Annotated in this window: 57 protein-coding genes and 1 pseudogene (1 of these 58 cut by a window edge); 21 read left to right on the forward strand and 37 right to left on the reverse strand. The window is 72.4% G+C overall.

Annotation, left to right across the window (positions count from 1 at the left end; genetic code table 11):
• Positions 1-491 precede the first annotated feature (491 nt).
• Positions 492-1,133: a DNA-3-methyladenine glycosylase gene (locus ABZY31_RS13785; RefSeq protein ID WP_356408992.1), complete on the reverse strand. Its 642-nt coding sequence runs from the start codon at positions 1,131-1,133 to the stop codon at positions 492-494.
• 105 nt (positions 1,134-1,238) lie between these two features.
• Here ABZY31_RS13785 and ABZY31_RS13790 point away from each other — a divergent pair, with 105 nt between their 5' ends.
• The 3 genes from ABZY31_RS13790 to ABZY31_RS13800 all read left to right on the forward strand — a co-directional run bounded on the left by ABZY31_RS13790 (position 1,239) and on the right by ABZY31_RS13800 (position 3,263).
• Positions 1,239-2,021 carry a sporulation protein gene (locus ABZY31_RS13790; RefSeq protein ID WP_356408995.1) on the forward strand — a complete coding sequence of 261 codons (783 nt, stop codon included), beginning with the start codon at positions 1,239-1,241 and terminating at the stop codon, positions 2,019-2,021.
• Positions 2,022-2,078: 57 nt separating this feature from the next.
• Positions 2,079-2,612, forward strand: coding sequence for a YbhB/YbcL family Raf kinase inhibitor-like protein (locus ABZY31_RS13795; RefSeq protein ID WP_356408998.1), 534 nt, complete (start codon positions 2,079-2,081; stop codon positions 2,610-2,612).
• Positions 2,613-2,759: 147 nt separating this feature from the next.
• Entirely contained in the window at positions 2,760-3,263 is a 504-nt protein-coding gene (locus ABZY31_RS13800) for an HNH endonuclease (protein ID WP_356409001.1), read from the forward strand.
• 68 nt (positions 3,264-3,331) lie between these two features.
• On the opposite strand, the gene ABZY31_RS13805 is transcribed toward ABZY31_RS13800, so the two are convergent.
• The 4 genes from ABZY31_RS13805 to ABZY31_RS13820 all read right to left on the reverse strand — a co-directional run bounded on the left by ABZY31_RS13805 (position 3,332) and on the right by ABZY31_RS13820 (position 6,529).
• Positions 3,332-4,108: a sulfite exporter TauE/SafE family protein gene (locus ABZY31_RS13805; RefSeq protein WP_356409004.1), complete on the reverse strand. Its 777-nt coding sequence runs from the start codon at positions 4,106-4,108 to the stop codon at positions 3,332-3,334.
• 78 nt (positions 4,109-4,186) lie between these two features.
• Positions 4,187-5,143: an SPFH domain-containing protein gene (locus ABZY31_RS13810; RefSeq protein ID WP_351049571.1), complete on the reverse strand. Its 957-nt coding sequence runs from the start codon at positions 5,141-5,143 to the stop codon at positions 4,187-4,189.
• 95 nt (positions 5,144-5,238) lie between these two features.
• Complete coding sequence (locus ABZY31_RS13815; protein ID WP_356409007.1) at positions 5,239-5,667, reverse strand: NfeD family protein; 429 nt, start codon at positions 5,665-5,667, stop codon at positions 5,239-5,241.
• A 67-nt stretch (positions 5,668-5,734) separates the two neighbouring features.
• A complete protein-coding gene (locus tag ABZY31_RS13820; protein ID WP_356409010.1) occupies positions 5,735-6,529 on the reverse strand; it encodes an ABC transporter ATP-binding protein in 795 nt (264 codons plus the stop codon).
• Between the two features lie 164 nt (positions 6,530-6,693).
• On the opposite strand from ABZY31_RS13820, the gene ABZY31_RS13825 reads away from it, so the two are divergent.
• Positions 6,694-7,476 carry a hypothetical protein gene (locus tag ABZY31_RS13825; protein ID WP_356409013.1) on the forward strand — a complete coding sequence of 261 codons (783 nt, stop codon included), beginning with the start codon at positions 6,694-6,696 and terminating at the stop codon, positions 7,474-7,476.
• A gap of 103 nt (positions 7,477-7,579) precedes the next feature.
• Here ABZY31_RS13825 and ABZY31_RS13830 read toward each other — a convergent pair whose 3' ends face one another.
• From ABZY31_RS13830 to ABZY31_RS13840, 3 genes are all read right to left on the reverse strand, one after another.
• Positions 7,580-7,825 (reverse strand): chaplin, encoded by a 246-nt coding sequence (locus ABZY31_RS13830; RefSeq protein WP_356409278.1) that lies wholly within the window; start codon positions 7,823-7,825, stop codon positions 7,580-7,582.
• 150 nt (positions 7,826-7,975) lie between these two features.
• Positions 7,976-8,626: a response regulator transcription factor gene (locus tag ABZY31_RS13835; RefSeq protein WP_356409016.1), complete on the reverse strand. Its 651-nt coding sequence runs from the start codon at positions 8,624-8,626 to the stop codon at positions 7,976-7,978.
• On the reverse strand, positions 8,619-9,809 hold the full coding sequence (locus ABZY31_RS13840; protein WP_356409018.1) for a GAF domain-containing sensor histidine kinase: 1,191 nt from the start codon (positions 9,807-9,809) through the stop codon (positions 8,619-8,621). The genes ABZY31_RS13835 and ABZY31_RS13840 overlap by 8 nt, the downstream gene beginning before the upstream one ends.
• A gap of 483 nt (positions 9,810-10,292) precedes the next feature.
• Between ABZY31_RS13840 and ABZY31_RS13845 the strand changes: the two genes are divergently transcribed.
• On the forward strand, positions 10,293-10,973 hold the full coding sequence (locus ABZY31_RS13845; RefSeq protein WP_356409021.1) for a transglycosylase SLT domain-containing protein: 681 nt from the start codon (positions 10,293-10,295) through the stop codon (positions 10,971-10,973).
• Between the two features lie 123 nt (positions 10,974-11,096).
• Here ABZY31_RS13845 and ABZY31_RS13850 read toward each other — a convergent pair whose 3' ends face one another.
• The gene (locus ABZY31_RS13850) at positions 11,097-13,589 is read right to left on the reverse strand and encodes an FHA domain-containing protein (protein ID WP_356409281.1); all 2,493 of its coding nucleotides are present in this window, start codon (positions 13,587-13,589) and stop codon (positions 11,097-11,099) included.
• Positions 13,590-13,965: 376 nt separating this feature from the next.
• Here ABZY31_RS13850 and serB point away from each other — a divergent pair, with 376 nt between their 5' ends.
• The gene (gene serB, locus ABZY31_RS13855; protein WP_356409024.1) at positions 13,966-15,165 is read left to right on the forward strand and encodes a phosphoserine phosphatase SerB; all 1,200 of its coding nucleotides are present in this window, start codon (positions 13,966-13,968) and stop codon (positions 15,163-15,165) included.
• Between the two features lie 111 nt (positions 15,166-15,276).
• Here serB and ABZY31_RS13860 read toward each other — a convergent pair whose 3' ends face one another.
• From ABZY31_RS13860 to ABZY31_RS13875, 4 genes are all read right to left on the reverse strand, one after another.
• Complete coding sequence (locus tag ABZY31_RS13860; RefSeq protein ID WP_356409027.1) at positions 15,277-15,798, reverse strand: histidine phosphatase family protein; 522 nt, start codon at positions 15,796-15,798, stop codon at positions 15,277-15,279.
• A gap of 122 nt (positions 15,799-15,920) precedes the next feature.
• Positions 15,921-16,148, reverse strand: a complete 228-nt coding sequence (locus tag ABZY31_RS13865) for a hypothetical protein (RefSeq protein WP_356409030.1) — start codon at positions 16,146-16,148, stop codon at positions 15,921-15,923.
• A gap of 175 nt (positions 16,149-16,323) precedes the next feature.
• Positions 16,324-16,440, reverse strand: coding sequence for an SGM_5486 family transporter-associated protein (locus ABZY31_RS13870; protein WP_356409033.1), 117 nt, complete (start codon positions 16,438-16,440; stop codon positions 16,324-16,326).
• A 5-nt stretch (positions 16,441-16,445) separates the two neighbouring features.
• Positions 16,446-17,774 (reverse strand): MFS transporter, encoded by a 1,329-nt coding sequence (locus ABZY31_RS13875; protein WP_356409035.1) that lies wholly within the window; start codon positions 17,772-17,774, stop codon positions 16,446-16,448.
• 101 nt (positions 17,775-17,875) lie between these two features.
• On the opposite strand from ABZY31_RS13875, the gene ABZY31_RS13880 reads away from it, so the two are divergent.
• Positions 17,876-18,547: a FadR/GntR family transcriptional regulator gene (locus ABZY31_RS13880; RefSeq protein WP_356409038.1), complete on the forward strand. Its 672-nt coding sequence runs from the start codon at positions 17,876-17,878 to the stop codon at positions 18,545-18,547.
• A 27-nt stretch (positions 18,548-18,574) separates the two neighbouring features.
• On the opposite strand, the pseudogene ABZY31_RS13885 reads toward ABZY31_RS13880, so the two are convergent.
• From ABZY31_RS13885 to fabG, 3 genes and pseudogenes are all read right to left on the reverse strand, one after another.
• Positions 18,575-18,808: pseudogene (locus ABZY31_RS13885) on the reverse strand (hypothetical protein); the annotation flags it as partial.
• Positions 18,809-19,329: 521 nt separating this feature from the next.
• On the reverse strand, positions 19,330-20,100 hold the full coding sequence (fabI, locus tag ABZY31_RS13890) for an enoyl-ACP reductase FabI (protein WP_356409041.1): 771 nt from the start codon (positions 20,098-20,100) through the stop codon (positions 19,330-19,332).
• 5 nt (positions 20,101-20,105) lie between these two features.
• Complete coding sequence (fabG, locus tag ABZY31_RS13895) at positions 20,106-20,825, reverse strand: 3-oxoacyl-[acyl-carrier-protein] reductase (protein ID WP_356409044.1); 720 nt, start codon at positions 20,823-20,825, stop codon at positions 20,106-20,108.
• Between the two features lie 185 nt (positions 20,826-21,010).
• Here fabG and ABZY31_RS13900 point away from each other — a divergent pair, with 185 nt between their 5' ends.
• The 3 genes from ABZY31_RS13900 to tyrS are packed head-to-tail and all read left to right on the forward strand — an operon-like array spanning position 21,011 to position 25,267.
• Positions 21,011-22,558, forward strand: a complete 1,548-nt coding sequence (locus ABZY31_RS13900) for a TldD/PmbA family protein (protein WP_356409047.1) — start codon at positions 21,011-21,013, stop codon at positions 22,556-22,558.
• A complete protein-coding gene (locus ABZY31_RS13905) occupies positions 22,558-23,949 on the forward strand; it encodes a metallopeptidase TldD-related protein (protein ID WP_356409049.1) in 1,392 nt (463 codons plus the stop codon). The genes ABZY31_RS13900 and ABZY31_RS13905 overlap by 1 nt, the downstream gene beginning before the upstream one ends.
• A gap of 52 nt (positions 23,950-24,001) precedes the next feature.
• Positions 24,002-25,267, forward strand: coding sequence for a tyrosine--tRNA ligase (gene tyrS, locus ABZY31_RS13910; protein ID WP_356409052.1), 1,266 nt, complete (start codon positions 24,002-24,004; stop codon positions 25,265-25,267).
• 128 nt (positions 25,268-25,395) lie between these two features.
• Here the strand turns inward: tyrS and ABZY31_RS13915 are convergent, their stop codons facing one another.
• Positions 25,396-25,674, reverse strand: a complete 279-nt coding sequence (locus ABZY31_RS13915; RefSeq protein ID WP_356409054.1) for a GlsB/YeaQ/YmgE family stress response membrane protein — start codon at positions 25,672-25,674, stop codon at positions 25,396-25,398.
• A gap of 175 nt (positions 25,675-25,849) precedes the next feature.
• Here ABZY31_RS13915 and ABZY31_RS13920 point away from each other — a divergent pair, with 175 nt between their 5' ends.
• Together ABZY31_RS13920 and ABZY31_RS13925 are read left to right on the forward strand one after the other, a co-directional pair.
• Complete coding sequence (locus ABZY31_RS13920) at positions 25,850-26,182, forward strand: DUF3099 domain-containing protein (RefSeq protein ID WP_356409057.1); 333 nt, start codon at positions 25,850-25,852, stop codon at positions 26,180-26,182.
• A 147-nt stretch (positions 26,183-26,329) separates the two neighbouring features.
• Complete coding sequence (locus ABZY31_RS13925; protein ID WP_356409060.1) at positions 26,330-26,572, forward strand: hypothetical protein; 243 nt, start codon at positions 26,330-26,332, stop codon at positions 26,570-26,572.
• Between the two features lie 42 nt (positions 26,573-26,614).
• Here ABZY31_RS13925 and moaA read toward each other — a convergent pair whose 3' ends face one another.
• From moaA to ABZY31_RS13940, 3 genes are all read right to left on the reverse strand, one after another.
• Positions 26,615-27,604: a GTP 3',8-cyclase MoaA gene (gene moaA / locus ABZY31_RS13930; protein WP_356409284.1), complete on the reverse strand. Its 990-nt coding sequence runs from the start codon at positions 27,602-27,604 to the stop codon at positions 26,615-26,617.
• Between the two features lie 193 nt (positions 27,605-27,797).
• Positions 27,798-29,420: a cation acetate symporter gene (locus tag ABZY31_RS13935; RefSeq protein ID WP_356409062.1), complete on the reverse strand. Its 1,623-nt coding sequence runs from the start codon at positions 29,418-29,420 to the stop codon at positions 27,798-27,800.
• Positions 29,417-29,800 (reverse strand): DUF485 domain-containing protein, encoded by a 384-nt coding sequence (locus ABZY31_RS13940; protein WP_356409065.1) that lies wholly within the window; start codon positions 29,798-29,800, stop codon positions 29,417-29,419. Before ABZY31_RS13940 ends, ABZY31_RS13935 begins: the two co-directional genes overlap by 4 nt.
• Positions 29,801-30,114: 314 nt before the next feature.
• Here ABZY31_RS13940 and ABZY31_RS13945 point away from each other — a divergent pair, with 314 nt between their 5' ends.
• Positions 30,115-31,650 (forward strand): S8 family serine peptidase, encoded by a 1,536-nt coding sequence (locus tag ABZY31_RS13945; RefSeq protein WP_356409068.1) that lies wholly within the window; start codon positions 30,115-30,117, stop codon positions 31,648-31,650.
• 82 nt (positions 31,651-31,732) lie between these two features.
• Here the strand turns inward: ABZY31_RS13945 and ABZY31_RS13950 are convergent, their stop codons facing one another.
• The 7 genes from ABZY31_RS13950 to ABZY31_RS13980 form a co-directional block, all read right to left on the reverse strand.
• A complete protein-coding gene (locus tag ABZY31_RS13950; protein ID WP_356409071.1) occupies positions 31,733-32,776 on the reverse strand; it encodes a zinc-dependent alcohol dehydrogenase family protein in 1,044 nt (347 codons plus the stop codon).
• A gap of 43 nt (positions 32,777-32,819) precedes the next feature.
• A complete protein-coding gene (locus tag ABZY31_RS13955) occupies positions 32,820-33,476 on the reverse strand; it encodes a lysoplasmalogenase (RefSeq protein WP_356409074.1) in 657 nt (218 codons plus the stop codon).
• Positions 33,473-34,399: a sterol desaturase family protein gene (locus tag ABZY31_RS13960; protein WP_356409076.1), complete on the reverse strand. Its 927-nt coding sequence runs from the start codon at positions 34,397-34,399 to the stop codon at positions 33,473-33,475. Before ABZY31_RS13960 ends, ABZY31_RS13955 begins: the two co-directional genes overlap by 4 nt.
• A gap of 135 nt (positions 34,400-34,534) precedes the next feature.
• Positions 34,535-35,770, reverse strand: coding sequence for an amidohydrolase family protein (locus ABZY31_RS13965; protein ID WP_356409079.1), 1,236 nt, complete (start codon positions 35,768-35,770; stop codon positions 34,535-34,537).
• Positions 35,767-37,077, reverse strand: coding sequence for an amidohydrolase family protein (locus ABZY31_RS13970; protein WP_356409082.1), 1,311 nt, complete (start codon positions 37,075-37,077; stop codon positions 35,767-35,769). The genes ABZY31_RS13965 and ABZY31_RS13970 overlap by 4 nt, the downstream gene beginning before the upstream one ends.
• 11 nt (positions 37,078-37,088) lie before the next feature.
• The gene (locus ABZY31_RS13975) at positions 37,089-37,973 is read right to left on the reverse strand and encodes an SDR family NAD(P)-dependent oxidoreductase (protein WP_356409084.1); all 885 of its coding nucleotides are present in this window, start codon (positions 37,971-37,973) and stop codon (positions 37,089-37,091) included.
• Between the two features lies 1 nt (position 37,974).
• Positions 37,975-38,784 (reverse strand): acetoacetate decarboxylase family protein, encoded by an 810-nt coding sequence (locus tag ABZY31_RS13980; RefSeq protein WP_356409087.1) that lies wholly within the window; start codon positions 38,782-38,784, stop codon positions 37,975-37,977.
• Positions 38,785-38,942: 158 nt separating this feature from the next.
• Between ABZY31_RS13980 and ABZY31_RS13985 the strand changes: the two genes are divergently transcribed.
• From ABZY31_RS13985 to ABZY31_RS14005, 5 genes are all read left to right on the forward strand, one after another.
• Positions 38,943-39,602, forward strand: a complete 660-nt coding sequence (locus ABZY31_RS13985) for a TetR family transcriptional regulator (RefSeq protein WP_356409089.1) — start codon at positions 38,943-38,945, stop codon at positions 39,600-39,602.
• A gap of 88 nt (positions 39,603-39,690) precedes the next feature.
• On the forward strand, positions 39,691-40,677 hold the full coding sequence (locus ABZY31_RS13990) for a DEDDh family exonuclease (RefSeq protein WP_356409092.1): 987 nt from the start codon (positions 39,691-39,693) through the stop codon (positions 40,675-40,677).
• 64 nt (positions 40,678-40,741) lie between these two features.
• A complete protein-coding gene (locus ABZY31_RS13995; RefSeq protein ID WP_354382262.1) occupies positions 40,742-40,975 on the forward strand; it encodes a hypothetical protein in 234 nt (77 codons plus the stop codon).
• A gap of 102 nt (positions 40,976-41,077) precedes the next feature.
• Positions 41,078-41,911, forward strand: coding sequence for an SURF1 family protein (locus ABZY31_RS14000; protein ID WP_356409095.1), 834 nt, complete (start codon positions 41,078-41,080; stop codon positions 41,909-41,911).
• Positions 41,912-41,920: 9 nt separating this feature from the next.
• Positions 41,921-42,676, forward strand: coding sequence for an SDR family oxidoreductase (locus ABZY31_RS14005; RefSeq protein WP_356409098.1), 756 nt, complete (start codon positions 41,921-41,923; stop codon positions 42,674-42,676).
• 21 nt (positions 42,677-42,697) lie between these two features.
• Here ABZY31_RS14005 and amaP read toward each other — a convergent pair whose 3' ends face one another.
• The 5 genes from amaP to ABZY31_RS14030 form a co-directional block, all read right to left on the reverse strand.
• Complete coding sequence (gene amaP / locus ABZY31_RS14010; protein ID WP_356409101.1) at positions 42,698-43,252, reverse strand: alkaline shock response membrane anchor protein AmaP; 555 nt, start codon at positions 43,250-43,252, stop codon at positions 42,698-42,700.
• A 7-nt stretch (positions 43,253-43,259) separates the two neighbouring features.
• On the reverse strand, positions 43,260-43,874 hold the full coding sequence (locus tag ABZY31_RS14015; RefSeq protein ID WP_356409104.1) for a DUF6286 domain-containing protein: 615 nt from the start codon (positions 43,872-43,874) through the stop codon (positions 43,260-43,262).
• Entirely contained in the window at positions 43,871-44,269 is a 399-nt protein-coding gene (locus tag ABZY31_RS14020; protein ID WP_356409107.1) for a hypothetical protein, read from the reverse strand. The genes ABZY31_RS14015 and ABZY31_RS14020 overlap by 4 nt, the downstream gene beginning before the upstream one ends.
• A 7-nt stretch (positions 44,270-44,276) precedes the next feature.
• Positions 44,277-44,492 (reverse strand): hypothetical protein, encoded by a 216-nt coding sequence (locus tag ABZY31_RS14025; protein WP_356409110.1) that lies wholly within the window; start codon positions 44,490-44,492, stop codon positions 44,277-44,279.
• A gap of 102 nt (positions 44,493-44,594) precedes the next feature.
• Complete coding sequence (locus ABZY31_RS14030; protein WP_356409113.1) at positions 44,595-45,044, reverse strand: Asp23/Gls24 family envelope stress response protein; 450 nt, start codon at positions 45,042-45,044, stop codon at positions 44,595-44,597.
• Positions 45,045-45,220: 176 nt separating this feature from the next.
• On the opposite strand from ABZY31_RS14030, the gene ABZY31_RS14035 reads away from it, so the two are divergent.
• Positions 45,221-46,174, forward strand: a complete 954-nt coding sequence (locus tag ABZY31_RS14035) for a zinc-binding dehydrogenase (RefSeq protein ID WP_356409116.1) — start codon at positions 45,221-45,223, stop codon at positions 46,172-46,174.
• A gap of 453 nt (positions 46,175-46,627) precedes the next feature.
• On the opposite strand, the gene ABZY31_RS14040 is transcribed toward ABZY31_RS14035, so the two are convergent.
• From ABZY31_RS14040 to ABZY31_RS14050, 3 genes are all read right to left on the reverse strand, one after another.
• Positions 46,628-47,407, reverse strand: a complete 780-nt coding sequence (locus ABZY31_RS14040) for an enoyl-CoA hydratase/isomerase family protein (protein WP_356409119.1) — start codon at positions 47,405-47,407, stop codon at positions 46,628-46,630.
• Positions 47,408-47,571: 164 nt separating this feature from the next.
• Positions 47,572-47,793, reverse strand: coding sequence for a helix-turn-helix domain-containing protein (locus tag ABZY31_RS14045; protein WP_329115282.1), 222 nt, complete (start codon positions 47,791-47,793; stop codon positions 47,572-47,574).
• A 393-nt stretch (positions 47,794-48,186) separates the two neighbouring features.
• A complete protein-coding gene (locus ABZY31_RS14050) occupies positions 48,187-49,785 on the reverse strand; it encodes an ABC-F family ATP-binding cassette domain-containing protein (RefSeq protein WP_356409122.1) in 1,599 nt (532 codons plus the stop codon).
• Between the two features lie 274 nt (positions 49,786-50,059).
• Between ABZY31_RS14050 and ABZY31_RS14055 the strand changes: the two genes are divergently transcribed.
• The gene (locus ABZY31_RS14055; protein WP_356409125.1) at positions 50,060-50,950 is read left to right on the forward strand and encodes a neutral zinc metallopeptidase; all 891 of its coding nucleotides are present in this window, start codon (positions 50,060-50,062) and stop codon (positions 50,948-50,950) included.
• A 61-nt stretch (positions 50,951-51,011) separates the two neighbouring features.
• A complete protein-coding gene (locus ABZY31_RS14060) occupies positions 51,012-51,407 on the forward strand; it encodes a VOC family protein (protein WP_356409128.1) in 396 nt (131 codons plus the stop codon).
• Positions 51,408-51,477: 70 nt separating this feature from the next.
• On the opposite strand, the gene ABZY31_RS14065 is transcribed toward ABZY31_RS14060, so the two are convergent.
• Both ABZY31_RS14065 and ABZY31_RS14070 read right to left on the reverse strand, forming a co-directional pair.
• The gene (locus ABZY31_RS14065; RefSeq protein ID WP_356409287.1) at positions 51,478-52,833 is read right to left on the reverse strand and encodes a hypothetical protein; all 1,356 of its coding nucleotides are present in this window, start codon (positions 52,831-52,833) and stop codon (positions 51,478-51,480) included.
• 196 nt (positions 52,834-53,029) lie between these two features.
• Positions 53,030-53,764, reverse strand: the 3' portion of a protein-coding gene (locus ABZY31_RS14070; protein ID WP_356409131.1) for an alpha/beta fold hydrolase. The gene runs 414 nt beyond the window's last position; the window shows 735 of its 1,149 coding nt (coding positions 415-1,149); its start codon lies off the right edge, out of view; its stop codon occupies positions 53,030-53,032.

A 53,764-nucleotide genomic window follows, 5' to 3' on the forward strand; every position in this document is an offset into this window, starting at 1 on the left:
ATATGGCCGACCGTCCACTGCGTCCTCGCTGTTGTGGTTGCCTGCAAGCACCCGAAGGCCTCACAGGTCTTTTTCAAAGGAACCTCATCCACCGAGGTGGACGGGGTATCAACTTCTGGCGTTGATTTTTGGCACGCTGTTGAGTTCTCAAGGAACGGACGCTTCCTTTGTACTCACCCGCAGTATCACTACTGGGGTTTTCCTCCGGGCTTCGTTCTTCGTTTCCAACTCTACCACGCTCATTCCGTTCCGTTTAACCGGAGTGGAATTCGCATTTGGTGGCCGTTGGGGGCCTTGCCTTTCGGCGTGTTCACTACGTTAGCGGTTTTCCCTTGCGGCTCATAATCGGGCCGCCGGCGCTGAATTCGGACATGCCGAATTCATCCCCGTCAGGGTGATCGCAGTAGTGGGTTGGCCGCCTCCGGAGGGTCTGCAGAAGCAGTGCTCCGTTCTAGCGGCTCGGACTACGTTAGGCGTCTGCCAGGGGCGAGTCAAGTTGAGCGCCGGCGCGGCACGTGGGCCCGGTACGGGCTCACCGTGGGGTCCCGGGTGATCCAGAACCGGTACGGGTGGTCCGCGCCCGCGCCGCCGACTCCTGTACGGGGGCCCGTACTGACCAGGGCGGAATCGGCGGGGATGCCCGTAAGGACGGACAAGGGGGCATCCGGGCCCGCGCAGAGGTCTGCGCCGTCGAGGGAGCGGTCGATGGCGAGGGCGGTCGCGAGGCGGGCCGGGCCTTTGGCCAGTTCCTTGTCCGCTTTGGCGGAAAGTCGACGTTTGCGGGCCAGCTCGGCGCCCGCGGTGATCTCGCCCGCCCGGAGCAGCACCCCGCTCGCGTGGTCCGGGGGGCCGCAGACGAGGTTCAGGCTGAACCACATGCCGTAGATGAAGTAGACGTACGCGTGTCCGGGCGGACCGAACATCGACGCGTTGCGCGCCGTGCGGCCGCGGAAGGCGTGGGAGCCCGGGTCGGCCTCCCCCTCGTACGCCTCCACCTCGGTGATGCGCAGTTCCATCGGCCCGTCGGGGCCGCGCCGCACCAGGGTGCGGCCGAGCAGGTCGGGGGCCACGGTCAGGGCCGGGCGGTCGAAGAAGCCCCGGGTCAGGGGCGTACGGTCGGGTCGCGCGCTCATTCGGTCGAGCGTAGTGGAACGCCCGGTTTTGCAACCGGGGGTCAGGGTTCCGCGTTTGTAGTAGAGGTACGTCCGTAGTGCACGTCGTCAAGGGGAGTCTGGAACATGGGGTTCAGGAAGCTGTTCGCGAGCCTGGGTGCCGGTGGTGCTTCAGTGGACACCGTCATCACCGAGCCGAACGTGGTGCCCGGCGGGATCGTCCAGGGCGAGGTCCGGATCCAGGGCGGGTCCGTGGAGCAGCAGATCGAGGGCCTGAACGTCGGGCTCCAGGCGCGGGTCGAGGTGGAGAGCGGCGACCAGGAGCTGAAGCAGGACATCGTCTTCACCAAGCAGCGGCTCGGCGGTGCCTTCCAGGTCCAGGCCGGCGCGCTGCACGTGGTGCCGTTCAGCCTGGAGATCCCGTGGGAAACGCCGGTCACCCACTTCGGGGGTCAGCACCTGCACGGGATGAACATCGGGGTGAGCACCGAGCTGGAGATCGCGCGGGCGGTCGACGCGGGTGACCTGGACCCGATCAACGTGCACCCGCTGCCGGCGCAGCAGGCACTGCTGGACGCCTTCGGGCAGCTGGGGTTCCGGTTCCGCAGCGCGGACATGGAGCGCGGGCACATCCGGGGGACGCGGCAGACGCTGCCCTTCTACCAGGAGATCGAGTTCGTGCCGCCGTCGCAGTACCGGGGGCTGAACCAGGTCGAGCTGACCTTCGTGGCCGACGGGCGCGAGATGGACGTCGTCCTGGAGATGGACAAGAAGCCGGGACTGTTCTCCGAGGGCAGCGACACCTACCGCTGCTTCCAGGTCGGGCTGCAGTCCTACCAGGGGACCGACTGGGCGGCGTACCTGAACCAGTGGATCGCCTCCGTGGGTTCGCAGCGCAACTGGTTCTAGGCTCCTGCCGTACGAGACGTACGAGACGTACGGGTTCCCGTCGACGGAGGTTGAGCAGTGACCGACCAGAGCAGAGCGCCCCTTCCGCACGCCTTCCACCCCGAGGTGCCGTCCTTCACGGTCGAGAGCGCCGATCTCGCGCCGGGTGCGGACCTGGGCGACGCGCAGGTGAAGTCGGGCGGGAACCGTTCGCCGCAGCTGCGGTGGGAGGGGTTCCCGGCGGGGACGAAGAGCTTCGCGGTGACCTGCTTCGACCCCGACGCGCCGACGGGCAGCGGCTTCTGGCACTGGGTGCTCTTCGATCTGCCCACTTCGGTCACGGAGCTGCCGGCCGGGGCGGGCACCGGATCGATGCCGGGCCTCCCGGAGGGTGCGGTGCACGCACGGAACGACTACGGCACCCGTGACTTCGGCGGGGCGGCGCCGCCGGCCGGGGAGCGGCACCGGTACGTGTTCACCGTCTACGCGGTGGACACGGAGAAGCTGGGTCCGGACGCGGACGCTTCCCCCGCGGTGGTCGGGTTCAACCTGCGCTTCCACACGCTGGCGCGGGCGCAGTTGATCGGCGAGTTCGAGGCTCCGGCGGGCTGAGTTCTCCGAGCGTTTGCCCGGTCCTGGTCTAAAGACGGCCAGGACCGGGCATTTTTATTGCGTTGTCCCCGGTGGCGGGCGCGGCCAGAGTGGTTGCGGGCCTCGCCGCCAGGGTGGTCGCGGGCCTGCACACGGGAGGTGGGCGAGATGCGGGACACGCTGGTGCTGAATGCGAGCTTCGAGCCGCTGTCGACGGTGACGTTGAACCGGGCGGTGGTCCTGGTGCTCCAGGACAAGGCCGTGGTCGAGCAGTCGCATCCCGAACTCCGTGTGCGCGGGGCCACCATGGACCTGCCGATGCCGCGGGTGATCCGCCTGTGCAGGTACGTCAGGGTGCCCTTCCGAAGACATGCTCCCTGGTCACGGCGAGGGGTGCTGGCGCGTGACCAGCACCGTTGCGCGTACTGCGGCAAGCGCGCGACCACCGTGGACCACGTCGTGCCGCGGGCCCAGGGCGGCGGGGACACCTGGTTGAACACGGTGGCGTCGTGTGCCGTGGACAACCACCGCAAGGCGGCGCGGACTCCGGAGGAGGCGGGGATGCCGTTGCTCCGGAAGCCCTTCGTGCCGTCTCCGGCGGACGCGATGCTGCTGGCCATGGGGGCGGGGGTGCGGGAGGAGCTGCCCGAGTGGCTGGAGCGGATCGCGTGACCGGCCGGGTTCCGCCGCTCTCCTGACGTTCGGGGGGTACGTCAGGAGACGTAGTTCTGCTACGTCGCTCAGCGGAGCAGGAGCTGGGCGATGGCCACGAGGCCGACCACGACGATGAGCGCGCGCAGGGCGGTCGGCGGGAGCCGTCGGCCGACCTTGGCGCCGATCTGCCCGCCGAGGGTGGAGCCGACGGCGATGAGCAGGACGGCCGTCCAGTCGAAGTCGGCGACGAAGAGGAAGAACACCGCCGCGATGCCGTTGACCAGGGCCGCGACGATGTTCTTGACGGCGTTGACGCGCTGCATGTCCTCGTGGAGCAGCGAGCCCATCAGCCCGAGGTAGAGCACGCCCTGGGCGGCCCCGAAGTAGCCGCCGTAGGCGCTGGAGAGCAGCATGCCGGTCAGCAGGACCGGGCCGCCGTCGGGGTGCGGGCCCTCGCCCCCGGCGGCTTCCTGGCGTCGGCGCACGGCCCGGGCGATGCGCGGCTGGAGGACGACGAGCACGAGGGCGAGGCCGATCAGGACGGGCACGATCGTGTCGAAGGAGTCGGACGGCAGGGTGAGCAGCAGGACGGCGCCCGCGAGGCCGCCGACCAGGGAGACGGCGCCGAGACGCAGGATCCGGCCGCCCTGGCCCTTCAGCTCCTTGCGGTAGCCGATGGCCCCGCTGACCGAACCGGGCACCAGGCCCAGCGTGTTGGAGACGTTGGCCGTGACCGGGGGCAGGCCGGTGGCCAGGAGCACCGGGAAGGTGATCAGGGTGCCGGATCCGACGATGGCGTTGATGGTGCCGGCGCCGACGCCGGCGGCGAAGACCGCGAGTGCTTCCCAGATGGACAAGGCCATCCTCCTTGCATGAGTGGGTCGCCTCCCCGCCGTGAAGGTCGAGGGGCCGCACCGATCATGCACGAAGGCGGCCGGGGACTAGTCGATCGGGGGCTGCTCGCGGCGGTCCGGGGCGGCCGGCTGCTCGTCCTTGCGGTGCAGGCCGTTGGAACCGCCGCCCATGGGGCCGAAGTTGCCGATGGCTCCGCTGAGGCCCTTGAGGGCGTCGCCGATCTCGCTGGGGACGATCCAGAGCTTGTTCGCGTCGCCCTCGGCGATCTTCGGGAGCATCTGGAGGTACTGGTAGGCGAGGAGCTTCTGGTCCGGGTCCCCGGCGTGGATGGACTCGAAGACCGTACGGATCGCCTGGGCCTCGCCCTCGGCGCGCAGCGCGGCGGCCTTGGCGTCACCTTCGGCGCGCAGGATGGAGGACTGCTTCTCGCCCTCGGCGCGCAGGATCTCGGACTGGCGGACACCCTCCGCCTGGAGGATCGCGGCGCGCTTGTCGCGGTCGGCGCGCATCTGCTTCTCCATCGAGTCCTGGATGGAGGTCGGCGGCTCGATCGCCTTCAGCTCGACGCGGTTGACGCGGATGCCCCACTTGCCGGTGGCCTCGTCGAGGACGCCGCGCAGGGCCGCGTTGATCTCCTCGCGGGAGGTGAGGGTCCGTTCCAGGTCCATGCCGCCGATGATGTTGCGCAGGGTGGTGACGGTGAGCTGTTCGATGGCCTGGATGTAGCTGGCCACCTCGTACGTCGCGGCCCGGGCGTCGGTCACCTGGTAGTAGATGACCGTGTCGATGTTGACGACCAGGTTGTCCTGGGTGATCACCGGCTGCGGCGGGAAGGGGACGACCTGCTCGCGGAGGTCGATCCGGTTGCGGATCGAGTCGATGAACGGGACGACGATGTTCAGGCCCGCGTTGAGGGTGCGGGTGTAGCGCCCGAACCTTTCGACGATGGCCGCGCTGGCTTGCGGGATCACCTGGATCGTCTTGACCAGTGCGATGAAGACGAGGATCACCAGAATGATCAGAACGATGATGATCGGTTGCATGCGGTTCCCCGTGCCCTTCCGGCTGTCTGTGCTGCCCCGTTGAGCGGAGTCTCGCAGACCGGGGGCCCGCGAGTCGGGTGCTTGGTCACATGACGTCACATGACGACGGCGGTCGCTCCGTCGATCTCGACGACGTCGACCTGCTGACCCGGTTCGAAACTGCTGTCCGCGTCGAACGCGCGGGCGGACCAGATCTCCCCGGCGAGCTTGATCCGGCCGCCGCTGCCGTCGACCCGCTCGGTGACGACGGCGCTCCTGCCCCGCAACGCGTCGATGCCGCTGCGGTGTTGGGGCCGCTGGTCGCGGTGTCTGTTGGCGATCGGGCGGATCACGGCGATCAGCGCCACGGAGACGACGGCGAAGACCAGGATCTGCGCGGCCACTCCCCCGCCGAGTGCGGCGGTGACGGCGCCGGCGATCGCGCCGACGGCGAACATGCCGAACTCCGGCATGGCGGTGACGACCAGGGGGATCCCCAGTCCGACCGCGCCGATGAGCCACCACACCCATGCGTCGATGTTCATCACATGGTCATGGTAGGTCGGTCGGGCGCGGTCCGGACAGGGTGCGCGGGGCTCCGCGCACGGGGGTTCAGCGGAGCGGCAGGCCCTGGGCGGTCCAGCGCTCGTGGTCGCTGCGCTCGACGACGAGCGGGAGGCCGAAGCAGAGGGAGAGGTTGCGGGAGGTCAGTTCCAGCTCGATGGGACCGGCGGTGACGACCTTGCCCTGGCGGATCATGAGGACGTGGGTGAAGCCGGGGGCGATCTCCTCGACGTGGTGCGTGACCATGATCATCGAGGGCGCCAGCGGGTCGCGTGCGAGGCGGCCGAGGCGGCGGACGAGGTCCTCGCGCCCGCCCAGGTCGAGGCCGGCGGCCGGCTCGTCGAGCAGCAGCAGCTCGGGGTCGGTCATCAGGGCGCGGGCGATCAGGGTGCGCTTGCGCTCGCCCTCGGAGAGGGTGCCGAACTTCCGGTCGAGGTAGTCCGTCATGCCGAGGCGGTCGAGGAAGGCGCGGGCGCGCTGCTCGTCGATCTCCTCGTACTCCTCCTGCCAGGTCGCGGTCATGCCGTAGGCGGCGGTGAGCACGGTCTCCAGGACGGTCTGGCGCTTGGGGAGCTTGTCGGCCATGGCGATGCCGGCGACGCCGATGCGGGGGCGCAGGTCGAAGACGTTGACCCGGCCCAGCGTGCTGCCGAGGATGGTGGCGCTGCCGCTGCTCGGGAAGAGGTAGCTGGAGGCGACATTGAGCAGGGTGGTCTTCCCGGCGCCGTTGGGGCCGAGGATGACCCAGCGCTCCCCCTCCTTGACCGACCAGGAGACCTGGTCCACCAGAGCGCGGCCCTCGCGGACCACGGATACGTCCTCCAGCTCCAGAACGTCGCTCATGAGCGTGTTGTCTCCCCTTGCAGGTGTGTGCGGTGACGGTTCTCTGGGCGCCTGTGGGCGCAGCCCCAGGGGAAAACCTACGCCACTCGGCGGGGGCTGCGGTCGCCAGGCCGTGCGGGGCGGGCCGCGGGGGCGGGTCACCGACCGGTCACTAAGGTGGGGGAATGCTTGTGGAACCACGTTCGGGGCGGCTGGCCGCCTGGGGGAACGCGTTGCTGGCCGGTCTCGTCTCGCCCGACGACGCCGCGCTGTCGATCGTCGGGGCGGACGCCGTGCACCGGGTGGCGGAGCTGCCGGGCGAGAGCGGGCCGGTCGGGCTGACGCTCGGGCTCGGGCGGCTGCGGGCGCTGGGGGTCACCGGTCTGCGGGTGGCGCTGCCCGCGCCGGGGCATCCGCTGGGCCTGAGCGGTCCGCCGGAGTTCAACGCGCGGGCGCTGGACGCCGAGGAGGCCGTGGTCGCCGTCGGTGCGGCGCTGGGGCTCGTACCGCGGGTAACGGAGGCGGGGCCGGCGGGTGACGTGCACGTCGAGGTGGTGTGGCACTGCCTGCCGGTACGGGAGGCCCCGCCCGCCGACGTGCCCTCGCTCGGTGAGGCGGAGCGCGAGCTGGCGGAGGCGCTGCGGGAGGCGACGGCCGTACTGACCCGGCTGGACGTGGCGGCCTCGGGGCCGGTGGCCCAGGCGGCGATGTCCGCGTACCGGGCGCGGGCGGAGGCGGGGCGGGAGGTACTGGCCCCGGGGTATCCGCCGCGGGCGGTGCGGGTGCTGTCACTGGCGCAGCGGGTGGGGCTGCTGGTGTCCCTGGCGTACGAACGGGGCCACGGCGGCGCGGTGGCCGCCTCCGAGATGGCGGCCCGCGCGGAGGCCCTGCGCCCGGTCGAACGGGTGGCCCGGCGGGCCCAGGTGGCGGCGTACAACGCGTACGTGGAGGAACGGGAGCGGGGGTAGGGGCGGGACCGGCGGCGACCCCCGGGCCGGCAGTGCCCGGTGCGCGCGGCGCGGCCCCGCTTCCGGGGAGAGGGGGGAAGCGGGGCCGCGGGGTGGGGTGGCGTCAGTGGTTGATGCCGGTGTTGCCGAAGGCGGGGTTGAGCAGGCCGATCACGTTGACCGAGTTGCCGACCGCGTTCACGGGGACGTGCACGGGGACCTGGAGCAGGTTCCCGGAGGCCACGCCGGGCGAGCCCACGGCTTCGCCGTCCGCGGACGCACCGCCGTGCGCCGAGGAGACACCGGCGCCGGCGGCGACGAGGCCGCCCGCGATCAGGGTGGCGGCAGCGGCCTTCTTGAAGTTCTTCACGTTCTCGTCCTCCAGTACGTCTGCCGCGGCCAGCCGCCGCGGCACGTCCTGAAGAACGGCCGGAGGGGCGCCCGGGATACGCCATGTGGGCTACATACACCCGACCGTATGAATCTCATCCCGGACAGCAGGCGGTCGGATTCGGTCCCGTCAGTCGGCGATTGCGTGCCTGACCGCCCACAATGCGGCCTGCGTGCGGTCGGAGAGGTCCAGTTTCATCAGGATGTTCGAGACGTGCGTCTTGACCGTCTTCTCCGAGAGGACGAGGGCCCGCGCGATCTCGCGGTTCGAGCGGCCGTCCGCGATGTGGCCGAGGACCTCCCGCTCGCGGTCGGTCAGCGACCCGCCGCGCCCCGGGGCCGGACCCTGCTCGTCCTGGGAGAGCAGCGCCTCGGCGACCTCGGGCTGGAGCAGGACGTGCCCGGCGCGGACGGAGCGGATGGCCGCGGCGAGCGCGTCGGGGTCGATGTCCTTGTAGACGTATCCGGCGGCGCCCGCGCGCAGGGCGGGGACCACGGTGCGCTGCTCGGTGAAGCTGGTGACGATCAGCACCCGGGCGGGGTTCGCCAGCTCGCGCAGCCGGCGCAGGGCGTCGAGGCCGTCGGTGCCCGGCATCTTGATGTCCATCAGGATCACGTCGGGCCGCAGCTCCTCTGCGCGCGCGGCGCCCTCGGCGCCGTCGGAGGCCTCCCCGACCACCTCGATGTCGTCCTGTACTTCGAGGAACGTGCGCAGCCCGCGCCGGACGACCTGGTGGTCGTCGACGAGCAGGACCCTGATCCGGGCCGGCGTGTCAGCCACCGGGGACCTCCATCTCGATCGTGGTGCCCGCGCCGGGCGCCGAGTGCACGGTGAGGCGGCCGCCGGCCCCGCTCGCCCGGTCCCGCATGGAGACGAGTCCGAGGTGCCGGCCGGCCTTGCGGACGCCCTGGGGGTCGAAGCCGCTGCCGGAGTCGACGACCTTGAGCAGCGCTCCCCCGGCGGGGGTGCGGCTCAGGGTGACCTCGACGCGGTCGGCGCCGGAGTGGCGCAGGGCGTTGTGGAGGGCCTCCTGGGAAACGCGCAGGAGGGCTTCCTCCTGGGAGGCGGGCAGGGCGCGCACGCCGTCGCAGCGGAAGGTGACGTGGGCGCCGTGCGCACGGTCCAGGACGTTGATCTGGTGGCGCAGGGTCGCGACGAGGCCGTCCTCGTCGAGGGCGCTGGGGCGCAGCTCCACGACGGCGGCCCGCAGCTCGTCGGCGGCTTCCGCGGCGAGGGCGGCGACCTGGTGCAGTTCGCCCTTGGCCCGGGCGGGGTCGCGGTCCACGAGGGCGGCGGCGGCCTGGGCGGTGAGCCGCAGCGAGAAGAGCTTCTGGCTGACGGCGTCGTGCAGCTCGTGGGCGAGCCGGGAGCGTTCCTCGGCGATGGTCAGCTCGCGGCTGCGCTCGTAGAGGCGGGCGTTGGTCAGGGCGATGGCGGCGTGCTGGGCGAGGATGCCGAGGAGGGCCTCGTCCTCTTCCGTGAAGCCGCCGCGGGGGCCGGTGCCGCCGTCACCGGGCTCGGTACCCGGCGCCCGGGCGGGCCCGCGCTTGTTGGCGAGGAAGAGGGCGCCGAGGGTCTCCTCGCCGTCCCGGATCGGCAGGCCGAGGAAGTCGGACATCTCCGGGTGGGCGGCGGGCCAGCCGCCGAAGCGCGGGTCCTGCCGTACGTCGGCCAGCCGCTCGGGGGTGTCCTGGTGCAGCATCGCGGCGAGGATGCCGTGCTGGCGGGGCAGCGGGCCGATGCGGCGCCACTGGTCCTCGTCGATGCCGTCCACCACGAACTGGGCGAAGCCGCCGTGGTCGTCCGGGACGCCGAGGGCGGCGTACTCGGCGCCGAGCAGTTCGCGGGCCGAGACGACGATGGTCTTCAGTACGTCGCGGACCTCCAGGTGCCGGCTCATGGCGAGCAGCGCGGTGCTCACCGCGGCCAGACCGGTACGGGTTCCGTCGGGTCCGTTGCGCATGGGATCACCGTACTCGCGGCCGTGACCTGCGGAATCGGGCCTGCGACCTAGGTCCGCGGGCCCCGTCCGGGTGGGCCCCGGTAAGGGCGGCGTACGCCGGAGGGAGGGGCCTGTCTGCCTTTCGTACGAGGCCGCGGGGCCGGGATGTACGCCTTGAGGACGAGAACGCTCACCCTGTGGATTGCGACCGCAACGCACGGTGAAACCGTTACGTCCCCGATGTGAGCCCGCGCATAGGACGCACATCACTTACGAAGCTGCTTAGTGGACGGATAAAGGCCCTGTCAGGGCTACGGGGAGGGGCCGGGGGGGGCGGCGGTGGGCCGCAGCCGGGGCCCTTGATCCACTATCGGGCTTCGTACGTCACACCTTTGCCACAGGATTTTGCCGCCGCTAACAATGGCTCCCGTCGCACAGCGCCGCGGCTCAACACCACCGCGGCGCTTTCCTGCGGCTCCCGCTACCCGAAGAGGTTGACCACGCATGTCCGAGACCAGCACCCCCGGCCACAGTCGTCTGACCAAGGGCCACAAGATGTCGATCGCCGGAGTCGCCACCCTCGGCGCCGCCGCCCTCGCCTTCTCCCTCGTTCCGGCCGGCACGGGCGAAGCTGCCGAGACCGTCGTGGCCGCTCCCGTGGCCTGGACCCAGGCCGTGGACGGTGCGCAGGCGAAGAACCTGCAGCAGCACCTCACCGTGCAGCAGGTCGTCGCGGACAAGCAGGCCAAGGCCGCTCAGGCCGCGGCGAAGGCCAAGGCGAAGGCCAAGGCGGAGGCCGCCGCGAAGAAGGACCGCGCGGACAAGGAAGCCGCCAGCCGCTCGGTCCCGCGCAAGCCCCTGTACGCGAACAACCTTGACGGATGGATCAAGGAGTCGCTCGCGATCATGAAGGCGCACAAGATTCCGGGCTCCTACAACGGGCTCTACAAGAACATCATGCGCGAGTCCAGCGGCAACCCGCGGGCGATCAACAACTGGGACATCAACGCCCGCAACGGCATCCCCTCGATGGGCCTGCTCCAGGTCATCCGCCCGACCTTCCTGGCCTACCACGTGGCCGGCACCCCCCTCGACCAGTACCACCCGGTCGCCAACATCGTCGCCGCGGCCAACTACGCCGCCGACCGTTACGGCTCGATCGACAACGTCAACAGCGCCTACTGAGCCCTGCGGCTCGGCCATTGACGTCACCTCCAGCCCCCATGCGCCACAGGGCGGCCCCCGGAGTTCCGGGTGCCGCCCTGTGGCGTATCCGCGTACCGGCGCCCGTACCGACGGGCGCGCGGGTCACTTGCGCATGACCTCCGGCTCGTGGCGGCGCAGCAGGCGCGCCACCGCGAAGCCGCAGACGATGCCGAGGAGCAGCAGGACCGTGATGTCCAGGCTCCACTGGCCGATCGTGTGGTCCCACAGCGGGTCGGTGTTGGTGGGGTTGTCGCGGTCCCACGGCGGCATGAGCTTGCCGAGGTTCAGCGTGGTGCCCGCGGCTCCGACGGCCCAGCGCGACGGCATCAGCCAGGCGAACTGCTCCAGGCCGATCGAGTCGTAGATCTGGAAGAGGATGCCGGTGAACACGACCTGGACGATCGCGAACATGACGAGCAGCGGCATGGTCTTCTCGGCGGTCTTCACCAGGGCCGAGATCACCAGGCCGAACATCATCGACGTGAAGCCGAGCGCGATGACGGACAGGCACAGCTCGACGGCCGGGGGCATCATCAGGCCCTCGGCGGGCAGGTCGCGCGGGAAGAAGCCGATCCCGCAGATGATCACGCCCTGGATGGCGGTGATGAAGCCGAGGACGATGACCTTGGACATGAGGTACGCCGACCGGGACAGCCCGGTGGCGCGCTCGCGCTCGTAGATCACGCGTTCCTTGATCAGCTCACGGACCGAGTTCGCGGCGCCGGAGAAGCACATGCCGACCGCGAGGATCAGCATGATCGTGCCCGCGTCGCCGTTGAACTGCGAGGGCGGGGTCGGCGGGGCCAGGCCGAAGGTCGCCGGGATGACCGTGGAGACCACGCCCAGGACCGCCGGGAGGATCACCATCAGGCCCATGAAGCCCTTGTCGGACGCGATGACGGAGACGTAGCGGCGCATCAGCGTGAACAGCTGCGAGCCCCAGCCCTGGGGCTTGGGCGGACGCATCTGCTGCGCGGGCGGCATGGTGACCGACTGCGGGGCGACCGCGTCGATGTCGGCGGCGTAGAGCTGGTAGTGCTGCGAGCCCTTCCAGCGGCCGGCCCAGTCGTACTCCCGGTAGTTCTCGAAGGCGGAGAAGACGTCGGCCCAGGTCTGGTAGCCGAAGAAGTTCAGCGCCTCGTCCGGCGGGCCGAAGTACGCGACCGCGCCGCCCGGGGCCATGACCAGCAGCTTGTCGCAGATGGCCAGCTCGGCCACGGAGTGGGTGACGACGAGGACCGTACGGCCGTCGTCGGCGAGCCCGCGCAGCAGCTGCATGACGTCGCGGTCCATGCCCGGGTCGAGGCCGGAGGTCGGCTCGTCCAGGAAGATCAACGACGGCTTGGTGAGGAGCTCCAGGGCCACGGACACGCGCTTGCGCTGGCCGCCCGAGAGCGAGGTGATCTTCTTGTCCTTGTGGATGTCGAGCTTCAGCTCGCGCAGGACCTCGTCGATGCGGGCCGCGCGCTCGGACTCCGCGGTGTCACCGGGGAAGCGGAGCTTGGCGGCGAACTTGAGGGCCGTCCGGACGGTCAGCTCCTTGTGCAGGATGTCGTCCTGCGGAACCAGACCGATGCGCTGGCGCAGCTCCGCGAACTGCTTGTACAGGTTGCGGTTGTCGTAGAGGACGTCGCCCTGGTTGGCGGGGCGGTAGCCGGTCAGCGCCTTGAGTAGCGTCGACTTGCCGGAACCGGAGGGGCCGATGACGCCGACGAGCGACTTCTCCGGGACGCCGAAGGAGACGTCCTTGAGGATCTGCTTGCCGCCGTCGACCGTGACCGTGAGGTGGCGGGCCGAGAAGGAGACGGCGCCGGTGTCGACGAACTCCTCCAGCCGGTCGCCGACGATCCGGAAGGTGGAGTGGCCGACGCCGACGATGTCGTTGGGGCCGAGCAGCGCGGTGCCGGACTTCGGCAGCGGCTGGCCGTTGACGTAGGTGCCGTTGTGGCTGCCGAGGTCGTGGATCTCGAAGCGGCCGCCCGGCATCGAGCGGAACTCCGCGTGCAGGCGCGAGACCTGGAGGTCGGAGACGACCAGCTCGTTCTCCAGGGCGCGGCCGATGCGCATGACGTGGCCGAGCTCGAGGTGGTGGAACGTGGTCGGGCTGCGGTCGCTGTACCCGGGGCCCGACGGCGGCTGCTGCGCGACGCCCTGCTGGTGCGGGACGTGCGGCTGCGGCTGCGGCTGCTGGTACGCCGGCGCCGCCTGGTGCTGCGGGTACCCGTGCTGCGGCTGCTGCTGGTGCTGCTGGTGCGGCGGCTGCTCCTGCCAGTTGGCCGGCGGCTGGTGGGCCGGGGCCTGCACGGGCGTGACCGACACCGGGGCGGCGACGGTCAGATTCAGCCGCGGGCCGTCCTGCGCGTTGCCGAGGTGCACCGGCGTACCGGGCACCAGTTCGGTCTGCTGGACCCTGGCACCGTGCACGTAGGTGCCGTTGGTGCTGCCGTGGTCCTCGATCCCCCAACCCCGCCCGTTCCAGCTGATGGTGGCATGGCGCCACGACACCCGGGCGTCATCGATCGCCACGTCACCCTGGGGGTCGCGCCCCAGGGAGTACGACCTGGACGGATCGAGCGTCCAGGTCCTGCCATTCAATTCCAGTACGTGTTCCGGCACTCCAGCCCCACTTTTTGTCCCCCGAGGATCCCCCTGACGTCAGGGAGTCTAGGGATGGCGAACATCCGGGGGAACTATTTCAGGCCCGCGGCCGCCAGGGGAATCCGGGCTGCCCGGGAAACCGCCCCGAGCCCGGCAAGATGGCCCATAGAGGACAAGATTGCCGACCTGTGCACCGCTCCCGGCAGCGGTGGCACGTACAGGAGCCGCCCCGGCCCGGGCGCCCCCACCGGCCCCGGCCCCGCCGGACCCCGCCCCCCGGCCCGGCCGGCCCCCGGCTCCCGCCCCCCGGAGGCCGTCCGCAGGGTGGGACGGGAGGTGCCGCCGGGACCGGGGAAGATACGGTGAGGGGACCATGAGCGCTTCGCAGACGTCCGACGTCCCCACCCTCCTCGTCAAGATCTTCGGCAAGGACCGTCCCGGGATCACCGCCGGGCTGTTCGACACCCTCGCCGCCTACTCCGTCGACGTCGTCGACATCGAGCAGGTCGTCACCCGTGGCCGCATCGTGCTGTGCGCCCTCGTCACCCGCCCCGAGGTGGGCGGCGAGGGCGAGCTGCGGGCCACCGTGCACAGCTGGGCGGAGTCGCTCCGGCTCCAGGCCGAGATCATCTCCGGCACGGGCGACAACCGGCCGCGCGGCAGTGGGCGTTCCCACGTCACCGTCCTCGGCAACCCGCTGACCTCGGAGTCCACGGCGGCCATCGCCGCCCGGATCACGGCGATCGGCGGCAACATCGACCGTATCTTCCGGCTCGCGAAGTATCCGGTGACGGCGGTCGAATTCGCCGTCTCCGGCACCGAGACGGAACCGCTGCGCACCTCGCTGGCGCTGGCCGCGAAGCACATCGGGGTGGACGTGGCCGTCGTATCGGCCGGTCTGCACCGCCGGGCACAGCGCCTCGTCGTCATGGACGTGGACTCGACCCTCATCCAGGACGAGGTGATCGAGCTCTTCGCCGCGCACGCGGGCTGCGAGGACAAGGTCGCCGCCGTCACCGAGCAGGCGATGCGGGGCGAGCTGGACTTCGAGCAGTCGCTGCACGCCCGGGTGGCGCTGCTGGCCGGGCTCGACGCCTCGGTCGTGGACAAGGTCCGCACCGAGGTCCGGCTGACGCCGGGCGCCCGGACCCTGATCCGCACGCTGAAGCGGCTGGGCTACCAGGTGGGCGTCGTCTCGGGCGGCTTCACCCAGGTCACCGACGACCTGCGGGAGCGGCTCGGCCTGGACTTCGCCGCCGCCAACACGCTGGAGATCGAGAACGGCAAGCTGACCGGCCGCGTCACCGGCGAGATCGTGGACCGCGCGGGCAAGGCGCGGCTGCTGCGCCGGTTCGCCGCGGAGGCCGGGGTGCCGCTGGCCCAGACGGTGGCCATCGGCGACGGCGCGAACGACCTGGACATGCTGAACGCGGCCGGGCTGGGCGTGGCCTTCTGTGCCAAGCCGATGGTCCGGGAGGCGGCGGACACGGCGGTGAACGTGCCGTTCCTCGACGCGGTGCTGTACCTGCTCGGGATCACCCGGGAAGAGGTCGAGGCCGCCGACCTGGCGTGACGGCGTCCGTACGACGCGCGGCGGGCGCCGTCCGTACGCGCGGCGCGCGCCCCCGGACGGCGACGGGCCCCGGCACACACCGTGCCGGGGCCCGTCGCCGCAGGTGCGCGGTCAGTGGTCCTTGGGGGTCCAGAAGTCCAGCAGCGTGCCGGTGCCCAGCTCCAGGGACTTCCACGGGCCGGTGAAGGAGACCACGGCCAGGGCGGCGGTCGGGAAGCCGGTGCGGGTCATCCGGGTGCGGGTGTCCCCCTCGGCGCGGCCGGCGAGGCCGTCGGCGAGGGCGTGCATGCCGGGGTTGTGCCCGATGACGAGGAGGTCGGCGATGTCGTCGGGGGTCTCGTTGAGGAGGGCGATCAGCTCGCCGAGGGAGGCGTCGTACAGCCGGTCCTCGTAGAGGGTCCGGGGCCGGTGCGGCAGCGCGTGGACGGCCAGCTTCCAGGTCTCGCGGGTCCGGGCGGCGGTGGAACAGAGGGCCAGGTCGAAGTCGATGCCGGTCTCGGCCAGCTTCAGGCCGACGGCGGGTGCGTCGCCCCGGCCGCGCTCGGCCAGCGGACGGTCGTGGTCGGTGCCGTCCGACCACTCGGCCTTGGCGTGCCGGAGGAGGACGATCCTGCGGGGTGATTCGGCGCTCATGACTCCCAGCTTCGCATGAAATGAGCCATGGGGCGCAGGGTGTTGGGCGCATCACCCGTGCGGGGACGGGGCGCCGCGCCGCGCGGGGACGGGGCCTGCGCGACCGGCCGTACGGCGCGTGCTCAGCCGACGACGCGCAGGATCTGCTGGGTGACCTGGGCCAGGGGCGAGGTGTGGGCGGGGGCCGGGCCGGCGGCCCGCGCCTCTCCGGATCCGGCCAGGAGCAGCAGCAGGAGCCCGAAGGCGAGGGCGGGCAGGGCCAGCACCCACCAGTGCAGACGCGCGTCCGCGACGCCGCCGGTGACACGGCGGGCGGGACGGACGGTTCGGGTGTGCAGGGTGGCCGACATGACCGCCTCCGGGATGCTGGGGTGTTCGGCCGGGAGTGGCTCGCTCCCTTCGAATCTATGGATCCGACGGCGCGCTTCCCATCCGGGGCACACCCCACTTCACCCTGAGCCTGGCCCCCTAGGGGGTGGTGGGGTTAACCCCACCCCCGCCCGGGGACCGGCGCGCGGGGCGGTCTCAGGGGGAGACGGAGCTCGCGAGGACGGCGATGATCACGGTCACGAGGAGCATCGCGCCGAGGACGAGGCCGAGCTTCTTGTGGCCGTTCGGGGGGTTCGGTTCGAGGACTGGCATGCCGGTCAGTCTCCCATGCCGCATTCGTCCTCGATCGTGCGGTCCCGTCCCGCCAGGACGCCGAGCACGAGCTGCGGGACGATCAGGCAGGCCATCAGCGCGAGGGGCAGGTCCCAGCCGCCGCTGTGCTGGTAGAGGGTGCCGATGAGGAGCGGTCCGGGGATGGAGATGAGGTAGCCGGTGCTCTGGGCGAAGGCGGAGAGCTTGACGACTCCGGCCGGGGACTTGGCGCGCAGCCCGATCATGGTGATGACGAGGGGGAAGGCGCAGTTCGAGACGCCGAGCAGGAGGGCCCAGGCCCAGGCTCCGGCGGCGGGGGCGAGGGCGAGCCCGAGGTATCCGGCGAGGCCGAAGAGGCCCAGGGTGACGGCGATGGGGCCCTGGTTCCTCATCCGTCCGGCGAGGCGCGGGATGACGAAGGCGAGCGGTACGCCCATGACCATGGTGACCGCGAGCAGGACGCCCGCGGTGCCGGCCGAGACCCCGGCGTCGCGGAAGATCTGCGGGAGCCAGCCCATGGTGACGTAGGCACCCGTGGCCTGGAGGCCGAAGTAGCAGCCCAGGGCCCAGGCGGTGCGGCTGCGCAGGACGCCGGGGCCGGCGTCGGGCCGGGGTGCCGGGGCGGCTTCGGCGGTGGCGGCGAGGGCGGTCCGCAGGGCGCGCTTCTCGCGGCGGGCGGCCGCGGCGATGGCCAGCCAGGGCAGTACGGCGAGGACCGCGAGCAGGGCCCAGACCAGCAGCCCGGTGCGCCAGCTGCCGCCGAGGGCGGCGGTCATCGGCACGGTCGCGGCGGCGGCCAGCGAGGTGCCGGCGGCCAGGGCCATGGAGTACAGGCCCGTCATGGCGCCCACCCGGTCGGGGAAGTACCGCTTGACGATGACGGGGAGCAGCACGTTGGTGAGCGCTATGCCCGCCAGCGAGAGGGCGCTGGCGGCGAGGAAGCCGGCGGCGCCGTCGGCGAAGGGGCGGATCAGCAGGCCGGCGGCGACGGCGGCCATGCCCGCGCAGACGACGGCGGCGGGGCCGAAGCGGCGGGAGAGCCGGGGGGCCGTGACGCCGAAGACGGCGAAGCAGAGGGCGGGGACGGAGGTGATGAGTCCGGCGACCGTGCCGCTCATGCCGAGGCCGGTGCGGGTCTCCTCGAAGAGGGCGCCGAGGCTGGTGATGGCGGGCCGCAGGTTCAGGGCGGCCAGCACGATTCCGACGAGGAGCACCGGGCCGAGCCAGGTGGGGGTGGGGGCGACGGCGGGCTCCGGGGCCGTCGGGCGGAGCTGTTCGGGTGCCGTGCGGGCGGCCGTGGGCCGGTTCAGGGTCTGGATTTCTTCGTCGGACATTGAACCATCATAGAATCATGGGATGATTGGTTGTCCACCCCCGAAGCCTTGACCGAGGGTTTTCGGCCACTCGTGCAGTCGCTCTCCCTGGAGAAGGCCCCATGCCGCTGACGTCCCCCCGCCGCTCCGCCCTCGTCGATCAGGTGATCGCCCAGCTCCGCAACCAGATCACCTCCGGCGAGTGGCCGGTGGGCTCCCGCATCCCCACCGAGCCGGAGCTGGTGGAGCTGCTGGGCGTGGCGCGCAACACGGTCCGCGAGGCCGTCCGGGCGCTCGCGCACAACGGGCTGCTGGACATCCGCCAGGGTTCGGGCACCTACGTCCTCGCGACGAGCGAGCTGGCGGGGGTGATGCACCGGCGCTTCGCGGGGGCCGATCCCCGGCACATCGCGGAGCTGCGCTCGACCCTGGAGTCCTCGGCGGCCCGGCTGGCGGCGGAGCGGCGGACCGAGCGGGACCTGGTCCAGTTGGACGCGCTGCTGGCGCGCCGCGAGCAGGCATGGGCGAGCGGGGACGCGGAGCTGTTCGTGGCGGCGGACGTCGGCCTGCACATGGCGGTGGTGACGGCCTCGCACAACGAGGTGCTGATCGGGCTGTACGCCGACCTGGGCGACCTGGTGGCGGACTGGCTGCGCGGCGACGTGGGCCCCGAGCTGGCTCCGGAAGCGCACCTGGACCACTCCCGGCTGATCGAGGCGATCCGGCGGGGGGACGCGGACACGGCGGCGTCGGAGGCGGCGGGGTACCCGTTCGTCTGCCTGGGGCGCGCTTAGCCCTTGCGGACCGCGACCGCCGCGCCGCTACTGGCGCCGGTGGCTGACCCAGGCCGAGCGGACTTCCTTCCAGCAGCGGCCGGTCAGCTCCAGCCGGGCCGCCGGTCCCACGGCGACCGGGGCGCTGTCCCCGTCCACGTCCCACCAGCGGTCGCACTCGACGTGCAGCCGGACGAAGTCGGTCGCCGGGAAGCGGTTGTGGCAGGAGGCCTTGACCTGGGAGCCCTCGATCCGGGTGGCGCAGTCGGCGCCGAAGAGTTCCTCGGGGCCGCTGCGGGCGCCGCGCACCGGGGGTTCGACCGGCAGGTCGGCGACGTGCACGGTGGCCGTGTCGGGCGCCCCCGGGTCCGGAGGTCCGAGCGGGAGTCCCGCGATGCCCGGGCCCTCCGCCCCGGCTCCGGGATCGGCGGCTCCGGATCTCAGGGCTCCGCCGAGGCCCGCCGCCGTGACGGGGTCGGCCGAACCGGTCCGCGATCCTGCCGTGGCCGGGAGCAGCAGGCCGGTCACGAGGACCGAGGTGAAGAGCAGCGATACCGCCCGCTTGCGCCTCGTACGCACTCCGCACCTCCTCCCCGACGCACGCCGGAACCACCCCGGCTCGGTCAGTTTGCAGGCATATGTCCGCCTTTTCGACTCGGGAAGATCCCATCGGGCGGTGTACATCTGATCGAGGAACCCCCGCGGGGCACGGCCCGGCCACGGAAAACGGCGGCGGCCGCGCTCCCCGGAAAGGGGAAGCGCGGCCGCCGCCGTACGGACGCAGGGGCAGGTGCGACGAGGGGTCAGGCACCCATCGCGTGCAGGCCGCCGTCCACGTGGACGATCTCGCCGGTGGTCTTCGGGAACCAGTCGGACAGCAGGGCCACGATGGCCTTGCCCGCCGGCTCCGGGTCGCTCATGTCCCACGTCAGCATGGAGCGGGAGTTCCAGACGTCCGCCAGCTCGGAGAAGCCCGGGATGGACTTGGCGGCCATCGAGCCGATCGGACCCGCCGAGACCAGGTTGCAGCGGATGTTCTCCTTGCCCAGGTCACGGGCGAGGTAGCGGCTGGTGGCCTCCAGCGCGGCCTTGGCCGGGCCCATCCAGTCGTACTGCGGCCAGGCGAACTGCGCGTCGAAGGTCAGGCCGACGACGGCCGCGCCCTCCGCCGGGAACAGCGGCTTGCACGCCATGGTCAGCGACTTCAGCGAGAACGCCGAGACGTGCATGGCGGTCGCGACCGACTCGAACGGCGTGTTCAGGAAGTTGCCGCCCAGGGCGTCCTGCGGGGCGAAGCCGATGGAGTGGAGGACTCCGTCGAGGCTGCCGAGCTCCTCGCGGACGAGGCCCTCCAGGCGGGCCAGGTGCTCGTCGTTGGTGACGTCGAGTTCGATCACCTTGACCGGCTTCGGCAGCTTCTTGGCGATGCGCTCGGTCAGCGTCGGGCGCGGCCACGCCGTGAGGATGACCTCGGCGCCCTGCTCCTGGGCCAGCCGTGCAGCGTGGAAGGCGATGGACGACTCCATCAGCACCCCGGTGATGAGGATGCGCTTGCCGTCGAGGATTCCACTCATGGTGATCAGTGACCCATGCCCAATCCGCCGTCAACGGGAATGACGGCTCCAGTGATGTACGCGGCGGCGTCGGACGCCAGGAAGCTCACGGCAGCCGCGATCTCCTCGGGCTGCGCGTAGCGGCCCAGGGGGACCTGCCCGACGATCCCGGCGCGCTGTTCGTCGGTGAGCACCTTCGTCATGTCGGTGTCCACGAAGCCCGGGGCCACCACGTTGAAGGTGATGTTGCGGGAGCCCAGCTCGCGGGCGAGGGAACGGGCGAAGCCGACCAGGGCCGCCTTGGAGGCGGCGTAGTTGGCCTGGCCCGCCGAACCCAGCAGGCCGACGACGGAGGAGATCAGGACCACGCGGCCCTTCTTGGCGCGCAGCATGCCGCGGTTGGCCCGCTTGACGACGCGGAAGGTGCCGGTGAGGTTGGTGTCGACGACGGAGGCGAAGTCCTCCTCGGACATGCGCATCAGCAGCGTGTCCTTGGTGATGCCCGCGTTGGCCACGAGCACCTCGACCGCGCCGTGCTTGTCCTCGATCTCCTTGTAGGCCTGCTCCACCTGCTCCGAGTCGGTGATGTCGCAGCGCACCGCCAGCACGCCCAGCTCGGCCAGGACCTCCGGCGGCTCGCCGGAGCGGTAGGTGATGGCCACCTTGTCGCCGGCCTCGGCGAAGGCTCGGGCGATGGCGAGGCCGATGCCCCGGTTTCCTCCGGTGACGAGAACCGAGCGGCTCAACGGATCACCCTTTCGCTAGCAGTCTGGATACCCGAAAACCTATCGGTCACCGACCGTTTCCAAAGAATCGGGCTCCGACAGGGCCTCGGGACGGGGTCTGTCGAGTCCCTACAGAAAGCGGTAGGCAGTGCGGGCCCCGGCGCGACATGATCGGGGCAACCGATCCGCACCACGGGAGGACGTCCGTGCCCCATTCCATCGACGCGGCATTCGCCGCGCTGCCCTTGCGGGCGCTGGCCGATGCGGCCCTCGCCCGGGCCCGCGCACTGGGCTCCGACCACGCCGACTTCCGGCTGGAGCGGATCCGCAGCGCCTCCTGGCGCCAGCGGGACGCCAAGCCGTCGGGCGGCTCCGACACCACCGACCTCGGCTACGCGGTCCGCGTGGTGCACGGCGGGAGCTGGGGCTTCGCCTCCGGCGTGGACCTCACGATGGACGGCGCCGCCAAGGTGGCCTCGCAGGCCGTGGCGATGGCGCAGCTCTCGGCGAAGGTGATCAAGGCCGCCGGTCCGACCGGGGGCGCCCCCGGCGGTAGCGGGGGGAGGGTGGAGCTCGCCGACGAGCCGGTGCACGCCGACCGCACCTGGGTCTCGGCCTACGAGGTGAACCCCTTCGAGGTGGCGGACGAGGAGAAGGCGGCGCTGCTCGCCGACTTCAGCGCCCGTCTGCTGCGGGCCGGGGGCGTGGCGCACGTGGACGCTTCGCTGCTCGCCGTGCACGAGAACAAGTTCTACGCGGACACGGCCGGGACGGTCACGACGCAGCAGCGGGTCCGGATCCATCCGCAGCTCACGGCGGTCGCGGTGGACGGGGAGACCGGCGAGTTCGACTCGATGCGGACCATCGCCCCGCCCGCCGGACGCGGCTGGGAGTACCTGACGGGCACCGGCTGGGACTGGGACTCCGAACTGGAGCAGATCCCGGAGCTGCTGGCCGAGAAGATGCGCGCGCCGAGCGTGCGCGCCGGGCGCTACGACCTGGTGGTCGACCCGTCGAACCTGTGGCTCACCATCCACGAGTCCATCGGGCACGCAACCGAGCTGGACCGGGCGCTGGGGTACGAGGCGGCGTACGCGGGGACCTCCTTCGCCACCTTCGACCAGCTGAACAAGCTGACGTACGGCTCCTCGATCATGAACGTGACGGGGGACCGCACCGCGCCCCACGGGCTGGCCACGGTCGGCTACGACGACGAGGGCGTCGAGGCGCAGAGCTGGGACCTGGTCAAGGACGGCACCCTGGTCGGCTACCAGCTGGACCGGCGGATCGCGAAGCTGACCGGGCTCGGCCGCTCCAACGGCTGCGCCTACGCGGACTCCCCCGGCCACGTGCCGGTGCAGCGGATGGCGAACGTGTCGCTCCAGCCGGATCCGGGCGGGCTCTCCACCGAGGACCTGATCGGCGGGGTCGAGCGCGGGATCTACGTGGTGGGCGACCGTTCCTGGTCGATCGACATGCAGCGCTACAACTTCCAGTTCACCGGGCAGCGGTTCTTCCGGATCGAGAACGGCCGGCTGGCCGGGCAGCTGCGCGACGTCGCCTACCAGGCCACCACCACCGACTTCTGGGGTTCGATGGAGAAGGTCGGCGGCCCGCAGACCTACGTCCTGGGCGGCGCCTTCAACTGCGGCAAGGCCCAGCCCGGGCAGGTCGCGGCCGTCTCGCACGGCTGCCCCTCCGCGCTGTTCCGCAACGTGAACATCCTCAACACCACGCAGGAGGCCGGACGCTGATGCCGATCCGTACCAAGCCCCACGAGATCGTCGAGCGGGCACTGGAGCTGTCCACCGCCGACGGATGCGTCGTCATCGCCGACGAGGAGTCGAGCGCGAACCTGCGCTGGGCGGGCAACGCCCTGACCACGAACGGTGTCACCCGCGGCCGCACCCTCACGGTCATCGCCACGGTGGACGGCAGGGAGGGCACGGCCTCGGGGGTCGTCTCGCGCTCCGCCGTCACCGCCGAGGAGCTGGAGCCGCTGGTGCGCGCGGCCGAGGCGGCGGCCCGCGGCGCGGGCCCGGCCGAGGACGCCCAGCCCCTGGTCACCGGCACACCGGCCTCGCCCGACTTCACCGACGGGCCGGCCGAGACCTCCTCGGCGGTCTTCGGGGACTTCGCCCCGGCGCTGGGCGAGGCCTTCGCCCGGGCGCGGGCGGGCGGGCGCGAGCTGTACGGCTTCGCGCACCACACGATGGTCTCCACCTACGTCGGCACCTCCACGGGCCTGCGGCTGCGGCACGACCAGCCCACCGGCACCCTGGAGGTCAACGCGAAGTCCCCGGACCGCAGCCGGTCCGCCTGGGCCGGACGCGCCACCCGGGACTTCAAGGACGTCGACCCGACCGCGCTGGACGCGGAGCTCGCCGTACGCCTCGGCTGGGCCGAGCGGAAGATCGAGCTGCCCGCCGGGCGGTACGAGACCCTGCTCCCGCCCACCGCCGTGGCGGACCTGCTGATCTACCAGATGTGGTCGGCGGCGGCCCGGGACGCGGTCGAGGGCCGGACCGTCTTCTCCCGGCCCGGCGGCGGCACCCGGGTCGGCGAGCGGATCTCCGGTCTGCCGCTGACCCTGCGCAGCGACCCGAACGCGCCGGGTCTGGAGTCCGCGCCGTTCGTGATCGCGCACAGCTCGGGCGACGACGCGTCGGTCTTCGACAACGGCCTGCCGGTGCCCGCCACCGAGTGGATCAGCGGCGGCGAGCTGTCGCGGCTGACCACGACCCGGCACAGCGCGGCCCTGACCGGGCTGCCGACGGCGCCGGGCTTCGGGAACCTGATCCTGGAGGGCGGCGGCGAGAAGTCGCTGGAGGAGATGGTGGCGGCGACCGAACGCGGCCTGCTGCTGACCTGCCTCTGGTACATCCGCGAGGTGGACCCGGCGACGCTGCTGCTCACCGGGCTGACCCGGGACGGGGTCTACCTCGTGGAGAACGGCCAGGTCGTGGGCGAGGTCAACAACTTCCGCTTCAACGAGTCGCCGGTGGACCTGCTCTCGCGGGCCAGCGAGGCCGGGCGGACCGAGAAGACCCTGCCGCGCGAGTGGAACGACTACTTCACCCGGACCGCCATGCCCGCCCTGCGGATCCCGGACTTCAACATGAGCTCGGTCAGCCAGGGCGTCTGACCCACCTAGACTGACCACAGCATGTGTGAGACACCGAAGGAGTCGAGAGACCGTGACGGACATCGTCGACGAACTGAAGTGGCGCGGGCTGTTCGCCCAGTCCACCGACGAAGAAGCGCTGAGCAAGGCGTTCGCGGACGGTCCGGTCACCTTCTATTGCGGTTTCGACCCGACCGCGGCCTCGCTGCACGTGGGACACCTGGTGCAGGTGCTGACCGTCCGCAGGCTCCAGCAGGCCGGGCACCGGCCGCTGGCGCTGGTCGGCGGGGCCACCGGTCAGATCGGTGACCCGCGCCCCACGGCCGAGCGCACCCTGAACGACCCGGAGACGGTCGCGAACTGGGTGAACCGGCTGCGCACGCAGATCGAGCCGTTCCTGTCCTTCGAGGGCGAGAACGCCGCGGTCATGGTCAACAACCTGGACTGGACGGCGGGCCTGTCCGCCATCGAGTTCCTGCGGGACATCGGCAAGCACTTCCGCGTCAACAAGATGCTGACGAAGGACTCCGTCGCCCGGCGCCTGGAGTCCGACCAGGGCATCAGCTACACCGAGTTCAGCTACCAGCTGCTCCAGGGCATGGACTTCCTGGAGCTGTACCGGCGCTACGGCTGCACCCTCCAGCAGGGCGGCTCCGACCAGTGGGGCAACCTGACGGCCGGGCTCGACCTGATCCACCGGCTGGAGCCGCAGGCGCAGGTCCACGCGCTGGCCACGCCGCTGATGGTGAAGGCGGACGGCACCAAGTTCGGCAAGTCCGAGAGCGGCGCCGTCTGGCTCGACCCGGAGATGACCACGCCGTACGCGTTCTACCAGTTCTGGCTGAACGTGGACGACCGCGACATCTCCACCTACATGCGGATCCTTTCCTTCCGGTCCCGCGAGGAGCTGGAGGAGCTGGAGGCGCAGACCGCCGAGCGTCCGCAGGCGCGCGCCGCGCAGCGCGCTCTGGCGGAGGAGCTGACGACGCTGGTGCACGGCGCGGACCAGTGCGCCGGGGTGATCGCCGCGTCGAAGGCGCTGTTCGGCCAGGGCGAGCTGACGGACCTGGACGAGGCCACGCTGGCCGCGGCCCTGTCCGAGCTGCCGCGCGCCGAGGTCTCCGGCCTGGCGCCGGTCGTCGACCTGCTGGTCGAGACCGGCCTGGTCGCCAGCAAGTCGGCCGGGCGGCGCACGGTCAAGGAGGGCGGGGCCTACGTGAACAACGTCAAGGTCACCGCCGAGGACGCGGTGCCCGCCGAGGCGGACCTGCTGCACGGGCGCTGGCTCGTGCTGCGCCGCGGCAAGAAGAATCTGGCCGCGGTCGAGGTCACGGGCTGACCGCCCGTACCACTGCACGGTGACACGACGGAGGGGCCGGTACGGACGCACGGTCCGTACCGGCCCCTCCGTCGTGCCCCGGGGCCGCGCCGCCGGGTCGCGCGCGTGCGCTTCGCGCGCGGCGTCGCTCAGGTCACCTGCCGCTTGTTGCCCCTGAGCGCCATGTAGATCATGTCGCCGAGTCCGACGACCACGACGGCGCCGGCCAGCTGGAGCAGGTGGCGGATCCAGTCGATGCCCCGGGTGTCGTGCACACCGATCCAGCCCGCGACGGCGTTGCCGAGAATGGCACCGACGATGCCGAAGATGGTGGTCAGCCACAGCGGCTGGTGCTGCTTCCCGGGAAGGATCGCCCGGGCTATCAGGCCCAGGACGAATCCGACGATGATCGCCCACAACCAATGCATGTCGCCTCCTCGTGGCGCGGTGTGCGCATGTCAGGCCAGTCTCGGGGCGGTCCGCGCGGTCCGCACGTCGGTGGTTCCATTCGGGCGATACCCGCCCTCCCCGCCGCGAAGCGGGCCGCGTACCGTGGAAGGGTCCGGACCGGGAGGTGTCCGGCGGTGGATCGGGTGGTGGAACGTGCTGCGCAAGAAGCGGAACGGGACCGAGGTCTTCCGGATCACCGGAGCGCGCAAAGGTCTCGCGGAAGACGTCCGGGGCCGTGAGCGCCGGTACGTGATCTCGATGGGGATCCGGACGCTGTCGGTGCTCCTGACCGTCATCCTGTGGAACGTGGAACGGCCCGTGGCGATCGTGACGCTGGTGCTAGGGGCGCTGCTGCCCTACGTTGCCGTGGTCATCGCCAACGCGGGGCGCGAGTCGGCGCCCTCGCTGCCCTCGCACTTCCTCGCGGCGCCCGTGCGCCCCGCGCTGGAGGCGGGAAACCTCAAGAAAAGCTCAGATCAATCATGAAGTTCCGGTGCACCGCACCGGGTCGTGCGTGACATACTGCCTACGCGCTCCGCATCCCCCGTCGGAGCGACGGACCGACGCCGGGCAGCTCCCCCCGTGGCTGCTCGGCGTCGCCCTTCCGTTCGCGTGGTTTGTAGGGTTGAGGCTGTGAACTCCCCTGATGCGAACGAAAACCCCACCTGTTCCGGCAAGGGCTGCCGCGACGCCGCCGTGTGGGTCCTGGCGTGGAACAACCCGAAGCTGCACACGCCGGAGCGGCGCAAGACCTGGCTCTCCTGCGAGGAGCACCGGGAGCACCTGAGCCGGTTCCTGAGCGTGCGCGGTTTCCTCAAGGACGTCGTGAAGTTCGACGAGTGGGTACAGCCGGAGGGCTCGGAGCGGCCGTCCTGACGACCGCGCTCCGAGCCCTCCGCCGACCTGCGGGTCCGGCCTCTAGCCGCCGATCGCCGACATGGGGCGGTCGGGCTGGAGGAAGGAGGGGTCGTCGAGGCCGGAACCGGCCTTCTTGCCCCACATCGCCACCTTCCACAGGCGGGCGATCTCCTCGTCCGGGACGCCCGAGCGCAGGGCGGCGCGCAGGTCGGACTCCTCGGTGGCGAACAGGCACGTACGGATCTGGCCGTCCGCGGTGAGCCGGGTGCGGTCGCAGGCGCCGCAGAACGGCCGGGTGACGGAGGCGATCACGCCGACGGTGGCCGGGCCGCCGTCGACGACCCAGCGCTCGGCCGGGGCGGAGCCGCGCTCGTCGGCGCCTTCCTCGGTGAGCGTGAAGCGGGTGCGCAGCGACTGGAGGATGTCGCCGGCGGTGATCATGCCGTCGCGCTTCCAGCCGTGCTGGGCGTCGAGCGGCATCTGCTCGATGAAGCGCAGCTCGTAGGCGTTCTCGACGGCCCAGGCGAGCAGGTCGGGAGCCTCGTCGTCGTTCAGGCCCGGCATCAGGACGGCGTTGACCTTCACCGGGGTGAGGCCCGCGTCGCGCGCCGCGGCCATGCCCTCGATGACGTCCTCGTGCCGGTCGCGGCGGGTGAGGGTCTTGAAGACCTCGGGCCGCAGGGTGTCCAGCGATACGTTCACGCGGTCCAGGCCGGCGGCCTTGAGGGCCGCGGCGGTGCGCTTGAGGCCGATGCCGTTGGTGGTGAGGGACATCCTGGGGCGCGGCTCCAGGGCCGCGCACCGCTCGACGATCCCGACGAGGCCGGGGCGCAGCAGCGGTTCGCCGCCGGTGAAGCGGACCTCGGTGATGCCCAGGCTGGTGACGGCGATGCGGATCAGCCGGACGATCTCGTCGTCGGTGAGCAGGTCCGGCTTGCCCAGCCACTGCAGTCCCTCTTCGGGCATGCAGTACGTGCAGCGCAGGTTGCACCGGTCGGTGAGTGAGACGCGCAGGTCAGTAGCCACGCGGCCGAAGGTGTCGATGAGCACGGTGGGCCCCCTCCCCTGTCCGGTGTTGTAGAGGTGCACGCCTGCTCCGTATGGGTGCGGGCGTTGTATTCGAGCCTACGCGACACCCGCGCCCCGTAGGGCGGCCCAAAGGAACCAGAGGTGGCGTGACCGTGTCGTAGGGAAGTACGACACGGCCACGCCGGGTGTTCGGTCCTTCGGCGGGAGCCCGAGGTCAGTGGGCGCCGGTGCCGGTCAGGGACCGGACCTCCAGTTCCGCGAACTTCTCGGCGTCGGCGGGCTCCCGGGACAGCAGGGTGCCCAGCCAGCCGAGGAGGAAGCCGAGGGGGATGGAGATCAGGCCCGGGTTCTCCAGCGGGAACCAGTAGAAGTCCGCGTTCTTGAACATGGAGGTGGGCTTGCCGGACACGACGGGCGAGAACAGCACCAGGACGACCGACGAGATCAGGCCACCGTAGATGGACCACAGCGCGCCCCCGGTGGTGAAGCGCTTCCAGAAAAGGCTGTAGAGGATCGTCGGCAGATTGGCGGAGGCGGCGACCGCGAAGGCGAGGGCGACCAGGCCGGCCACGTTCATGTCGCGGGCGAAGGCGCCGAGCAGGATGGCGACCGCGCCGATGAAGACCGTGGCCCAGCGCGCGGCCCGCATCTCCTCCTTCTCCGTGGCCTTCCCCTTGCGGATCACGTTCGCGTAGATGTCGTGCGCGAAGGACGAGGAGGAGGCGAGGGTGAGGCCCGCGACCACGGCGAGGATGGTGGCGAAGGCGACCGCCGAGATGACGGCGAGCATGACCGCGCCGCCGGTGGTGCCGACGCCGCCCAGGTACTCGGCGAGCTGCGGGGCGGCCGCGTTGCCGGCCGGGTTCTTCGCCTTGATCTCCTTCGGCCCGATGAGGGCCGCCGCGCCGAAGCCGAGCGCGATGGTCATCAGGTAGAAGGCGCCGATGATGCCGATGGCCCAGTTCACGGACTTACGGGCGGCCTTCGCGGTGGGCACGGTGTAGAAGCGGATCAGGATGTGCGGCAGGCCGGCGGTGCCGAGGACCAGGGCCAGACCGAGCGAGAGGAAGTCCAGTTTGGAGGTGCCGGTCGCGCCGTACTTCAGGCCGGGCTCCAGGAAGCCGTCCTTGCCGCTCTTCTCGGCGGCCGCGCCGAGCAGGTCGGAGACGTTGAAGTGGAACTTCCACAGCACCATGACGGTCATCAGCAGGGCGCCCGCGATGAGCAGCACCGCCTTGACCATCTGCACCCAGGTGGTGCCCTTCATGCCGCCGATCGTGACGTACAGGATCATCAGGACGCCGACCAGCGCGACGATGAGGATCTTGCCCGCGTCGCTGGTGATGCCGAGGAGCAGCGAGACCAGGACGCCCGCGCCCGCCATCTGCGCGAGCAGGTAGAAGATCGAGACGACGATGGTGGAGGCGCCCGCGGCCGTGCGGACCGGGCGCTGGCGCATCCGGAAGGCGAGCACGTCGCCCATGGTGTAGCGGCCGGCGTTGCGCAGCGGTTCGGCGACCAGGAGCAGGGCCACCAGCCAGGCGACGAGGAAGCCGATGGAGTAGAGGAAGCCGTCGTAGCCGAAGAGAGCGATGGCTCCGGCGATGCCGAGGAAGGACGCGGCGGACATGTAGTCGCCCGAGACCGCGAGCCCGTTCTGGAAGGCGCTGAACTGGCGGCCGCCCGCGTAGAAGTCGGAGGCGCTCTTGGTCTGGCGTCCGGCCCAGACGGTGATGGCGAGGGTCGCGGCGACGAAGACCGCGAAGAGGGTGATGATCAGCGGCCGGTGCTCGGTGGTCGAGGAGGCGGCGAGCTGGATGACGGCGGAGCTGCTCATGCGTCGTCCTCCATGCGGGACTTGATGGCCTCGGCCTTGGGGTCGAGCTTCGCCGCCGCGTGCCGCGAGTAGAACCAGGCGATGAGGAAGGTGCTGAGGAACTGGGCGAGGCCGAAGACCAGGGCGACGTTGACGTTGCCGAAGAGCTTGGTGCCCATGAAGCCGCCCGCGTAGTTCGAGAGGAACACGAACAGCAGGTACCAGGCGATGAACCCGATGGTGAGCGGGAAGGCGAAGGAGCGGTGCGAGCGGCGCAGAGCGGCGAACTCCGCGCTCTGCTGCACCTGGACGAAGGCGTGGGCCGTGGGGACCGCCCGGCTCGGGGAGCCGGCCGGCCCGGGGGGTGCGCCGTCGGGCGGCGGCGCTGCTTGCGTGGTCACGGGCGGCTCTCCTTGGGATGTGGGCGCGGTGGGGCCGACGGACAGGACGGCCTCCATGAGGGGGCGGCGTGACGGGCCCCCCTGTCAACGGCACGGCTCGCGCGACGGGACGGTTCAACACCCGTCGATTCTGTGGAGAGTTGGGTTCCGGATCGGTGTCCCCGGGTGCGGCGGGGCCGATTGCGCGAACGGGGGAATTGATTCCCCGAACTGATGGCGCGGACGGGAACGCGGGCGCTAGCTTCACCTGTCATGAACCCGTCGTGACGCGACCCGCGCCGCGACGGCTTTTTCACGGATGATGTGGAGAACCCATGGCTCATCTGGGAACCGCCCGCCGGCGCGCGCTCGCCGTGCCGGTCGGCCTGGTGCTCACGGCCTCGCTCGCCTTCCTCCCCTCGGTCGCGGCCTCCGCCGCGCCCCTGGGGACGACGGCCGCGGCCAAGCCCGCCACCACCACGGGACCGGACCTGTCGTACGTGGTGAACCTGACCGCCTACGCCCCGGTGAAGGAGGCGAAGAAGGCCGTCGAGCGGGCCGGCGGCACGGTGGTGACGGCCTACGAGCAGATCGGGGTCGTGATCGCGCACTCCCAGAACCCCGACTTCGCCAAGGCCCTGCGCACCCAGCGCGGGCTCGTGGTCTCGGTGGGCGCCACCCGTACGGCCCCGCTCAAGGCGGTGCAGACCGACGAGGAGGGCACCACCCAGAAGCTCAGCGCCGCGGACGCTGCGAAGGCGGCGGCGCAGGCCGCTCCGGGCGAGGAGCCCCTGGAGCCCAACCAATGGGACCTGCGGGCCCTCAAGGCCGACCAGGCGCACAAGATAAACGACGGCAGCCCGGACGTCACCGTGGGCGTCATCGACACGGGCGTCGACGACACGCACCCCGACCTCGCGGCCAACTTCTCCAAGGAGCAGTCCGCCAACTGCGTCGGGGGGACCGCCGACACCACCGAGGGCGCCTGGCGCCCGTACGCCGACGGCAGCGACCACGGCACCCACGTGGCCGGGACCATCGCGGCCGCCCGCAACGGCATCGGCATCAGCGGCGTGGCGCCCGGCGTGAAGGTCGCCGCCATCAAGGTGGCCGAGCCCGGCACCAACCTGTTCTACGCCGAGGCGGTGGTCTGCGGCTTCGTGTTCGCCGCCGAGCACCACATCGCGGTGACGAACAACAGCTATTACATGGACCCCTGGTACTTCAACTGCAAGACGGACGACGACCAGAAGGCCCTCGTCGAGGCGGTCACCCGGGCCGGCCGGTACGCCGAGCGCAAGGGCACCCTGACCGTGGCCGCGGCGGGCAACGAGAACTGGGACCTGGCCGCGCCCTCGATCCTGGACGAGACCAGCCCGGACGACGCGACCACCGTGCCGCGCACCGTCGACCCCAAGGCCTGCCCGTCCCTGCCCGCGCAGGTGCCGGGCGTGGTGACCGTGACGGCCACCGGTGACCAGGGGCTGCGCTCGTACTACTCCAGTTACGGGCTGGGCGTGGCCGACGTGAGCGCGCCGGGCGGCGACAAGTGGCAGGTCCCGGCCACCCCGGACGCCAACGGGCGGGTCCTGTCCACGCTGCCGGGCGGCGGTTACGGCTACAAGCAGGGCACCTCGATGGCGGCGCCGCACGTCGTCGGCGTCCTGGCCCTGCTCAAGAGCACGCACCCGTGGGCCGCGCCGTCGCAGCTCCAGGCGCTGCTGAAGGCGCAGGCGGACAAGAAGACCTGCCCGGACAAGATCTACGACGCGACGGGCGCCCTCGTGGACGCGGCCACCTGCACCAGCAAGTGGGGGCAGACGAGTTACTACGGCGCGGGCGCGGTCAACGCCCTCGCCGCGGTGAAGTAGCCGGCCCGGTCCCTGCGGGGACGACGGAGGGGCCGGGCGGGGAACACCCCGTCCGGCCCCTCCCCCGTGCCGGGCGGCGCGGTCAGGTCTTGATCATGACCTTGAGCGCGCTGCGGTCGTCCATCGCGCGGTAGCCGTCCGGCACCTGGTCCAGGGCCACGGTCCGGTCGAACACGGGCGCCGGGTCGATCGTGCCGTTCAGCACGTCGGCCAGCAGCTCGGGGATGTAGGCGCGGACCGGGGCCACCCCGCCGCGCAGGGTGATGTTCCGGTCGAACATGACGCCGAGGTCCAGGCCCGTACCGCTGCCGTGCGGCACGCCGACGTAACCGACGGCCCCGCCGTCGCGGGTGATGTTCACGGCGGTGCGCATGGACTGCTCGGTGCCGACGGCCTCGATGACCGCGTGCGCGCCCTGACCACCGGTCAGCTCGCGCACCGCCGCCTCGGCGGCCTCGCCGCGCTCGGCGACCACGTCGGTGGCCCCGAAGAGCTTGGCGATGTCGGTACGGGCGGAGTGGCGGCCCAGTGCGATGATCCGCTCGGCGCCGAGGCGCTTGGCCGCCAGGACCCCGCAGAGGCCGACCGCGCCGTCGCCCACGACGGCGACCGTGGAGCCCTGGCGGACGCCCGCGCCCAGGGCTGCGTGGTGGCCGGTGCCCATCACGTCCGACAGGGCGAGCAGCCCGGTGAGCAGGTGCTCGTCGGAAGCGGCCGCGGCGGGCAGCTTCACCAGGGTGCCGTCGGCGTACGGGACGCGGACCGCTTCGCCCTGGCCGCCGTCGAAGCCCACCGAGCCCCAGAAGCCGCCGTGCACGCAGGAGGTGTGCAGGCCCTCGACGCAGTAGTCGCAGGTGCCGTCGGACCACATGAAGGGGGCCACGACGAGGTCGCCCGCGCGCAGCCCGGAGACGGCGGAGCCGGTCTCCTCGACGATGCCGAGGAACTCGTGCCCGATGCGCTGGCCCGGCTGGCGCTTGGCCTCGCCCCGGTAGGCCCACAGGTCGCTGCCGCAGATGCAGGCGCGCAGCACGCGCACGACGGCGTCTTCGGGCCGCTGGACCGCGGCGTCGGGCACCTCCTCCACGCGGATGTCGTGCGGGGCATGGATGACGGTGGCGCGCATGGTGCGGTCCTTCGGTGACGCGGGGGCAGAGTGGCCGGAACGGTCAGACTGGTACGACTTCCCTACGGTACGCCCGGTGATCCGCCAGTGCTCCCGCGGCCAGCAGGTACTGCGCCGCCGCGTACGTCGCCATGATCCAGAAGTCGGGGCGGGGCGGCTGCGGCCACCCGGCGACCCCGGTGGCGATCAGCGTGTCGGAGAGCAGGAACAGCGCCCCGCCCAGCCCGGCCCACCGGCCCAGGGCCCCGGACCGCCAGGCCATCGCGGTCAGCAGCAGGCTGTATCCGGCGACCGGGATCCGCAGGCCGGCCGGGAGGTCGCCCCACAGCAGCGAGACGGTCCCGGCGAGCGCGAGCCCGTACGCGGCCCCGGCGAGCGGGGAGGACGGCCGCCGCCCGAAGAGCACCAGGTAGCAGACGTGCCCGGCGGCGAAGGAACCCATGCCGACGAGGAAGGCGGCCTCGGCGTCGAAGAGCAGCGCGAGGTCCCCGCCCCAGCCGAAGGCCAGCGCGGCGACCAGCGGCCGGGGCGCGCCGCGGGTGAGCGCCCAGCCGATGAGCAGCGGCATCAGGAGCGGCTTGAAGAGCAGGTGCCCGGTGTGCCAGCCGGCGAGCAGGGACCCCAGGTCGGCGGCGGTGGCGACGGCGAAGCCGAGGAGGGCGGCGGGCCCGGGCGCCCAGCGGCCGGGGACGCCGCTCACGCGGCGGGCTCGGCGGAAGCGGGGGCGGGGACGGTGGCGGAAGCGGGGGCGGGGACGGTGGCAGCGGAGGCGGCGGACGCCGGAGTTCCGGCCGCGGCCGGCTGCCAGCCCGGTCCGCGGAAGACCCGCCCCGCGCGCTCGCGCCAGCTGGTGGCGGCCCGGACGTCCCGGGCGATCGCGGCGTACTCGTGCGTGGCCACCCGCAGCGGGTTGTAGGTCGCGATGTTCTTGGTGAGGCCGAACTCGGGCCGGTCGGTCTCCCCCACCCAGGAGCCGAAGATCCGGTCCCAGACGATCAGGATCCCGGCGAAGTTGCGGTCCAGGTAGCCGCCCTGCGAGGCGTGGTGGACGCGGTGGTGGGAGGGGGTGTTGAAGACGTACTCGACGGGCCGGGGCAGCTTGCCGATGCGCTCGGTGTGGATCCAGAACTGGTAGACGAGGTTGACCGAGTAGCAGAAGGCGACGGCGGCCGGGTGCACGCCGAGGGCGATCATCGGCAGGTAGAACGGCCAGGAGGTCCAGCTGGTCCAGGGCTGGCGCAGCGCGGTGGTGAGGTTGAACTTGCGGCTGCTGTGGTGCACCACGTGGCACGCCCAGAGGATGCGGATGACGTGGTGGCCGCGGTGCTGCCAGTAGTAGAGGAAGTCCTGCACGAGCAGCATCAGCGGCACGGTCCACCACAGCACCGGGACGCGCAGCGGGGTCAGTTCGTAGACCGCCGCGTAGATCAGGGCGATCGGGATCTTCCAGAGGAAGTCGAAGGCGAGGCTGCCGATCCCCATGCCGAGACTGGTGACGGCGTCCTTGGCCTCGTACCCGGCGGCGTCCTCGTCGGGATGGAGCCGGTAGCTCACCAGCTCCACCACCGTGAGCAGCACGAAGGCAGGTATGGACCACAGCACGACATCGGGCAGGTTCGGCATGACCGCACCATAGAGGCGCCTTCCACCGGCCCGCTAGATGTTGTTACCGATCGGTATTCATCGGTGTTACCCGCGGTACCCCGGGGCGGCTCGGAGCCGTCCGGCCCGACCCGCCCCGGGGCGGGTCTCCCCGCGCTACCAGACGCGCACCGAGGCGCCGCGGGCGAAGGCCGGGCTGGTGGCCTGGGGCGGGACCTCCGTCAGGGGCTCGGCGATCTCCGAGACGAGCGGGCCGTGCCGCGCGGCCAGCGCGTCCAGGAACGGCAGGTCGAAGCCGTACACCCGGGCGGCGTTGCCCCCGGCCATGGCCGCGACCTCGGCGCGCGGGAGGCCCGCGTAGGCGATGCGGAGGCCTTCGCGGGAGTAGGGGGTGGTGCCCTCGTCGTGGGGGTAGTCACTGCCCCACATGATCTTGTCGAGGCCGATCCGGTCCCGCAGCGGGACCTCGTGGGGGCGCATGAAGCTGGCGCCCACGAAGCAGTTGTCCCGCCAGACCTCGCTCGGGCCCTTGCCCATGGAGTCGGCCAGGCCCGCGCCGAACTTGGACTCCGCGGTGGACGCCCGGGCCGCGGCGTTCACCAGGCGGCCGTGGTAGTAGTCCAGCATGTCCAGGACGCCCGGGATCCAGCCGGAACCCTGCTCCGTCAGGACCAGCTTGAGGCCCGGGTGGCGCCGGAAGGCCCCGCCGAAGACCAGGTGCCACAGGGCGCGGTGCGAGAACCAGGTGGTCTCCACCATGAAGACCGCGCGCGCCGCCGGTTCGTCCCCCAGCGGCGGCGAGGCGGAGCCGCCGTGGTGGTTGACCGGGACGTCCAGCTCGTCGCAGACCGCCCAGATCGGGTCGTACGCCGCCGAGTACAGCTCGGGGACCGGCGAGCCGGGCGGGACGCCCGGCAGCAGGATCCCGCCGGTCAGGCCCGCCGCCTTGGTGCGCCGGATCTCCGCGACCGCCGCGTCGACGTCGTTCAGGAGGATCTGGACCACCCCGGCCCGCCGCCCCGGCGCGGCCGCGCAGAAGTCGGCCAGCCAGCGGTTGTGCGCCTGGAGCCCGGCCCAGCGCAGCGCGTACTCCCCGGCGGTGGGCGGCTGGGCCATCAGGGAGGCCTTGGGGAAGAAGGGCGGGATGGTGTTCGGGAAGAGCACCTCCGCGACGATCCCGTCCGCCTCCAGTTCGGCCAGCCGGCGCCCGGAGTTCCAGTTCCGGTCGGCGGTGTCGGCGAGGAGGTCCTCGTAGGGGTTCACGTACGAGGCGGCCCAGGCGTCGAACTCGTCGTGGTACCGCTTCTCCAGGTACGGCTTGTAGTCGAGGAGGTCGGCGCCCGCGTGGCAGTCCGCCGAGATGACCGTGTAGCGGTCCCCGTCGGCGGTCATCCGGCCACCCCCAGGACGGGGAAGTCGTGGTCGGTCAGCCAGTGCCGGCCGACCTCGCGGGAGCGGGACCAGGAAGCCGCCACGGCCGCCTGGTCGGAGTCCTGGCCCAGCTCGGCCGGGGTCGGGCCGATCCGGCGGGCCAGCGGGGCGAGGGCGGCGGTGTCGAAGCCGAAGACCTCGGCGGCGGCCAGCCCCAGCATCCGGCGGGTCTCGTCGACCGGGATGTCGTGGAAGGTGTTCTTCAGCCAGCCGCGGGTGTTCGGCCAGGTGCCCTCGGGGTGCGGGAAGTCCGAGCCCCACAGGATGTTGTCCACCCCGATCTCGTAGCGCTGCGCCAGCTCCCGGCGCTTGGTGTTGGTCGCGCAGACGAAGACCTGCCGGTCCAGGTACTCGCTGGGCGGCCGCTTCAGCTCCGCGAAGGGCGAGAGCTTCTTGCCGCCGTGCGCGCCGAGGTAGAGCCGGTCCATGAACCACAGCTGGTTGGGCAGCCACCAGCAGCCGGACTCGGCGACGCCGAACTTCAGGCCGGGGTGCCGCTCGAAGACCCCCGACCACAGCAGGAACCAGAGGGGGCGGGCGGGCCACCAGGTGACCTCGGAGACGTAGATGCCGAGGTGGTCGCCGTACTCGTGGCGGGGCGCGGCCCCCGAGTGGGTGACGACCGGCATCCCCGTCTCGGCGGCCGCCGCCCACACGGGGTCGTAACGGCGGTCGTGGTAGGGCGCCTTGTCCACCCACATGGAGGGGATCATCAGGGCGCCGAGCCCCGACTCCCTGGCCCGGTGGATCTCCGCGACCACCCGGTCCGGTTCGCCCGTGATGGGGAGCAGCGCCACCCCGCAGTGGCGTTCGGGGTTCTGGGAGACGAACTCGGCCAGCCAGCGGTTGTGCGCCTGCGCGCCCGCCATGCCCAGCTCCGGGTCCTGGTCGCCGGAGAGGCCGAGGCCCACGCCGAAGGGCGCGGCGGTCTGGCTGTCGACCGCGTCGGCGTCGGGGAAGACCACCTCGGCGGCCACGCCGTCGCCGTCGAGTTCCTTGAGGCGCTGGGTGGCGTCCCAGCCGCCCTTGAGGCCTTCCTCGTGGTCGTGGAACCACTTCTCGGCGAAGGCCTCGTTGCGCACGCCGAGCCGGGTGGCCTCCTCGCGGCGGGCGCCCTGCCGGCCGAGGAACTCGTCGAACTGGCGGTGGAAGCGGGAGTCGAGGTAGGGGCGGTACCGCTCGGTGGGCAGCCCCGCGTGGCAGTCGGAGGAGATGATCAGGTACGGGTCTTCGTACGCGGTGTCGGTCCGGTCGCTCTGCTCGGTCACTGCACGACTCCTCAGTCGAGGATGAAGCTTTCCAGGTAGGCGGGGTTGGCGCGCTCCAGCATGGACTGCGACCGCGCGCGGATCTGGCGGTCGCTGTGCTCGCTGTCCGGGAGCATCCAGAAGCGGTCGGCGCGGATGCCGTCGACCACGTGCTCGGCGACCTCCTCGACCGGGGTGAACTCCACCTCGTGGCCGGCCTGTCGCATGGCCGCCTCGTACTGGTCGAGGGTGCGGTACGGCGCCTTGCGCGGACGCTCCTTGGCGTACCGGTCGGGCCGGTTGCGGTGGGATTCCCACAGTCCGGTGCGCAGCATGTGCGGACCGGGGAAGAGGACGGAGGCGCCGACGGGCGCCCCCTCGGCCTTGAGGTGGGCGTACAGCGACTCGGTCATGGTGACCACGGCCGCCTTGGTCACCGCGTAGACGGAGGCGGTGGGCAGCGGGGCGATGCCGCCGTCGCCGGAGGAGGTGTTGACGACGTGGCCGGGGGCGCCGCCGGCGATCATGCGCGGGACGAAGGCCTGGATGCCGTGGAAGACGCCCCAGACGTTGACGGAGAAGGCCCATTTCCAGTCGTTGGGCTCGTGTTCCCACATGCGGCCCTCGGCCCCGGATCCGACGCCCGCGTTGTTGCAGAGCACGTGGACCGCGCCGTAGGCGTCGTAGGCGGCGTCGGCGAGGGCGAGCACCGAGTCCCGGTCGCTGACGTCGACGATCCGGGCGAGCACCTCGGCCCCGTCGGCGGCGAGTGCGTCGGCGGCCTTGCGCAGGGCGCCCTCCTCGACGTCGGCGAGGACCACCTTCAGCCCCTCCGCGGCGAAGCGGCGGGCCATGGCGAGGCCGATGCCGCCCGCCGCGCCGGTGACGACGGCGACCTGTCCTGCTGCGAGCCGCATCTCACACGCTCCCCGCCGACGCGCCCTCGGGGGGAGCGTCGAGGATCTGCTGGGGGTCGTCGTAGCGCTGGTGGATGTAGGGGAGCAACGCCCGGGCGCTGACCCGCTCGACCACCCTGCCCTTCTGGTCGGTGGTCTTCTCGCCGATGGTGATCTCGACGATCCGGCGCACGGGCAGGTCCGCGACCGGGTCGAACATCGACTCCCGCAGGACGATGTCCCCCGTGATGTGTTCCAGCCTGCGGACCTTCTCGCCGCGCGTGCAGTGCACGAGGACGGGATCGCCGTCGAAGCCCTCGCCGTCCACGGCGGGCAGGAACTTGAAGTAGAAGTCGGTCTTCGTGGCCGGTTCGGGCAGCGGCAGTTCGCGGTCCACCGCCCCGCGCACCTCCACGAAGGCGATCCCGTGCCGGGCGAGGGAGGCCCGTACGACGAGCCCGTCGCGTTCGACGGCGACCTCGCCCAGCTTCTTCGGTTCGCCGAAGACCTCGCGGCCACCGATCAGGGCGCGCTCGTGGGTCATCGGCATGACCAGCGGGTACCAGCCCTCGACCGCGCCGTGCCGGGCGGCGACGGCCACCGAGCCCGCGCCGAGCGGGTAGCCGGGCAGGTCGACCTTGCTGATGTTGGCCCGTACGAGGGGCCGTTCGGCGGGCTTGAGCGGCGGCGGGAGCACCGCGGCCACCACGTCCGGATCGCTCTCCCAGACCGCCACCACACCGGTGGACCAGATGTCCGGCAGTCGTGAACTCTTCTCGCGCGAGGCCGAGATCTCGGCTTCGGTCCGCGCGCCGTACCGTACGCGTGCCATGGGAAGCACCACCCTTCGGGGGGTCCCCCCAGCGGTGGCCGGGGAGGTTCTGTAACACAGTTACACCGCCGCCGATGAAGGGTAAAGAGGGCTGCATGCACGAGAACTGACGCACCGCCAGATTCAGCGAAGATCCACCGGACAGACTGGGGGCCGTCATGGCCAGAAGTACGCTCACCCGCGAGGAGGTGCTGGAGGCCGCCTCGTCCCTGGTCAGACAGCACGGCCCGGCGGCCCTCACCATGCGCAAGCTGGCCGCCGAACTCGGCACCGCGGTGACCTCCATCTACTGGCACGTCGGCAACCGCGAATCGCTGCTCGACGCCCTCGTCGAGCGGACCGTCCAGGACATGGGCGCGGTCCGCCCCACCGGCCGCACCCCGGCCGACCGGATCGTCTCGGTGGCCCGGACCCTGCGCCGGGAGCTGCGCGCGCGCCCGCACCTGATCGCGATGGTGCACGAACGCGGGCTCACCGAGCGGATGTTCCTGCCCGCGCAGCAGGCGCTCGTGCACGAGGTGCACGCGGCGGGGCTGCGCGGGGCCCGCGCCGCGGACGCGGTCCGCGTGGTCCAGTTCCAGATCGTCGGTTTCGTCCTCATCGAGCGCAACCGGGAACGCTCCCCCGCCCAGTCCCCCGCCGAGGGCGAGGTATGGGACCCGGCCGCCGCCCCGGACGACCCGGCCCTCTCCCGCGCACTGGCCCGCCCGGCGGACCCGGAACGCCTGTTCCTGCTGTCGCTGCGGACGCTGGTACGGGCCCTGCTGGAGCCCCCTGCGCCGAGCCCGCCGAAGTCCCCGGACCCTTCGCCCGGGTGACGACGGGTGACGGCGGGAGCCCTGGCGCCGGGTTCGGCCGGGGCGGACGGGCCACGGCTGTCGGTCCGGGCCGATATCCTCTGTGACCATGCTCGACGACCGTACGACCGCAGAGACGATCTGGCCGACCGCGTACCCCCAGGGGTACGCGGTCGTCGACGTGGAGACCACCGGGCTCGCGCGCGACGACCGGATCATCTCCGCCGCCGTCTACCGGCTGGACGCGCAGGGCAATGTGGAGGACCACTGGTACACCCTGGTCAACCCGCAGCGCGACCCCGGGCCCGTCTGGATCCACGGACTGACCAGCGACGTCCTGCGGGACGCGCCGCTCTTCGGCGACATCGCCGAGGAGTTCGCGGGACGCCTCGCCGACCGGGTCCTCGTCGCGCACAACGCCATCTTCGACTGGCAGATGATCGCCCGGGAGTACGCGCGGGCCGCGGCCAGCGCGCCGGTCCGCCAGCGGCTGTGCACCATCGCCCTGTCGAAGGAACTGAACCTCCCGCTGCCCAACCACAAGCTGGAGTCGCTCGCCGCGCACTTCGGCGTGGTCCAGCAGCGCGCGCACCACGCCCTCGACGACGCCCGGGTCCTCGCGGAGGCCTTCCGGCCCTCCCTGCACGCGGCCGCGCGGGACGGCGTACGGCTCCCGCTGCTCGAATGCCGCCCGCTGACCGAGTGGTCGGACACCCCGGCCACCCCGCGCATCGGCCACCAGGCGTCCTACCGCGGCGCCGGTCCGGGAGCCGGAAGCTGGCGGCAGTCGCGCAAGCGGCCGCCGTGCCCGCACCCGAACCCGGGGCGGTACGAGGACGGCAAACCGCTCAAACAGGGCATGCGCATCGCCTTCTCCGGCGACACCTCCGTGGACCGGGAGCTGCTGGAGGACCGGGCGGTCGAGGCGGGGCTGCACGTCGCGACGAGCGTGTCGCGGCTCACCAGCCTGCTCGTCACGAACGACCCGGACTCCTCGACCTCGAAGACGGTCAAGGCGAAGTCCTTCGGGACCCCGGTCCTCGACGAGGCCGCCTTCACCCAGCTCCTGCGGGACGTGGCTGCGGCAGACGGGTGAGCGTCGGGCGACTCGCCCGGCGACCGCTTTCCCGTCCGCCCCGTCCGGTCCCACGCTGTGGCCCATGGCACGTTGCGAGGTTTGCGGAAACGACTACGGCATGTCCTTCGAGGTGCACGCGCAGGGCGCGGTGCACGTCTTCGACTGCTTCTCCTGCGCCATCCACCGGATGGCGCCCATCTGCGAGCACTGCCGGGTCCAGATCATCGGCCAGGGCGTCGAGGTGGACCGGCAGTGGTTCTGCGGGGCGCACTGCGCCCGCGCGGAGGGGAAGGTGGGCGTCGTCGACCGCACCTGACCGGCCGCCGCGCGCGGGCGGCCACCGCAGCCGGCCGGCGGCTCCCCCCGAGTGGGTCACCCGGCCGCCGGAGCCCGCACGCGGAGGGGTACCGTCGTGGGCGTGTACCGCTTTGTACTGACCCGGCAGTGGCTGGGCCTGCACCTCCTGGCCCTCGTCCTGATCCCCTCGATGATCCAGCTGGGGTTCTGGCAGTTCCACCGCCACGAGCACCGGGTCGCCCAGAACGAGCTGATCGCGGCGAACCTGGCCGCGGAGCCGGCCCCGATGACCGCGCTGACCTCGCCCGGTCACGTGGTTCCGCGCGCCGATTTCTGGCGCGCGGTCACCGCCACCGGCACCTACGACCCCGCCCACGAGGTCGTCGTGCGGATGCGGACCTCCAACGACGGCAAGGTCGGCTTCCAGGTGGTCACCCCGCTGGTGCTGGGCGACGGCCGGGTGGTCCTGGTCAACCGCGGCTGGGTACCGGGCGGCGGGGATCCGCGCGCCTATCCCGCGGTGCCCGCCGCGCCTGCGGGCCAGGTCACGGTGACCGGGCGGCTGAAGGCCGACGAGGTCGAGGGCGACGGCGGCATCACGGACCGCAAGGGCCTGCCGGACCGTCAGGTGATGCTCGTCAACAGCGCCCAGCAGGCGCGGTACCTGGGCAAGCCGGTGCTCGGCGGCTACCTGGAGCTGACCGGTCCGGTCCCGCCGGGCGGCAGCCCCCAGCCGGTCGGCGAGCCCGACCACGACTCGATCGGCCCGCACATGGCCTACGCCGTGCAGTGGTGGCTGTTCACCGCCGCCGTGCCGGTGGGCTGGGTGATCCTGGTGCGGCGCGAGAAGCGCGACCGCGAGGAGGCCGCCGCGAAGGCTGCCGCCGGCGCGGAAGGCGACGGCGGCGGCGCCGGACCCGGGGGTTCCGCCGAGCCCGAGCACGCGACGGCGTAGCGTACCCGCATGGATCTTGGACTGAAGGACCGCGTCTACGTCGTCACCGGGGCCACGCGCGGCCTCGGCTTCGCCAGTGCCCGCGAACTGACCGCCGACGGCGCGCGCGCCGTCATCACGGGCCGGGACGAGAAGCGGGTCGCTGATGCCGCCGCCGCGCTCGGCCCGAACGCCGTGGGCGCCGTCGCCGACAACGCCGACCCGGACGCCGCCGCCCGCCTCGTCGCCACCGCCCGCGAGCGCTTCGGCCGCTTCGACGGCATCCTGATCAGCGTCGGCGGTCCGGCCCCCGGCTCCGGCGCCGACAACACCGACGAGCAGTGGCGGGCTGCCTTCGAGTCGGTCTTCCTCGGCGCGGTGCGCCTGGCCCGCACGGCCGCCGCCGAGCTGGGCGAGGGCGGGGTCATCGGCTTCGTGCTCTCCGGGTCGGTCCACGAACCGATCCCGGGACTCACCATCTCCAACGGACTGCGCCCCGGCCTCGCCGGTTTCGCCAAGTCCCTCTCCGACGACCTCGGCCCGCGCGGGATCCGGGTCGTCGGCCTGCTGCCCGCCCGGATCGACACCGACCGGGTGCGGGAGCTGGACGCCCTCTCGGGCGACGCGGCCGCCGCCCGGGCCGCCAACGAGTCCCGCATCCCGCTGCGCCGCTACGGCACGGACCGGGAGTTCGGCCGCGCCGCCGCCTTCCTGCTCTCCCCGGCGGCCTCGTACCTGACGGGCGTCATGCTCCCGGTCGACGGCGGCGCCCGGCACGGGTTCTGACGCCCTGCGGGGCGCGGGGCGTCAGCTGACCCGGTGGGCGCGGTGGTCCGCGACCTGGAAGCGGATCTCCGTGGGGAGCTCGGCCAAGCCCGCCGAGGCGCGGGCGTGGTCGAGGACCGGACCGGCCAGCGCGCCGAGGACGTCCGCGGGGACGGCGTGCGGCTCCAGGCGCAGGACCAGCCGCAGGGCGGGCGCCGTACGGCGTCCGCGCAGGACGGCCCGGCAGTGGGCCACCCCGTCCAGCGCGCCCGCCTCGGCGGCCACCGCCTCCTCCAGGGCGCGGCCGCGCAGTTGCGCGAAGGCGCCGTCCCCGGTGTCGACCACGACGGCCGGGAGCCGGGAGCGGCGCAGCTGGGCGAGCAGCCACCACAGCGCGAGCAGCACGCACAGCGCGAGGACCGCGACGGCCGCCCACCACCACCAGCCCTCGGTGTGCCAGTGCCGGCGCCGGGCGGCGCTCAGCAGGGGCGCGTGGCGGCCCTCCAGCGGCCGGTAGCCGGTCAGAACGGCGGCGCCGCCCGCCAGCAGCACCAGCCCGACGAGGGCGAGCAGGATCCGGTTGACCACCCCGAGCATGTGCGGGTCACCCCTTTCCGGCCGGGCTGACCCGGACGCGCGGCTGCGGCTGGTGGGCCAGGCCCAGTTCGGCGAGCCCGACGGCGAGGACCGCCTCCAGGTCCGCCCGTACGTCGTCCAGTGCGCGGAAGTGCGACGCCGCGCGCACGGTGACCCGGGACCGGGACACCGCGACCCGGGCCGAGCGGACCCCGGACACCTCCATGGCCCGGTCCCTCAGCACCAGCGCGGCGGCCTTGCGCCCGATCCCGGCGCGCACCTCCGCACTCCGGCCGGTGGACCGTTCGGTCGCCGGGGAGCGCAGCGGCAGCACCGAGCGCAGGCCCGGGGCCAGCGCGAGGAACAGCAGGGCCGCTCCGGCCAGCACCAGCACCGCGGCGGCGACGATCACCCAGGTGTCGGCGGGGGCGTGCCGCTCCAGCAGCCGGGCCAGTTCGCGGCGCCAGCGCATGCCGGGGCGGTGGGCCCGTACGGCGGCGAGGTCGTAGAGGAAGATCCCTGCGGCGCCCAGCACCACGAGGGCGGTGAGCGCGGCGGGGATCCGGCGGGCCGAGCGGAAGCGGGGGGCCGGGGCCGCTTCCGGCCCGGCCGGGTCCTTGCCGAGGCCGACGGGGGCGGTCACCGCAGCCGGTCCCGCCGGGCGGGGCCGACCTGGGCGGGGTGCAGCCGTTCGACGTCGATGTCGACTTCCGGGACGGACATGCCGGCGCAGTCCTCGACCCGGAGGGCGACCCGGCTCCGTACGGCGGCGCACTGGGCGGCGAGGTCGGCGGGGTAGCCGAGTTCCAGGCTGATCCGGACCCGGGCGATGTCGTGGTGCACGGTGACGGTGGCGTGCGGGGGCGCGGCGTCGGCGGGCGGCCCGGCGGGCAGCGCGGCCAGGGCCTCCCGGGCCGCCTGCGCCGCGATCTTGGCCACGACCCGGTCGGCGATCCGGGTGGCGCCCCGGTCGGCCGGATGCACCTTCGGCGGGGTACTGCGCGGAGCGCCGGGGCGGGCGCCGCGGGGGCTGGTCATCGGGGCCTCACCGGCGCCGGCCGTCGCGGTCCCCGTCGCGCGGGGAGCCACGGTCGCGGGGACGGAAGAAGTCCCCGGGGTCGAGGTCCCCGTCCAGGAACCGGCCCACGAAGAAGCCGACGGCGCCGAGCGCCGCCACCAGCACGAAGGCGCCGAACCCGCCGAAGTACCCGGCGAACCCCAGTGCCATGCCGGCCAACAGGCCGACGACCGCCATGCTCATGCGGGATCCTCTCGGCGCGCGCACCACGTGGTCCACGGGTGCGGTGTGCGGGGGTGGATGGATGCGGGTGTGGATGGGTGCGGGGGTGGATGGGTGCGGGGCCTACTGGAGCCGGGACTCCGGCTCCTCGTCCTCTTCGTCGGGCAGCTTGACGTCGCTGACCGCGATGTTGACCTCGACGACCTCCAGGCCGGTCATCCGCTCCACGGCCGCGATCACGTTCTCCCGCACCGCCTGGGCCACCTCGCGGATGGCCACGCCGTAGTCCACGACGATCTCCAGGTCGAGGGCGGTCTGCACCTCGCCGACCTCGGCCTTCACGCCCCGGCTGACCGAGGCCCGGGCCCCGCCCGGGACCCGGTCGCGGACCGCGCCGAAGGTGCGGGAGAGGCCGCTGCCGCTGCCCATCGCGTGGACGCCGACCACCTCGCGGGCGGCCAGGCCCGCGATCTTCTCGACCACGCCGTCGGCGATGGTGGTGCGGCCCCGGTCGGCCGGGGGCCGGGCGAGCCCTCCCGAGGCGGATCCGGATCCGGATGCCGATTCGCTCATCGCCGTGTCCTTTCGCGCGTGCGGACTTTCTCCCACCGTAAGCGCGTCCCGCCGCCGATGCGCCGGGACTACGCCGGACGGCGGGCAGAGCGTGTCGATCGCGCTTGACCTCAACCATGATCGAGGTTCGAGACTGGACGCACGGAACCGGAAGACACGACGACGGGGGATGTGCGATGCGAGCGGTACGCGTGGACGGGTACGGCGGTCCGGAGGTCCTGGTCCCGGTCGAGGCACCGGACCCGGAGCCGGGTGCGGGTGAAGTGGTGGTGCGGGCCGGGGCCATCGACACCCTGTACGTCGAGACCCAGATCCGGGGCGGCTGGGGCGAGGCCTTCGGGGTGCGCCCGCCGTACGTCCCGGGCGGCGCGGCCGCCGGGCACGTGAGCGCGGTGGGCGAGGGGGTCGACCCCGGCCTGCTCGGCCGCCGGGTGCTGGCGGCCCCCGGCACGAAGGGCACGTACGCCGAGCTGATCCGGGTCCCGCTCGACCTCCTGGTCCCGGTACCGGACGGACTCGGCATCCCGGAGGCGGCGGCCCTGGCGCACGACGGGGTGACGGCCACGGGGATCACCGAGGCGATCGCGGTCCGGCCGGGCGAGCGGGTCCTGATCCTGGGTGCGGCGGGCGGCATGGGCACCCTGCTGGTGCAGCTGGCCAGGGCCGCGGGGGCCCGGGTGGTGGGCGCGGCCCGGGGGGCGGCGAAGCTGGCGCTGGTCCGGGAACTGGGCGCCGACGTGGTGGTCGACTACACGGACCCGGGCTGGACCGAAGGGGTCGGGGGGCCGGTGGACGTACTGCTCGACGGGGTCGGCGGGGAGCTGGGCCTGGCGGGCTTCGGCCTGGTCCGGGACGGGGGCCGGGTCTCCGCGCACGGGGCGCCGAGCGGGGGCTTCGCGGCCTTGGACCCGGCGGAGGTGGCGGCGCGGGGGATCGCGCTGCGGGGGATCGCGGAGGTGCGGTTCGGGGCGGCGGAGACCGTGCGGTTGGCCGGGGCGGCGATGGCGGGGGCCGTGGCGGGGCGGCTGCGGCCGGTGATCGGGCGGACCTTCCCGCTGGCCGCGGCGGCCGATGCGCACCGGGCCATCGAATCCCGCGCCATCCCGGGCAAGGCCCTCCTCCTCCCGTAGCGGGCCCCTCCCCTGTCCTCGATCGCCGGGCGGGCTGGGAGTGGTCGCGGCCCTCGAACGCCGGGCGGCTGGAGGTGGTCGGCTGACCCGGGGCTACAGGGGTGCCCTGGGGGAGCCAAATCCAGCCCGCCCGGCGTTTGAGGGCCCGCCGGAGGCACGAACACCGGCGCAACGCCGTCGGCCGACCACCGGTCGGCATCGCCTCCGGCGGGCCCTCAAACGCCGGGCGGCTGAAAATGTCCTGCTGACCCGGGGCTACAGGGGGACCCCCGGGCAGCCAAATCCAGCCGCCCGGCGATTGAGGGCCCGCCGGAGGCACGTCAGCCTGCCCGGCGTTTGAGGGCCCGCCGGAGGCAGGTCAGCCCGGCCGGCGATTGAGGCCGCATGGGGCAGGTCAGCCCGGCCGGCGGTTGAGGCCGGGCGGAGGCGGCCGCGGCTTCGGAGCGGCGGGGGTCAGTCCGCGAGGCCGGCCAGGTCTCGGAGGCGGCGGGCCTGGGCGGCACGCTCGGCGGCACGCTGGTCGTCGTACGCACGGCCCGACGCCCCCCGCAGCAGCGCCTTCGTCTCGATCACCGCATCCCGCGGCGGCGCCACCAGCGCGGCCACCAGGTCCTGCACGGCGGCGTCCAGCTCGGACCCGGGCACGACGAGGTTGGCCAGGCCGATCCGCTCGGCCTCCTCCGCGTGCACGAAGCGCCCGGTGGCGCAGATCTCCAGGGCACGGGCGTAGCCGACCAGGTCGGTCAGCGGCCGCGTACCGGCCAGGTCCGGCACCAGCCCCAGGCTGGTCTCGCGCATGGCGAACTGCACGTCGTCCGCGACGACGCGCAGGTCACAGCCGAGCGCGAGCTGGAAGCCGGCGCCGATGGCATGACCTTGCACCGCGGCGACGGAGATGATGTCGTTGCGCCTCCACCAGGTGAAGGCCTCCTGGTACTCGGCGATGGTGGCGTCCAGCAGTTCGTCGGAGCCACGCGCCAGGTCCAGGAAGGACGGCTCGCCCTCGAAGCCTTCGGGCGTGAACGCCTGCCGGTCGAGTCCGGCGGAGAAGGACTTGCCCTCGCCGCGCAGCACGACGACCCGGACGGTGCCCGGCAATGACCGGCCGGCCTCCGCCAACGCCCGCCAGAGCGCGGGGGACTGGGCGTTTCGCTTGGCCGGGTTGGTCAGTGTCACCGAGGCGACCGTGTCGTCGACGGTGAGCCGTACGCCGTCCTTGTCGAGCAGAGCCATCTGTATGCCTCCGGTGTGCAGTCGGCCGCGGACTCGGCCTCAAGTGACTGCACAGTAACCACCCGGTCGGCCGGAAAGCCGACCGGGGGGCACCGAAGGACTCTAGGAGCGATGTCGAACCCGGCCGGATGGCCCGGATCGGACCGAAGCCTGCGGCCGGGGCCTCAGGCCGAAGCCGCCTTCTTTCCGCGCGTCGCGCCACCGCGTCCGCGCAGCGTGACTCCGGACTCGCTGAGCATCCGGTGAACGAATCCGTAGGACCGGCCGGTTGATTCGGCCAGCGCCCGGATGCTCGCGCCGGAGTCGTACTGTTTCTTCAGGTCTGCCGCGAGCTTGTCGCGCGCGGCGCCGGTTACCCGGCTGCCCTTCTTCAGAGTCTCGGCCACCCGTGCCTCCTCATGGGAAGTGCGCTCTGGACTTCTCATGATCACCCCTCCCGGCGTTCCTGGCCACCCATTCGGCAAGGTCGGCGCGAGCGCTTTTCTCGCGGAGTGGACACCGGAGCGGAACGGAATCTTCGCCTCCACTCCTCGCCCTCCGTCACGACCGGCCACCCACCGTGGGAATCGCCAGGTCAGGGGGTACGCCACAAGAACAGCCGGCCCCGGCCGCGCACGGTGAGTGCGCGACCGGGGCCGTTGTACAGGGTGCGGGGGTACGAGACGTTCTCACTCAGATGATGGATCACTCGTGGGCCGAATGATCCATAAGCAACTGGATCAACGCGCCCGAGCGGACGGAGACCGGCCCCCACCGGCCCCGACCAGGCGCGGGCCGGGTCAGGCCAGGGCCACCAGGTCCCGGTAGTCCGGGCCCCACAGGTCCTCGACGCCGTCGGGCAGCAGGATGATCCGCTCCGGCTCCAGCGCCTCGACCGCGCCCTCGTCGTGCGTCACGAGGATGACGGCGCCCTTGTACGTGCGCAGCGCGCCGAGGATCTCCTCGCGGCTGGCCGGGTCGAGGTTGTTGGTGGGCTCGTCCAGGAGCAGCACGTTCGCCGAGGACACGACCAGCGTGGCCAGGGCGAGGCGGGTCTTCTCGCCGCCGGAGAGGACCCCGGCGGGCTTGTCGACGTCGTCACCGGAGAAGAGGAAGGAGCCGAGCGTCTTGCGGACGGCGACCAGGTCCAGGTCCGGCGCCGAGGAGCGCATGTTCTCCAGGACCGAGCGCTCCGGGTCCAGGGTCTCGTGCTCCTGGGCGTAGTAGCCGAGCTTGAGGCCGTGGCCGGGGACGACCGAGCCGGTGTCCGGCTTCTCCGTGCCGGACAGCAGGCGCAGCAGGGTGGTCTTCCCGGCGCCGTTGAGGCCGAGGATGACCACGCGCGAACCCTTGTCGATGGCCAGGTCGACGTCGGTGAAGATCTCCAGCGAGCCGTACGACTTGGACAGGCCCTCGGCGGTCAGCGGGGTCTTGCCGCAGGGCGCCGGGTCGGGGAAGCGCAGCTTGGCGACCTTGTCGGAGACGCGCACGGCCTCCAGGCCGGCGAGCAGCCGGTCGGCGCGCTTGGCCATGTTCTGGGCGGCGACGGTCTTGGTCGCCTTGGCGCGCATCTTGTCGGCCTGGGAGTTGAGGGCCGCGGCCTTCTTCTCGGCGTTCTGGCGCTCGCGCTTGCGGCGCTTCTCGTCGGCCTCGCGCTGCTGCTGGTAGAGCTTCCAGCCCATGTTGTAGACGTCGATCTGGGCGCGGTTCGCGTCCAGGTAGAAGACCTTGTTGACGACGGTCTCGACCAGGTCGACGTCGTGGGAGATGACGATGAAGCCGCCGCGGTAGTTCTTGAGGTAGTCGCGGAGCCAGACGATGGAGTCGGCGTCGAGGTGGTTGGTCGGCTCGTCGAGGAGCAGGGTGTCGGCGTCCGAGAAGAGGATCCGGGCCAGCTCGACGCGGCGGCGCTGACCACCGGAGAGGGTGTGCAGGGGCTGGCCGAGCACGCGGTCGGGCAGGCCGAGGGCGGCCGAGATGGTCGCGGCCTCGGACTCGGCGGCGTACCCGCCCTTGGTGAGGAACTCCGTCTCCTGGCGCTCGTACTGCCGCATCGCCTTCTCGCGGGTGGCGCCCGAGCCGGAGGAGATGCGCTCCTCGTTCATGCGCATCTTCTTGAGCAGGACGTCGAGGCCTCGCGCCGAGAGGATCCGGTCGCTGGCCAGGACGTCGAGGTCGCCCGTGCGCGGGTCCTGCGGAAGGTAGCCGACCTCGCCGGAGCGGGTGATGGAACCCGCGGCGGGCTGTCCCTCGCCCGCGAGGCACTTGGTGAGGGTGGTCTTGCCCGCTCCGTTGCGGCCGACCAGGCCGATGCGGTCGCCCTTGGCGATGCGGAACGAGGCGGACTCGATGAGGACGCGGGCGCCGGCGCGCAGCTCGACGCCGGTGGCGGTGATCACGGAAATACTCCAGGGCGGTGGGGACGGCGGAAGGGGGGCAGGGACGCGAGTCTTCGGCGCCGCTAATCCGCGAGGAGATTTGCCATGGAGCCATTCTACCGGGGGCGCGCAACTACTTTTCGGGGCGCCCGGCCCCGGCCGGGCGCCGACCCGCGTCCCCCGTTCGGCCCCTATACGGCGCCGGTTCCGGGGCATGCGTACCAGGATGAGGGGGCCGGCACTCGCCGCAGGGGGCGGGATGTGACCTCCCCCACTTGATGAGAGGGCGTGCGGGATGCAGTTCGACGACGACGCCGATCTGGACACTTCCGAGGTCCAGGACGTCCGGAGCAGTCGCATTCCGGGCGGGCGAGCCACCGTCGGCGGCGGCATCGTGGGCCTCATCGCACTGGTCCTGGGGCTGCTCCTCGGGGTGGGCCCCGACCAGCTGGGGCTGTCCGACGGCAGCCCCGAGCCGGCCGCCACGTCCTCCTCCGCCGCGCAGGTGCAGCAGACCTGCCGCAAGGGGCGGGACGCGAACGCGCGCGAGGACTGCCGGCTGGTCGCCGTGGTCAACAGCACGCAGGACTACTGGCGGCAGGAGTTCGCCCGGCGCGGCGGCAGCTACACCGCGGCGCCGACGGTCTTCTTCACGGGCCGGGTGGGCACCGCCTGCGGGACGGCCACCTCCGCGGTGGGCCCGTTCTACTGCCCGGGTGACCGGAAGGTCTATCTGGACCTGGGGTTCTTCAACGAGCTGCGGACGAAGTTCGGCGCGACCGGCGGTCCGTTCGCGCAGGCGTACGTGATCGCCCACGAGTACGGGCACCACATCCAGAACCTGACCGGCACCCTCCAGAAGGCCCAGGACGGGCAGCAGGGCGCCAACAGCAACGCGGTCAAGGTGGAGCTGCAGGCCGACTGCTACGCGGGGGTGTGGGCGCACAACGCCACCAGGACCCCGGACGAGAGCACCGGACGGCCGCTGATCACCAGCCTGACCGACCAGGACATCAAGGACGGCCTCGACGCGGCGGCGGCGGTCGGGGACGACCGCATCCAGGAGAAGTTCCAGGGCCGGGTGACCCCGGAGTCCTGGACGCACGGCAGCGCCGAGCAGCGCCAGCAGTGGTTCTACCAGGGGTACCGGACGGGCGACATGGCCCAGTGCAACACCTTCCGCTGACTGTCACACCCGCCTGCGAGACTTGTGGTCCGGGTCACACGCACGAGAGGGAGTGATCGTCATGGCAGGCGTTCCGACCATCTTTCCGACACTGCTCTACCGCGATGCCCAGGCCGCCATCAAGCTGCTGACCGAGGCCTTCGGCTTCACGCAGGCCGCGGTGTACGAGGGTGAGGACGGCGCGGTCATGCATGCCGAACTGGCCTACGGGAACGGCATGGTGATGCTGGGCAGCAAGGGCCGGGGCGGGGTCTTCGACAAGGCCATGGCCGAGGGCGGCCCGGCCGGGGTCTACATCGTGGTCGAGGACGTGGACGCGCACCACCGCCGGGCCGAGGAGCACGGGGTGGAGATCCTGATGCCGCCGACCGACCAGGACTACGGGTCGCGGGACTACATGGCGCGCGACGCCGAGGGCAACATCTGGAGCTTCGGGACGTACGCGCCGCAGGTCTGACCCGCGGCGCGGGTCAGGCGGGGTCCGGGCGCGAAGGGCCCGGACCCTTCGCGCCGGGACTGCGCCGGTTTCAGACGCCGCCGGTGTGGACCTGGAAGGCAGCGCGCCGCATCGCCTTGGCCAGGGCGGGGTCGGGGTGGGCGGCGGCGAGGGCCACGAGCACCTGCACGGTGCGCGGGTGCCCGACGGCGCGGACCTCGTCCAGCAGCCGGGGCACGGTGGTGCGCACGGCCGAGTCGAGGTGGCGGGCCAGCAGCTCCGCCTCGCCGTGGTCGGCGATGGCGGCCGCGGTGTCGACCCACAGCCAGGTCGACTCCTCCCGGGTGAGCACGTCCTGGGCCTCGTCCGGGTCGACCCCGTCGTGCTCGGCGAGCCAGAGCAGGGCGTAGGGGCGCAGCGCGGGCTCGCGGACCGCGGCGCGGACCTCGGGCTCGGCGGGGGCGCCGACCACGCGCAGCGCCTCGAAGGCCAGGCCGCGCAGCAGCGCGTCCTCGCCGCGGGCGGCGTGCAGCAGCTCGCTGACGGCGTGTCCGACGGGCCGGGCGGCGAGCCAGGCCTGGTATTCGGCGCGGGCCGGGCCGGGCGTGAGCCGGGCGCAGCCGTGCAGCATGGCCGCGGCGGACTGCTCGATGTTCCCGGCGGTGCTCTGGGCGGCCACGCAGATCTGTTCCAGCTTGACCCAGACCGCCCAGCTGCCGAGCGGGGTGAGCGCGGCCATCGCGGGGCCCAGCGTGACGGCGTCGACGGCGGCCAGGCCGCCCAGCGCCCAGCGCAGCAGGCGGGCGAGCGGGACGGGCCGGTCGGCGGCGCGCGCGGGGGCGGCGGCGCTCGGGCCGCCGAGGCCGGCGGCGCCCGCCTCGGAGGCGGCGTCGTAGGGCACTTCGCAGCGCTCGTCGCGCAGTTCGACGACGCGCTGGCCGAGCAGGTCCAGCAGGGCTGGGACGGTCACGGGTCCGGCGGAGAGCTGGAGGAGGGAGAGGACCTGGGGCATCGACTCGACCACTTCGGCGACGGCCGAGGGGGCGATGTCGGCCGGGGCCGGGTGGACGAGCGACCAGGCGTCGAAGAGGGCGACCCAGCCGCGCAGGACGGCCGTGTCGTCGCGGTCCCAGGCGCGCAGGCGCCAGCCGGGGCGGGCGTGTCCGCCGTGCACCTCGACGAGTCCGGCGAGCCGGGCGCGGTCCCAGCCCACCTGGATCTGGCCGTGCGTCAGACCCAGCTGCCGAGCGGCCCGTTCGACGTCGGCGGCGGGCAGCGCGCCCGCCGGGGCGGGCCGGGACCCGTCCGCGACGCCGAGGTGGTGCTCGGCCCAGCGGGCCAGGCGCACGGCGTCCGCCAGGGAGGCGCGGGCCCGGTTCGCGAGGTCGGGCGCGGCGGGGGTACCGGCGGGCGGGCGGGGGGCCGGCCGGGTGCTCCGGTCCGTCACCGCCTTGCGGGCCGTGGCGACGGAGCGCGGAGAGACGAGTCGGAGTCTGGAGTCGCGAGCCAACTGCTCATCAGGCTTTCGGGACGTCACGGAAGCAGTCTCGCCCGTCACGGCCCGAAAGCCCAAACGGAACCGGCCGTTACCGCCGGACACCGAGGGGTCATACCGGGGCAAAGGTGCCTTCGCGCCACGGTGGCTACATCAGCGGGGTCAGGAACCGGCGCAGGCCCTCCTCGTACTCCGCGGGATCCGCGTTCCACATCGCGCCGTGCGGGGCGTCCCGGACGGTCCGCAGGGTGACGAGGTCCGGGCGCGCGGCGGCGAGGCGGCGCGAGGGCTCCCAGGGCGCGAGGGTGTCCTCGGGCCCGTGGAAGATCAGTACGGGCATCCGCAGCGCCGCCGGGTCGGCGCCCGGCGGCCGCCGGCCGGCCCGCAGTCCGGTGCGCCCCTCGGCGGCCCGCACGGCGAGCGGGAGGACCGCGGCCGGGGTCCCGCGGGCGGCGGCGAGGCGCTCCAGGGTGGCGCGCCAGTCCAGCACCGGGGAGTCCAGGACCAGCCCGGAGATCCGGTCGGCGAGGGCGGAGCGTTCGGCCGCGAGCAGGGCCATGGTGGCGCCGGTGGACCACCCGTACAGGACGACCCGGCGGGCGCCGAAGCGCAGGGCGTAGCGGATCGCCGCGTCCAGGTCGCGCCACTCCGACGCGCCGAGGTGGCCGACGCCGTCCGGCGGGGCGGGGGCTCCGAGGTCGCCGCGGTAGGCGAGGTCGAGGACCGGCAGCCGGTGGCGGTGCAGGAAGGGCATGACCACCATGGGGTGTTCGCGGGTGCCGCCGAGCCCGTGCGCGGTGATCACCCAGGTGTCGCGGGCACCGGGCACGAACCAGGCGGGCAGGGCGCCCAGCTCTCCGGGAACGTCCACGTCGGCGTGGTC

This window comes from Streptomyces sp. NPDC006529, from assembly GCF_040611795.1.
Taxonomy (GTDB): domain Bacteria; phylum Actinomycetota; class Actinomycetes; order Streptomycetales; family Streptomycetaceae; genus Streptomyces.

What these genes read in the sequence shown, in the direction of transcription:
- ABZY31_RS13805 (WP_356409004.1), bottom strand. Translation starts at nt 4,108, where the DNA reads ATGGCCTTGTCCATCTGGGAAGCACTCGCGGTCTTCGCCGCCGGCGTC.
- ABZY31_RS13945 (WP_356409068.1), top strand. Translation starts at nt 30,115, where the DNA reads ATGGCTCATCTGGGAACCGCCCGCCGGCGCGCGCTCGCCGTGCCGGTC.
- ABZY31_RS13880 (WP_356409038.1), top strand. Translation starts at nt 17,876, where the DNA reads ATGCCGCTGACGTCCCCCCGCCGCTCCGCCCTCGTCGATCAGGTGATC.
- ABZY31_RS14005 (WP_356409098.1), top strand. Translation starts at nt 41,921, where the DNA reads ATGGATCTTGGACTGAAGGACCGCGTCTACGTCGTCACCGGGGCCACG.
- ABZY31_RS13995 (WP_354382262.1), top strand. Translation starts at nt 40,742, where the DNA reads ATGGCACGTTGCGAGGTTTGCGGAAACGACTACGGCATGTCCTTCGAG.
- ABZY31_RS13865 (WP_356409030.1), bottom strand. Translation starts at nt 16,148, where the DNA reads ATGTCGGCCACCCTGCACACCCGAACCGTCCGTCCCGCCCGCCGTGTC.
- ABZY31_RS13820 (WP_356409010.1), bottom strand. Translation starts at nt 6,529, where the DNA reads ATGAGCGACGTTCTGGAGCTGGAGGACGTATCCGTGGTCCGCGAGGGC.
- ABZY31_RS13935 (WP_356409062.1), bottom strand. Translation starts at nt 29,420, where the DNA reads ATGAGCAGCTCCGCCGTCATCCAGCTCGCCGCCTCCTCGACCACCGAG.
- ABZY31_RS14025 (WP_356409110.1), bottom strand. Translation starts at nt 44,492, where the DNA reads ATGAGCATGGCGGTCGTCGGCCTGTTGGCCGGCATGGCACTGGGGTTC.
- ABZY31_RS13990 (WP_356409092.1), top strand. Translation starts at nt 39,691, where the DNA reads ATGCTCGACGACCGTACGACCGCAGAGACGATCTGGCCGACCGCGTAC.
- ABZY31_RS13960 (WP_356409076.1), bottom strand. Translation starts at nt 34,399, where the DNA reads ATGCCGAACCTGCCCGATGTCGTGCTGTGGTCCATACCTGCCTTCGTG.
- ABZY31_RS13975 (WP_356409084.1), bottom strand. Translation starts at nt 37,973, where the DNA reads ATGCGGCTCGCAGCAGGACAGGTCGCCGTCGTCACCGGCGCGGCGGGC.
- amaP (WP_356409101.1), bottom strand. Translation starts at nt 43,252, where the DNA reads ATGCTCGGGGTGGTCAACCGGATCCTGCTCGCCCTCGTCGGGCTGGTG.
- ABZY31_RS14030 (WP_356409113.1), bottom strand. Translation starts at nt 45,044, where the DNA reads ATGAGCGAATCGGCATCCGGATCCGGATCCGCCTCGGGAGGGCTCGCC.
- ABZY31_RS13905 (WP_356409049.1), top strand. Translation starts at nt 22,558, where the DNA reads ATGCCGATCCGTACCAAGCCCCACGAGATCGTCGAGCGGGCACTGGAG.
- ABZY31_RS13915 (WP_356409054.1), bottom strand. Translation starts at nt 25,674, where the DNA reads ATGCATTGGTTGTGGGCGATCATCGTCGGATTCGTCCTGGGCCTGATA.
- ABZY31_RS13825 (WP_356409013.1), top strand. Translation starts at nt 6,694, where the DNA reads ATGCTTGTGGAACCACGTTCGGGGCGGCTGGCCGCCTGGGGGAACGCG.
- ABZY31_RS13785 (WP_356408992.1), bottom strand. Translation starts at nt 1,133, where the DNA reads ATGAGCGCGCGACCCGACCGTACGCCCCTGACCCGGGGCTTCTTCGAC.
- ABZY31_RS14055 (WP_356409125.1), top strand. Translation starts at nt 50,060, where the DNA reads ATGCAGTTCGACGACGACGCCGATCTGGACACTTCCGAGGTCCAGGAC.
- ABZY31_RS14020 (WP_356409107.1), bottom strand. Translation starts at nt 44,269, where the DNA reads ATGACCAGCCCCCGCGGCGCCCGCCCCGGCGCTCCGCGCAGTACCCCG.
- ABZY31_RS14040 (WP_356409119.1), bottom strand. Translation starts at nt 47,407, where the DNA reads ATGGCTCTGCTCGACAAGGACGGCGTACGGCTCACCGTCGACGACACG.
- ABZY31_RS13980 (WP_356409087.1), bottom strand. Translation starts at nt 38,784, where the DNA reads ATGGCACGCGTACGGTACGGCGCGCGGACCGAAGCCGAGATCTCGGCC.
- ABZY31_RS13860 (WP_356409027.1), bottom strand. Translation starts at nt 15,798, where the DNA reads ATGAGCGCCGAATCACCCCGCAGGATCGTCCTCCTCCGGCACGCCAAG.
- ABZY31_RS13985 (WP_356409089.1), top strand. Translation starts at nt 38,943, where the DNA reads ATGGCCAGAAGTACGCTCACCCGCGAGGAGGTGCTGGAGGCCGCCTCG.
- ABZY31_RS13845 (WP_356409021.1), top strand. Translation starts at nt 10,293, where the DNA reads ATGTCCGAGACCAGCACCCCCGGCCACAGTCGTCTGACCAAGGGCCAC.
- ABZY31_RS13790 (WP_356408995.1), top strand. Translation starts at nt 1,239, where the DNA reads ATGGGGTTCAGGAAGCTGTTCGCGAGCCTGGGTGCCGGTGGTGCTTCA.
- ABZY31_RS13875 (WP_356409035.1), bottom strand. Translation starts at nt 17,774, where the DNA reads ATGTCCGACGAAGAAATCCAGACCCTGAACCGGCCCACGGCCGCCCGC.
- ABZY31_RS13800 (WP_356409001.1), top strand. Translation starts at nt 2,760, where the DNA reads ATGCGGGACACGCTGGTGCTGAATGCGAGCTTCGAGCCGCTGTCGACG.
- ABZY31_RS13950 (WP_356409071.1), bottom strand. Translation starts at nt 32,776, where the DNA reads ATGCGCGCCACCGTCATCCATGCCCCGCACGACATCCGCGTGGAGGAG.
- ABZY31_RS14035 (WP_356409116.1), top strand. Translation starts at nt 45,221, where the DNA reads ATGCGAGCGGTACGCGTGGACGGGTACGGCGGTCCGGAGGTCCTGGTC.
- ABZY31_RS13965 (WP_356409079.1), bottom strand. Translation starts at nt 35,770, where the DNA reads ATGACCGCCGACGGGGACCGCTACACGGTCATCTCGGCGGACTGCCAC.
- ABZY31_RS13870 (WP_356409033.1), bottom strand. Translation starts at nt 16,440, where the DNA reads ATGCCAGTCCTCGAACCGAACCCCCCGAACGGCCACAAGAAGCTCGGC.
- ABZY31_RS13840 (WP_356409018.1), bottom strand. Translation starts at nt 9,809, where the DNA reads ATGCGCAACGGACCCGACGGAACCCGTACCGGTCTGGCCGCGGTGAGC.
- ABZY31_RS13815 (WP_356409007.1), bottom strand. Translation starts at nt 5,667, where the DNA reads ATGAACATCGACGCATGGGTGTGGTGGCTCATCGGCGCGGTCGGACTG.
- serB (WP_356409024.1), top strand. Translation starts at nt 13,966, where the DNA reads ATGAGCGCTTCGCAGACGTCCGACGTCCCCACCCTCCTCGTCAAGATC.
- fabI (WP_356409041.1), bottom strand. Translation starts at nt 20,100, where the DNA reads ATGAGTGGAATCCTCGACGGCAAGCGCATCCTCATCACCGGGGTGCTG.
- ABZY31_RS13810 (WP_351049571.1), bottom strand. Translation starts at nt 5,143, where the DNA reads ATGCAACCGATCATCATCGTTCTGATCATTCTGGTGATCCTCGTCTTC.
- ABZY31_RS14060 (WP_356409128.1), top strand. Translation starts at nt 51,012, where the DNA reads ATGGCAGGCGTTCCGACCATCTTTCCGACACTGCTCTACCGCGATGCC.